The 40,539-nt window shown below is 61.3% G+C and carries 39 protein-coding genes (1 of these 39 only partly in view); 21 read left to right on the forward strand and 18 right to left on the reverse strand.

Annotated elements, in window-relative coordinates:
* From AC07OJ_RS14405 to AC07OJ_RS14440, 8 genes are all read right to left on the reverse strand, one after another.
* Window positions 1-1,801: the 5' portion of a PrkA family serine protein kinase gene (locus AC07OJ_RS14405; protein ID WP_003194732.1), read on the reverse strand. The gene continues 122 nt to the left of window position 1, outside the view; 1,801 of the gene's 1,923 nt are visible here — the first part of the coding sequence; the start codon lies at window positions 1,799-1,801; its stop codon lies off the left edge, out of view.
* Window positions 1,802-2,086: 285 nt separating this feature from the next.
* Window positions 2,087-2,416 (reverse strand): thiosulfate sulfurtransferase GlpE, encoded by a 330-nt coding sequence (gene glpE / locus AC07OJ_RS14410; RefSeq protein ID WP_065904641.1) that lies wholly within the window; start codon window positions 2,414-2,416, stop codon window positions 2,087-2,089.
* Window positions 2,417-2,445: 29 nt separating this feature from the next.
* Window positions 2,446-3,297, reverse strand: coding sequence for a symmetrical bis(5'-nucleosyl)-tetraphosphatase (locus AC07OJ_RS14415; RefSeq protein WP_495006407.1), 852 nt, complete (start codon window positions 3,295-3,297; stop codon window positions 2,446-2,448).
* The gene (gene apaG, locus AC07OJ_RS14420) at window positions 3,297-3,677 is read right to left on the reverse strand and encodes a Co2+/Mg2+ efflux facilitator ApaG/CorD (protein WP_065904636.1); all 381 of its coding nucleotides are present in this window, start codon (window positions 3,675-3,677) and stop codon (window positions 3,297-3,299) included. Before apaG ends, AC07OJ_RS14415 begins: the two co-directional genes overlap by 1 nt.
* 175 nt (window positions 3,678-3,852) lie before the next feature.
* The gene (gene rsmA, locus AC07OJ_RS14425) at window positions 3,853-4,665 is read right to left on the reverse strand and encodes a 16S rRNA (adenine(1518)-N(6)/adenine(1519)-N(6))-dimethyltransferase RsmA (protein WP_495094702.1); all 813 of its coding nucleotides are present in this window, start codon (window positions 4,663-4,665) and stop codon (window positions 3,853-3,855) included.
* Window positions 4,662-5,651: a 4-hydroxythreonine-4-phosphate dehydrogenase PdxA gene (gene pdxA / locus AC07OJ_RS14430; protein ID WP_495094703.1), complete on the reverse strand. Its 990-nt coding sequence runs from the start codon at window positions 5,649-5,651 to the stop codon at window positions 4,662-4,664. The genes rsmA and pdxA overlap by 4 nt, the downstream gene beginning before the upstream one ends.
* The gene (locus AC07OJ_RS14435; protein WP_495094704.1) at window positions 5,648-6,988 is read right to left on the reverse strand and encodes a peptidylprolyl isomerase; all 1,341 of its coding nucleotides are present in this window, start codon (window positions 6,986-6,988) and stop codon (window positions 5,648-5,650) included. The genes pdxA and AC07OJ_RS14435 overlap by 4 nt, the downstream gene beginning before the upstream one ends.
* Entirely contained in the window at window positions 6,963-9,773 is a 2,811-nt protein-coding gene (locus AC07OJ_RS14440) for an LPS-assembly protein LptD (protein ID WP_495094705.1), read from the reverse strand. The genes AC07OJ_RS14435 and AC07OJ_RS14440 overlap by 26 nt, the downstream gene beginning before the upstream one ends.
* A gap of 130 nt (window positions 9,774-9,903) precedes the next feature.
* Between AC07OJ_RS14440 and AC07OJ_RS14445 the strand changes: the two genes are divergently transcribed.
* The 3 genes from AC07OJ_RS14445 to AC07OJ_RS14455 are packed head-to-tail and all read left to right on the forward strand — an operon-like array spanning window position 9,904 to window position 12,369.
* Complete coding sequence (locus AC07OJ_RS14445) at window positions 9,904-10,929, forward strand: aminoglycoside phosphotransferase family protein (protein ID WP_065904623.1); 1,026 nt, start codon at window positions 9,904-9,906, stop codon at window positions 10,927-10,929.
* Complete coding sequence (gene murU / locus AC07OJ_RS14450; RefSeq protein ID WP_495094706.1) at window positions 10,926-11,600, forward strand: N-acetylmuramate alpha-1-phosphate uridylyltransferase MurU; 675 nt, start codon at window positions 10,926-10,928, stop codon at window positions 11,598-11,600. Before AC07OJ_RS14445 ends, murU begins: the two co-directional genes overlap by 4 nt.
* Window position 11,601: 1 nt before the next feature.
* Complete coding sequence (locus AC07OJ_RS14455) at window positions 11,602-12,369, forward strand: TerB family tellurite resistance protein (protein WP_106802477.1); 768 nt, start codon at window positions 11,602-11,604, stop codon at window positions 12,367-12,369.
* Between the two features lie 87 nt (window positions 12,370-12,456).
* On the opposite strand, the gene AC07OJ_RS14460 is transcribed toward AC07OJ_RS14455, so the two are convergent.
* On the reverse strand, window positions 12,457-13,431 hold the full coding sequence (locus AC07OJ_RS14460) for an alpha/beta hydrolase family protein (RefSeq protein ID WP_065904617.1): 975 nt from the start codon (window positions 13,429-13,431) through the stop codon (window positions 12,457-12,459).
* Window positions 13,432-13,508: 77 nt separating this feature from the next.
* Here AC07OJ_RS14460 and AC07OJ_RS14465 point away from each other — a divergent pair, with 77 nt between their 5' ends.
* From AC07OJ_RS14465 to AC07OJ_RS14530, 14 genes are all read left to right on the forward strand, one after another.
* Entirely contained in the window at window positions 13,509-15,503 is a 1,995-nt protein-coding gene (locus tag AC07OJ_RS14465) for a PAS domain-containing sensor histidine kinase (protein WP_495094707.1), read from the forward strand.
* 18 nt (window positions 15,504-15,521) lie between these two features.
* Window positions 15,522-16,151 carry a response regulator gene (locus tag AC07OJ_RS14470; RefSeq protein ID WP_065904613.1) on the forward strand — a complete coding sequence of 210 codons (630 nt, stop codon included), beginning with the start codon at window positions 15,522-15,524 and terminating at the stop codon, window positions 16,149-16,151.
* A gap of 306 nt (window positions 16,152-16,457) precedes the next feature.
* The gene (locus AC07OJ_RS14475) at window positions 16,458-17,570 is read left to right on the forward strand and encodes an ABC transporter ATP-binding protein (RefSeq protein ID WP_065904611.1); all 1,113 of its coding nucleotides are present in this window, start codon (window positions 16,458-16,460) and stop codon (window positions 17,568-17,570) included.
* Between the two features lie 43 nt (window positions 17,571-17,613).
* Complete coding sequence (locus AC07OJ_RS14480) at window positions 17,614-18,654, forward strand: ABC transporter substrate-binding protein (protein WP_106802479.1); 1,041 nt, start codon at window positions 17,614-17,616, stop codon at window positions 18,652-18,654.
* Between the two features lie 197 nt (window positions 18,655-18,851).
* Window positions 18,852-20,084: an ABC transporter permease gene (locus AC07OJ_RS14485; RefSeq protein WP_495094708.1), complete on the forward strand. Its 1,233-nt coding sequence runs from the start codon at window positions 18,852-18,854 to the stop codon at window positions 20,082-20,084.
* 12 nt (window positions 20,085-20,096) lie between these two features.
* Window positions 20,097-20,921, forward strand: coding sequence for an ABC transporter permease (locus tag AC07OJ_RS14490; protein WP_017739612.1), 825 nt, complete (start codon window positions 20,097-20,099; stop codon window positions 20,919-20,921).
* A gap of 123 nt (window positions 20,922-21,044) precedes the next feature.
* Window positions 21,045-22,193: an iron-containing alcohol dehydrogenase gene (locus AC07OJ_RS14495; RefSeq protein ID WP_120450178.1), complete on the forward strand. Its 1,149-nt coding sequence runs from the start codon at window positions 21,045-21,047 to the stop codon at window positions 22,191-22,193.
* Window positions 22,194-22,277: 84 nt separating this feature from the next.
* Window positions 22,278-22,952, forward strand: a complete 675-nt coding sequence (gene rpe, locus AC07OJ_RS14500) for a ribulose-phosphate 3-epimerase (RefSeq protein ID WP_065904606.1) — start codon at window positions 22,278-22,280, stop codon at window positions 22,950-22,952.
* The gene (locus tag AC07OJ_RS14505) at window positions 22,949-23,767 is read left to right on the forward strand and encodes a phosphoglycolate phosphatase (protein ID WP_065904604.1); all 819 of its coding nucleotides are present in this window, start codon (window positions 22,949-22,951) and stop codon (window positions 23,765-23,767) included. Before rpe ends, AC07OJ_RS14505 begins: the two co-directional genes overlap by 4 nt.
* A 68-nt stretch (window positions 23,768-23,835) precedes the next feature.
* Window positions 23,836-25,317, forward strand: coding sequence for an anthranilate synthase component I (gene trpE / locus AC07OJ_RS14510; RefSeq protein ID WP_213552734.1), 1,482 nt, complete (start codon window positions 23,836-23,838; stop codon window positions 25,315-25,317).
* A gap of 10 nt (window positions 25,318-25,327) precedes the next feature.
* Window positions 25,328-25,921 (forward strand): aminodeoxychorismate/anthranilate synthase component II, encoded by a 594-nt coding sequence (locus tag AC07OJ_RS14515; protein WP_495094709.1) that lies wholly within the window; start codon window positions 25,328-25,330, stop codon window positions 25,919-25,921.
* A gap of 9 nt (window positions 25,922-25,930) precedes the next feature.
* Entirely contained in the window at window positions 25,931-26,980 is a 1,050-nt protein-coding gene (gene trpD, locus AC07OJ_RS14520) for an anthranilate phosphoribosyltransferase (protein ID WP_065904599.1), read from the forward strand.
* Window positions 26,977-27,813: an indole-3-glycerol phosphate synthase TrpC gene (trpC, locus tag AC07OJ_RS14525; RefSeq protein WP_065904597.1), complete on the forward strand. Its 837-nt coding sequence runs from the start codon at window positions 26,977-26,979 to the stop codon at window positions 27,811-27,813. Before trpD ends, trpC begins: the two co-directional genes overlap by 4 nt.
* Before the next feature lie 156 nt (window positions 27,814-27,969).
* Window positions 27,970-28,665, forward strand: coding sequence for a lipoate--protein ligase family protein (locus AC07OJ_RS14530; protein ID WP_120450174.1), 696 nt, complete (start codon window positions 27,970-27,972; stop codon window positions 28,663-28,665).
* On the opposite strand, the gene crp is transcribed toward AC07OJ_RS14530, so the two are convergent.
* Window positions 28,662-29,306: a cAMP-activated global transcriptional regulator CRP gene (crp, locus tag AC07OJ_RS14535; protein ID WP_065904593.1), complete on the reverse strand. Its 645-nt coding sequence runs from the start codon at window positions 29,304-29,306 to the stop codon at window positions 28,662-28,664. The genes AC07OJ_RS14530 and crp overlap by 4 nt on opposite strands.
* 248 nt (window positions 29,307-29,554) lie before the next feature.
* Here crp and AC07OJ_RS14540 point away from each other — a divergent pair, with 248 nt between their 5' ends.
* A complete protein-coding gene (locus AC07OJ_RS14540) occupies window positions 29,555-29,977 on the forward strand; it encodes an OsmC family protein (protein ID WP_005792019.1) in 423 nt (140 codons plus the stop codon).
* 72 nt (window positions 29,978-30,049) lie between these two features.
* Here AC07OJ_RS14540 and coq7 read toward each other — a convergent pair whose 3' ends face one another.
* The 6 genes from coq7 to hemJ form a co-directional block, all read right to left on the reverse strand.
* Window positions 30,050-30,697, reverse strand: coding sequence for a 2-polyprenyl-3-methyl-6-methoxy-1,4-benzoquinone monooxygenase (gene coq7 / locus AC07OJ_RS14545; RefSeq protein ID WP_017138087.1), 648 nt, complete (start codon window positions 30,695-30,697; stop codon window positions 30,050-30,052).
* Between the two features lie 137 nt (window positions 30,698-30,834).
* Window positions 30,835-31,173 (reverse strand): histidine triad nucleotide-binding protein, encoded by a 339-nt coding sequence (locus AC07OJ_RS14550; protein ID WP_010206940.1) that lies wholly within the window; start codon window positions 31,171-31,173, stop codon window positions 30,835-30,837.
* Between the two features lie 46 nt (window positions 31,174-31,219).
* Window positions 31,220-32,008, reverse strand: coding sequence for an SDR family NAD(P)-dependent oxidoreductase (locus AC07OJ_RS14555; protein WP_065904592.1), 789 nt, complete (start codon window positions 32,006-32,008; stop codon window positions 31,220-31,222).
* A gap of 62 nt (window positions 32,009-32,070) precedes the next feature.
* Complete coding sequence (locus AC07OJ_RS14560; protein ID WP_201145991.1) at window positions 32,071-33,033, reverse strand: DUF805 domain-containing protein; 963 nt, start codon at window positions 33,031-33,033, stop codon at window positions 32,071-32,073.
* Between the two features lie 69 nt (window positions 33,034-33,102).
* Window positions 33,103-34,065: an NAD(P)H-dependent flavin oxidoreductase gene (locus tag AC07OJ_RS14565; protein ID WP_065904588.1), complete on the reverse strand. Its 963-nt coding sequence runs from the start codon at window positions 34,063-34,065 to the stop codon at window positions 33,103-33,105.
* Between the two features lie 24 nt (window positions 34,066-34,089).
* Window positions 34,090-34,518 carry a protoporphyrinogen oxidase HemJ gene (gene hemJ, locus AC07OJ_RS14570; protein WP_106802486.1) on the reverse strand — a complete coding sequence of 143 codons (429 nt, stop codon included), beginning with the start codon at window positions 34,516-34,518 and terminating at the stop codon, window positions 34,090-34,092.
* Between the two features lie 136 nt (window positions 34,519-34,654).
* Here hemJ and argC point away from each other — a divergent pair, with 136 nt between their 5' ends.
* Together argC and erpA are read left to right on the forward strand one after the other, a co-directional pair.
* The gene (gene argC / locus AC07OJ_RS14575; RefSeq protein ID WP_106802487.1) at window positions 34,655-35,689 is read left to right on the forward strand and encodes an N-acetyl-gamma-glutamyl-phosphate reductase; all 1,035 of its coding nucleotides are present in this window, start codon (window positions 34,655-34,657) and stop codon (window positions 35,687-35,689) included.
* 146 nt (window positions 35,690-35,835) lie between these two features.
* Window positions 35,836-36,186, forward strand: coding sequence for an iron-sulfur cluster insertion protein ErpA (gene erpA, locus AC07OJ_RS14580; protein ID WP_003176443.1), 351 nt, complete (start codon window positions 35,836-35,838; stop codon window positions 36,184-36,186).
* 80 nt (window positions 36,187-36,266) lie between these two features.
* Here erpA and AC07OJ_RS14585 read toward each other — a convergent pair whose 3' ends face one another.
* Together AC07OJ_RS14585 and AC07OJ_RS14590 are read right to left on the reverse strand one after the other, a co-directional pair.
* Window positions 36,267-37,358, reverse strand: a complete 1,092-nt coding sequence (locus AC07OJ_RS14585) for an anhydro-N-acetylmuramic acid kinase (protein ID WP_495094710.1) — start codon at window positions 37,356-37,358, stop codon at window positions 36,267-36,269.
* 3 nt (window positions 37,359-37,361) lie between these two features.
* Complete coding sequence (locus AC07OJ_RS14590) at window positions 37,362-38,780, reverse strand: peptidoglycan DD-metalloendopeptidase family protein (RefSeq protein ID WP_315415547.1); 1,419 nt, start codon at window positions 38,778-38,780, stop codon at window positions 37,362-37,364.
* Window positions 38,781-38,989: 209 nt separating this feature from the next.
* Between AC07OJ_RS14590 and tyrS the strand changes: the two genes are divergently transcribed.
* Entirely contained in the window at window positions 38,990-40,189 is a 1,200-nt protein-coding gene (gene tyrS / locus AC07OJ_RS14595; RefSeq protein WP_065904579.1) for a tyrosine--tRNA ligase, read from the forward strand.
* Window positions 40,190-40,539 lie beyond the last annotated feature (350 nt).

The raw sequence follows: 40,539 nt of genomic DNA on the forward strand, positions 1-40,539 counted from the left end.
CCTTGGCATTGAAGCTGATGACCGGCAGCAGATCCTCGGTGTTGGAGAACATTTTCTTCTCGATGACCACCCGCAGTTTCTCGTAGCTGAGCCAGGTGGGGTTCTTGCCGTTGTTGTTGGCGCGGGCGCGCAACACGAAGTTGACGATCTCGTTGCGGAAATCCTTCGGATTGCTGATGCCGGCGGGTTTTTCGATTTTTTCCAGTTCCTCGTTGAGGGCCACGCGATTGAGGATTTCGCCGGTTTCCGGGTCGCGGTATTCCTGGTCCTGGATCCAGAAGTCGGCGTACAGCACGTAGCGGTCGAAAATGTTCTGGCCGTATTCGCTGTAGGACTCCAGGTAAGCCGTCTGGATTTCCTTGCCAATGAACTCGATGTAGCGCGGTGCCAGGTATTCCTTGAGGAAGCGCAGGTAGCGCTCGCGGGTTTCGGCCTGAAATTGTTCCTGTTCGATCTGCTGCTCCAGCACATACAGCAAGTGCACCGGGTTGGCGGCAATCTCATGGGGGTCGAAGTTGAAGACCTTGGACAGGATCTTGAACGCGAAACGTGTCGACAGGCCGTTCATGCCCTCATCCACACCTGCCGTGTCGCGGTATTCCTGGATCGACTTGGCCTTGGGATCGGTGTCCTTGAGGTTTTCGCCGTCGTATACGCGCATCTTCGAATAGATATTCGAGTTCTCCGGCTCCTTGAGGCGCGACAGCACGGTGAACTGGGCGAGCATCTTCAGGGTGTCGGGTGCGCAATGCGCCTTGGCCAGGGAGCTGTTGAACAGCAGCTTGTCGTAGATCTTGATCTCATCGCTGACGCGCAGGCAGTACGGCACCTTGACGATATAGATCCGGTCGATGAAGGCCTCGTTGTTCTTGTTGTTGCGGAAGGTGTGCCATTCCGATTCGTTGGAGTGGGCCAGCAGGATCCCGGTGAACGGAATCGCGCCGAGGCCTTCGGTACTGTTGTAGTTGCCTTCCTGGGTGGCGGTGAGCAATGGGTGCAGCACCTTGATCGGCGCCTTGAACATCTCCACGAACTCCATCAGGCCCTGGTTGGCCCGGCACAGTGCGCCCGAGTAGCTATAGGCGTCGGCGTCGTTCTGTGGGAATTCTTCCAGTTTGCGGATATCGACCTTGCCGACCAGCGCCGAGATGTCCTGGTTGTTCTCGTCGCCAGGTTCGGTCTTGGCCACGCCGATCTGGTTGAGGATCGATGGGTAGAGTTTCACGACGCGGAACTGGCTGATGTCGCCGCCGAACTCGGCCAGGCGCTTGGTGGCCCAGGGCGACATGATGGTGTTGAGGTAGCGGCGTGGGATGCCGAAGTCTTCTTCGAGGATCGCGCCATCTTCCGTGGCGTTGAACAGGCCCAGGGGCGACTCGAAGACCGGTGAGCCCTTGATTGCGTAGAAGGGCACCTTCTCGATCAGTTGTTTGAGTTTTTCGGCCAGGGACGATTTACCGCCGCCGACGGGGCCGAGCAGATAGAGGATCTGTTTCTTCTCCTCCAGGCCTTGGGCGGCGTGGCGGAAGTAGGAGACGATCTGGTCTATGCATTCTTCCATGCCGTGGAAGTCTTCAAAGGCCGGATAGCGGCGGATCACCTTGTTGGAGAATATTCGCGACAGGCGCGAATTGTTGGCGGTTTCCACCAGCTCCGGCTCGCCAATCGCCAATAGCAGGCGCTCGGCGGCAGACGCGTAGGTGCTGCGATCCTGTTTGCACAGCTCGAGATACTCTTGAAGCGTGAGTTCTTCCTGCTGTGTGGATGCGAAGCGTTGTTGGAAGTGGCTGAAAATACTCATGACGTCGTCACCTCGCTCGATACGTGGAGCCGACGCCGGATCAATCAGTCGATGCTGGCAGTCATTGACGAACGCCAATGGCCGTTTTCCCCCCAGAACACCCTGAAACGCTACCGATGACCCGCACGCCGGTGTACCGGCTCTCCCCTGATTCGGATGGCCTGCGCTTAAGGATAGTTCGGAATCGGAGAGGTCAAGGCGCGATGCGCAATTAGTTTGGCTGCGCCGTTCGTCAGAAGCGGCGCGAGCCCAAGCGTCACGCGGGGTAGCGGGGTGTGAAAAAAATTATTGCGAATCCCCTGAAGCAATTTCTGCAGGATACGTCGTACGCCACAGCTCAAAGCCACCGTCCAGGCTGTAGACGTCGGAGAAGCCCTGGCTGACCAGATAGGCGGCCGCGCTCTGGCTGGAGTTGCCGTGGTAGCAGGCCACGATCAGCGGCGCGTCGAGGTCGGCGGCGCGGATGAAATCGGCGATGTTGACGTTGTCCAGGTGCTGGGCACCGGTGATGTGACCTGCCACATACGTCGGCTGGTCACGGATGTCGACCACCACGGCACCTTGCTCGCGCAGGGCCTGGGCTTGTTCGGGAGGGATACGTTTGAATTCGCTCATGGCGGGCTCCTTGGGCATGGCGGCTGCGTCTAGCGCTTGGCGGCAGCCGGCAGTGTAACGGGAAGGGTGGATTGACACTGGCAGCCGTGGCGCTCGCCGGTGTCGATGTTCATCAGGGTCATGGTGCCGCCCCACACACAGCCGGTGTCGAGCGCGAACACGCCGGGCTCGTCGCATTTACCCTCAAGGGCGGCCCAGTGACCGAAGACAATCTGCGTGTCGCGGGTCTTGCGCTCTTTATGGGCGAACCAGGGCTTGTAGCCGGGCAGCGCGGTGTCGGCGCCTTCCTTGCTCTTGAGGTCCAGCTTGCCCTCGGCGGTGCAGAAGCGCATGCGGGTGAAGTAGTTGGTGATGACCCGCAGGCGGGTCACGCCGGTAAGGTCGTTGTCCCACTTCACTGGCTCATTGCCGTACATGCCGTCGAGGTAGGTGGTGTAGAGGGTGTCGTCAGCCAGCGCGGTCTCGACTTCGGCGGCGCACTTGAGGGCTTTCTTCAACGTCCACTGCGGCGGGATGCCAGCATGCACCATGGCCATGTTGCGGCCTTCGTCGTAATGCATGAGTTTTTGCCGACGCAGCCAGTCGAGCAATTCGGCCCGATCCGGGGCTTCGAGGATTTCGCGCAGGGTGTCGCCCTTTTTCAGGCGTTCGATGTTATTGCCGGCCGCCAGCAAGTGCAGATCGTGGTTGCCGAGTACGCACACCAGCGAGTCGCGCAGGCTATAGAGGTAGCGCAGCGTCTCCAGCGATTGCGGGCCACGATTGACCAGGTCACCCACCAGCCACAGGCGATCGTGCGCCGGGTCGAAGGCGACGCGCTCGAGCAGGCACTTGAGGGGCTCCAGGCAGCCTTGCAGGTCACCGACCGCGTACGTCGCCATCAGTGCAGGGCTCCCGGCACGGCGAGGCGAAAGGGCGCAATAACGGCGTCGAACAGTTGGCCGTCGGTGGCTTTCATCTGATACGAACCTTGCATGGTGCCGACCTTGGAGGTCATCACCGTGCCGCTGCTGTAGGTGTGGCTGGCGCCAATGTCGATCAACGGTTGCTGGCCGACCACCCCGGCGCCGCGCACTTCCTCGACCTGGCCGTCACCGTCGGTGATCACCCAGTGGCGTGACAGCAGCTTGGCCGGCACCAGCCCGTTGTTTTTCACCGTGATGGTGTAGGCAAAGGCGAAGCGGTTCTGTTCAGGTTGCGATTGGTCCGCCAGGAAGCGGGTGACGACGCTGACGTCGATCTGGTAGCGAGGATCGGACATGCAAGAGGCCTTAAAAGCAAAAGCGGAGGACAGCAGATGCGGATCAGTCTAGGCCAATAGGTGGGCACTAGGCCAGACATGCCGTCTGGCCGGGTGGGCACGCCCTTGTCAGAGCCGGCTTGTTGGCGATAGCGAGGTTGAGGGCGCCATCGCCGGCAAGCCGGCTGCTACGGGGTTATTCGACGGCGGGGGCGGGCTGAATGGCAAGCTGGTCCGCCAGGCGCACGAACGCCGCCAGGTCCAGTTGCTCGGGGCGCAGGCTGCCGTCGACGCGGGCGGCTTCGATTTCGGCGTTGCTCAGCAGCGCCTTGAGCGTGTTGCGCAGGGTCTTGCGGCGCTGGTTGAACGCTTCGCGCACCACGCGCTCGAGCAGCTTGTGATCCTTGGCCGGGTGCGGCAGCACGGCGTGCGGCACCAGGCGCACGATGGCTGAGTCAACCTTGGGCGGTGGATTGAACGCACCTGGACCGACGTTGAACAGATGTTCCACGCGGCAGTGGTACTGGACCATGATCGACAGGCGGCCCCAATCACCACCACCAGGCCCTGCAGCCAGGCGTTCGACCACTTCTTTCTGCAGCATGAAGTGCATGTCGCGGATGATCCCGGCGTTGTTCAGCAGGTGGAAAATCAGCGGTGTGGAGATGTTGTACGGCAGGTTGCCGACTACGCGCAGGCTGTTGGGCGCGGCATTGAGGGTGTTGAAGTCGAACTTCAGTGCGTCGCCCTGGTGCAGATTGAAGTTGGGCTTGCCAGCGAACTGCTGATTGAGGATCGGGATCAGGTCCTTGTCCAGTTCCACCACGTCCAGTTGGCCGCCGCTGGCCAACAGGCCTTGGGTCAGCGCGCCCTGGCCCGGGCCGATTTCCAGCAGGCGGTCTTCGGGCTTGGCATGGATGGAGCGCAGGATGCGGTCGATCACGCCAGCGTCGTGCAGGAAGTTTTGCCCGAAGCGCTTGCGCGCCCGGTGTTGGTAATGCTCGGTCATATACGGGTCTCGGCCATCTGATAGGCGGTTTCCAGAGCCACGTGCAGGCTGCCGGTATCGATCTTGCCGCTGCCTGCCAGGTCCAGGGCAGTGCCATGGTCGACGGAGGTGCGGATGATCGGCAGGCCCAGTGTCACGTTGACTGCGGCGCCGAAGCCTTTGTATTTCAGCACGGGCAGCCCCTGGTCATGGTACATCGCCAGCACTGCATCGCAGTGCTCCAGATATTTGGGGGTAAACAGAGTGTCTGCAGGCAGCGGGCCGCGCAGGTCCATGCCTTCTTGGCGCATACGCTCCAGGGTTGGTTCGATGATGTCGATTTCTTCATGGCCCAAATGGCCGCCTTCACCGGCGTGGGGATTGAGCCCACAAACCAGGATGCGCGGTTGGGCAATGCCGAATTTATGTTGCAGGTCGGCGTGCAGGATGCGTGTTACGCGTTCGACACGTTCAACGGTGATGGCGTCGGCGATCTCGCGCAGCGGCAGGTGCGTGGTCACCAGGGCGACCCGCAGGCCGCGCGTGGCCAACATCATCACGACTTGTTCGGTGTGCGTCAGCTCGGCAAGGAATTCGGTGTGGCCGGAAAAGGCGATACCGGATTCGTTGATCACGCCCTTGTGCACCGGCGCGGTGATCATGCCGGCGAAGTCGCCGTCGATGCAGCCCTGGCCAGCACGTGTCAGGGTTTGCAGGACAAAGGCCGCATTGGCCTTGTCCAGCTGCCCGGCCACGACCTTGGCTGCAAGCGGGGTGTCCCACACGTACAGGCTGCCGGCAGGAGCAGGCAGGTCAGGCCAGTTGCCCGGCGCCACGTCCAGCAGATTGACCGCCACACCCAGCTGCGCGGCCCGCTCAAGGAGCAGGTCACGGCTGGTAATGGCAATCAGGGGGTGTGGCTGGGGTTGCGAGGCGAGCAGCAGGCACAGGTCTGGACCAATGCCGGCCGGCTCGCCGGGTGTCACCGCGAAACGCTGGGGTTTCACTGGGCTGCCTGGTCGGTGCCTGTTTGCTCGGCGCCTGGCAGCTTGTTCTCTACATAAGCTTCGTCACGAATCTGACGCAGCCAGGTTTGCAGCTCTTCGTCGTATTTGCGGTTACGCAGTACGTTCAGTGCTTGTTGCTCGCGGGCCTGACTGGTGTTGTCGGTGGCGCGACGGCCAAGGACTTCCAGTACGTGCCAGCCATATTGGGTCTTGAACGGCTTGGACAGCACGCCTTGTGGCGTCTCGGCCATCACCTGCTGGAACTCCGGCACCAGGGCCTTCGGGTCGATCCAGTTCAAGTCGCCGCCGTTGAGGGCAGAACCCGGGTCTTCCGAGAAGCTCTTGGCCAGGGTGGCGAAGTCTTCACCGCTTTCGATGCGGTCATAGATCTTCTGGGCCAGTTCCTTGGTTTGCGCTTCGCTGCGGATTTCGCTTGGTTTGACCAGGATATGACGAACATGCACTTCGTCCTTCAGCGAGGTCTCGCCGCCACGTTTTTCCAGGAGCTTGAGGATGATGAAGCCACCCGGCGTGCGTGCAGGCTGGGTGATGCCACCGACTTCCATCACGCTCAGCTCGCGGTCGAACGGAGGTGGCAATTGAGCAGCTTTACGCCAGCCCATGTCACCGCCTTCGAGGGCGTTGTCGCTGCCCGACTGGGCGATCGCCATTTGGGCGAAGTCGGCACCGGCCTTCAGGCGATCATAGATAGCCTGGGTCTTGGCCGCGGCGGCATTCAGCTGCTCGGATGTGGCGCTGTCAGGCGTGGCGATCAGGATGTTGGCCAGGTGCAGCTCTTCGGACAGCTGCATCTTGCCCAGGTCCGACGCCAGGAAGTTCTTCACTTCCTGCTCGGACACCTGAACGCGTTCGGCCACACGACGCTGGCGCACACGGCTGATGATCATTTCACGACGGATCTGGTCACGGGCGTCCTCATAGGACAAACCATCGTGGGCCAGGGCCGCGCGGAACTGGTCAATGCTCATGTTGTTGCGCTGGGCAATGGTGCCCACGGCCTGGTTCAGTTCTTCATCCGAAATACGGATGCCGGAACGGTCGCCGATCTGCAGTTGCAGGTTCTCGACGATCAGGCGCTCAAGTACCTGCTGATCCAGGACGCTGGTAGGCGGCACGCCACCGCCACGCTTGGCGATGGTTTGCTGGACTTCCTTGACGCGCTGGTCCAGTTGGCTCTGCATGATCACGTCGTTATCGACGATGGCCACTACTTTATCCAGTTCTTGAACCGCAGCGTGAGCCGATGCGGTACCCAGGAACAGCGCGCCCAGCACTAGCGGGCGCAGACAATCAGAAAGCTTGGTCTTCACGTTCACGATAACCTTCAATGCCTTTGTCGAGGAAGCTCTCTACCTTGGCGCCGGTCAGGCCGCCGAGTCCTTTGAGGACGATTTGCAGGAAGAGCCCGTGGTCACCCTTTTCGTTAAGCGGGGCGATCTGGCTGTATTCGTCGTTGGAAACCCAGTAACGGTTGATCAAGCGCAGTTTCCAGCAGCAGTTGTCGTACTCGAAACCACCGAAGGCTTCCAGGGTACGGTTGCGAGCGTAGTCATACTGCCAGCGGGTGATCAGGTTCCACTGTGGAATGATCGGCCACATCATCGAGAAGTCGTGTTGCTGGATTTTGTAGTAATCCTTCACGAAGTTCGGATCGCCTGGCTGGCCATAGTCACCACCGAACTGCCATTTGCCGGTCAGCTGGTTGTAGACGACCTGGTCGTTACGATAGCGATAGCCGACGTTGATGATCTTGTTCGGGTTGTCTTCCGGCTGGTAGTGGAGCATCGCGCTGCCGGAACGAGGACTGTGATTCTCGGTGTCCCAGTTGTAGTCGGCAGTGGCGCGCCAGTCGCGGTTGAAGCGGAACTCGTAGTCCAGGGCGATTGGCGAGACATCGGACTGTGCGTCGGCACGGTCGGAAGCCAGGATGCCCGGCAGTTGCACTTCACGATCCTTGAAGTACAGCGCCTGGCCCACGGATACGCGCTGACGCTCGAAGCCGTTGTCTTCGATCCAGCGGCTGGTCAAGCCCAGGGACAGCTTGTTCTCGTCGCCGATACGGTCGGAGCCGCTGAAGCGGTTGTCGCGGAACAGCGACGCGTAGCTGAACGAGTACTCGCTGGTGTCAAACACCGGGATATCGCTCTGGTCCTTGTTCGGTACGTACAGGTAGAACGCACGCGGCTCAAGGGTCTGGCGATAGTCTTTGCCGAACCAGTTGGTGTTGCGATCGAAGTACAGGCCGCTGTCGATGCTGGCCACCGGAAGCGCACGGTCCTGGGAGCTCTTGAAGGTGCCGCCCGCGTACGGGTTGGCAGCGGTGGCTGCAGCCTGATCAGCAACGATCTGGTTCTTGCCGATGTTGTCCAGGTCCAGGTCGTACTTGGTGTAGACGTACTTGAGCTTCGGCGTCACGAAGCCGTAGGTCCAGTTCATCGGGTATTCGACGGCGGGCGCTACGTTCAGGCGAGTACCGTTTGCACGGGTCAGGCCACGAACATAGGTGTCCAGGCGCGGTTCAATCTCGCCGTCTTCGTTGGTGAAGCTACCGTTTTCCAGGTCGCGGTCGAAGCGGACGGCTTCGGTCTCGTAGCTGAAGTTCAAGCCACCTGGATGGTACGGCAGGGTACCGTTGAAGGTGATCTGCGGCAGGCGGTCATACGGGGTGACCTGGGAAATCGTGGCCAACTGGTAGGCCTGCAGGTTCAGACGTGCCTGGAAGGTGTCGCCGCGATAAGTGACGGAACCCTGCTGGTTGACGTAGTCCTGGCTCTCGACACCTTCCTGGTAGGACTTGAGGTCCTGGAAGTAGTAAGGATCGCTGATCGTGGTGTAGTCGACCTGGGTCAGTACACGCGAATCCAGCCCGCCCTTGTGTTGCCAGTTGAGCATGTAGCGGGTTTTTTCGTAATCGGTCTGGCGTTTGCGTTCGTCGTTGTCGTCGTTCAGGTACGCGCCGCCGACCTGGCCTTCGCTGGACTTGGTGAGGTAGCGGAACTCGCCTTCCATCATCAGGCCGCGCTTGGTCATGTATTGCGGGTACAACGTGGCGTCATAGTTGGGCGCCAGGTTGAAGTAGTACGGCGTTACCAAGGTAAAGCCGGTTTCGCTGCCGCTGCTGAAGCTTGGTGGCAGGAAGCCGGATTGACGACGGTCGTCGATCGGGAAATAGATGTACGGGGTGTACAGGATCGGGATGTTCTTGACCCGCAACGTCGCGTTGGTAGCCGTACCGAAGCCGGTGGCCGGGTTCAACGTGATGTTGTTGCCCTTGAGCTGCCAGGCGTTGCTGTCTGGCTCGCACGTGGTGTACGTACCGTCCTTGAGACGGATGATCGCGTTTTCGGCACGCTTGGCGTACAGCGCGTTGCCGCGGATGCGCGACTTGTGCAGCACGTACTCGGCGTTGTCGATCTGCGCCGCGCCGGTGTCCAGCTGGACCTCGGCGTGGTCGCCGACGATCAGGGCACCGTTGTCGCGCATGCGCACGTTGCCGTTCAGCTCGCCGCGGTTTTCAGCCTGGTACAGGCTGGCTTCCTCGGACTCCAGCTGCATGCTGCCCTGGCGCATGACGACGTCACCGGCCAGGGTCGCGACCTGTTGTTCCTGCTCGTAGCGAGAGGCCTTGGCACCGATGAAGGTGGGTGCATCGCTCTTGTTCGTCTTGTCGTTCATGCCAGGACGAATCGGCTCGATGTACGCACCGCCGCAGTAAGGACCGGTTTCGGCCAACTGGGCTGCGGTCAGCTTGTCGCGCGGTACCCAGTCCAGGTGGCTGTAGTCGGCGCTGCGCGAACGCAGGCCACGGCCCTTGGCTTCGGTAACCAGTGCGGTCTTAGGCTCGGCATCGGCTTTGCCACCGGTATCGGCCTGAGCCGTACTGTTGGCCGAGCTGACGGCAGCGCCGTCATGCACCGGGCGCGGTGGTAGAGGGGCAGCGGCGGTTTTCGGCGCGCAATCCCAGGCACCCGAAGCAGAGACTGAGCAGTCATACTGTTCCGCGGCGACCACGAATGAGGTGGCGAAGGGTTGCATGGCCAGCAGACTGCCGGTTACCAGCAACGGAAATTTTCTACGAAACGCGGGGGATTTCAATGCCATCTTATTAGTCCGGGCTTCCTGCGTGCCATCTGCCCGCGGTGTGGGCCGCACGCCTCTCGATGGTCTGAAAAAGATGCGTGATAATAAAGCATGACCCGCTTGACGGCTAGCGCCGTCGGAGACCCTTGTAATGCCCGAGCAAGATCTACGTTTACAACAGCTGGAAGTCTGGCTGGATGAGCAGTTGCCGATCCTTTTCAACGCTCAAGGCTGGGGTGCCGTACCCCCGGCCACATTGACCGCGGCCAGCAGCGACGCGAGTTTCAGGCGGTATTTCCGGTGGGAAGGGGGTGGTCGCACGTTCGTCGTGATGGACGCTCCACCCCCCCAGGAAAACTGCAAACCTTTCGTCGATATCGCTCATTTGCTCGCGAAGTCCGGCATAAATGTTCCAAAAATTTATGCAGAAGATTTGTCGCGAGGCTTTCTTTTACTCAATGACCTGGGCAGAAAAACCTACCTGGACGTCATCGACGAGCAAAACGCCGACCGATTGTTCGCCGATGCCATCGATGCATTGCTGGCCTTTCAGCAGTTGCCGATGGATGCGCCGTTGCCCAGCTACGACGTCGCCTTGCTGCGCCGCGAGCTGGAATTGTTTCCGGAGTGGTACGTGCGCAGGCACCTGGGTATCGAGTTCGATACACAGCAGCAAGCGCTCTGGCAGCGCGTCAGTGATCGGCTGATCGACAGCGCCCTGGCGCAGCCCAAAGTGCTGGTGCACCGCGACTATATGCCACGCAACCTGATGATCAGCGAGCCGAACCCCGGCGTGCTGGATTTCCAGGACGCGGTCTACGGCCCGGTCACCTACGACATCACCTGCCTGTTCAAGGATGCATTCCTCAGTTGGCCCCAGGCCCGCGTGCGGGAATGGCAACGCGGCTATTGGCAGCGCGCGGGGCAGGCCGGCATTGCGGTGCAGGCGGATTTCGACGAGTTCCTGCGCGCCAGCGACCTGATGGGCGTCCAGCGTCACCTCAAGGTTATCGGCATCTTCGCGCGCATTTGCCATCGCGACGGCAAGCCGCGCTACCTGGCCGACGTGCCGCGCTTCTTTGCTTATATAGAAGCAGTGCTGGCCGAGCGTGCCGAGTTGAGCGAACTGGCTGAGTTGCTGACCAGCCTGCGCCAGCCCGCCGAGGCCAGCGTATGAAGGCGATGATCCTGGCGGCGGGCAAAGGCGAGCGCATGCGCCCGCTCACCTTGCACACGCCCAAGCCGCTGGTGCAGGCCGGTGGCAAGCGCCTGATCGAATATCACCTGGAGGCGCTGGCCAAGGCCGGCTTCACCGATATCGTGATCAACCATGCCTGGCTGGGCCAGCAGATCGAAAGCTACCTGGGCGACGGCGCGCAATTTGGCTTGCGCATCCGCTACTCCCCGGAAGGCGAGCCGCTGGAAACCGGCGGCGGGATTTTCCAGGCCTTGCCGCTGCTGGGGGATGAACCCTTCCTGGTGGTCAATGGTGATATCTGGACCGACTACGACTTCACCCGGCTGCGCCAACCGCTGCAGGGCCTGGCGCATCTGGTGATGGTCGACAACCCGGCGCATCACCCCTCGGGCGGTGATTTCTACCTTGATCAAGGCGTGCTTCATGATGCGGCGCCCGGTGCCGATAACCTGACCTTCAGTGGCATTTCAGTGCTCGACCCGAAATTGTTCGAGGGTTGCAGCGCCGGTGCCTTCAAGCTGGCGCCGCTGCTGCGCGCGGCGATGGCCAAAGGTTTGGTGACGGGGGAACACATGGCGGGACGCTGGATTGATGTCGGCACGCTGGAGCGCCTGGCGCAAGTCGAAACCCTGCTGACAGCGGGGCAGTAGCATGTTGTGGCCAGGGACGCTGATCGGCGCCGGGGCTGGCTTTGCCATTGCCAGCATTCCGGGGGCCTTGTTGGGTGCGCTGTTGGGGCAGGCGCTGGACCGCCGCCTGCAACTGCAAAGCTGGGCACAGTTGCGCGAGCGCCTGGGCGGGCGCCCGGCGTTGCGCAATGATGAATTATTGTTCGTGCTGCTGGGGCGCCTGGCCAAGAGCAATGGTCGCGTGGTGGACGGGCATATCCAGCAGGCGCGTCAGGAGATGCGTTCGCTGGACATGACCGACTCGGCCCAGCGCCGGGCGATCGCGGCGTTCAATCGCGGCAAATCCGGGTCTGACCGTGTGCGCACCTACCTGCGTGTGCTCAAGGCTCAGCCGCATGCGGCCGAAGGTGTGTTGCGTGCGTGCTGGCGGATGGTCTGGGCGGACGGCCGGGCGGATGACGCCGAGCGTGACCTGATCGACCTGTGGGGCAAGTGGCTGGGCTGGACGCCGCAGCAACTGCAGGCACTGGCCGCGGACTACACGCCGGAGCGCAAGCCATTGGTCAATCGCGGTGGCAGTTATCAGGACGCGCTGCGTTTGCTTGGCGTGACCTCCACCAGCGAGCCGTCGGTGATCAAGCGCGCCTACCGCCGCCTGCTCAGCCGCCACCACCCGGACAAGATTGCCGGCAGTGGCGCAACCCCCGCGCAAGTGCGTGAGGCCACCGAGCGCACCCGCGAATTGCACAGCGCCTATGCGTTGATTCGCGAGCGCCGGGATTTCCGTTAAGTCACGCGATGTGAGTGTGACAACCCTATTGTGAGAGCGAGCAAGCCTGCTCCCACAGGAGGTCTGCGGTTTTCCTGAAACCCGGGGTTAGTCGCTGCTTGCCTGCGGGCTCAGCCAGCCGCGAATCCGCCGATACAACTGCTCCTGCTCGGCCGCGCTGTTGCCGGGCAGGGTCTTCAATGTCACTTGCTTATACCCTTCATTCTTCAAGCGCTTGGCCGCCTGCGCACGGGCCAGGGCGTTTTTGCGTGCCTGGGCGGTGTCTTGATAGAAGACATCGGCGGTCGGCAGTTTCAGGCCGGGAGCCAACTGCTCGACGTCCGGTTGGCGGCCGGTGGGCGTCTGCGCCGCGACCATGACAAATTTCTGTACCTGGGACGGCTGCTTCTCGCTCAAGTAACGCGCGGCCCACCAGGCCCCGGTGCCATGACCGACCAGCGCCACACTGCGTGCGCCCTGGGTCTGGGCGAAGGCCACGGCGGCATCGATGCGCGCGAAGATGCGTGAGGCGTCGGTCTTGTCTTGCTCGTCGGCGCCGGGTACCACGGCCGGATCAGTGCCTTCGGCTTCGGCACTGGCGGCCTGTTCGATGGGTTTGTCGGCGGTGCTCGCGTCTTTGCTGCTGGTGTCGACAGTGGCCTTGGACGCTTCCATGACGCGCGGCGGCAGCGTGTCCATGCTGGTGTCCGGCAACGACAGGCTGAGACTGCCCCACCCGGCGTCCGGAAACTTGCGTCGCAACGGGCCGATTGCTTGCGGCCAGTCAGCATTTTCGCCGGCGCCCGGTACGATAATCACCACGCCTTCGGGTTCGGCGCTGTTGGCCGGTTTCCACAGGGCGAGGAATGAGTCGCTGCCGGCCTGCAACTGTTGCTGTTCCTGTTGCGGGATTTTTCGCTCAAGGGCACTGGCTTCTTCCTGGCTGCGCTCGGGCAAGGGCAGGCGTTCGACCGGTTTTTCCGCCGCAGGCGCGGGTGCATCGGCCGCCTGTACGGAAAAGGCACTGGTAAAGAGAAGCGACAGGCACAATGCTGGAAGTGCCGAACGGTGGAGAAAGGGCATCGTTAATTCCCGGCCAGAAGTGATTCCAGCAGCCTAATGGGTTGGTCAGTATTTGTCAGTGATGTGAGACGTGGATCATGGGTTTTCGCTGTCTGCTGGTTATCGGCTGTTTATGCTTTGCCTTGATGGCGAACGCCGCCCCTGCGCCCGCGGCCCCACAAGCGCAGCTGAATGCGGCCCAGCGCGAATGGCTGGCCCGGCACCCGGAGTTGCGGGTGGGCCTGGTGCTGCAGGCGCCGTACGCACAATACGACCGCCGCCTGCAGCGGTTGTCCGGGGCTAATGTCGAGCTGATGCAATGGCTGGCCAAGGCGCTGAATATCGAACTGACCTGGCGCAACTTCCCCAGCCAGGAGCAGTTGGAGGCGGCCCTGAGCGAAGGCGAAGTGGACATCGCCCCCGGCCTGCAACAGACCCCGGCCGGTTTGCGCCTGTGGCTGTTCACCGATCCCTATATGCGCGTGCCGCAACACATCGTGGGTGTCCGTGACGGTGGCGGGGCGGTCGAACTGGAAAAGCTCGACGAGCAATCGCGTGTCGCGGTGCGCATGCCCAGTGCCGTGGCCGATTACCTGCGCGGTACGTATCCCGGCCTCAATCTGCAAGGTGTGCCCATGGAGCGCCAGGCCCTGCAGTTGCTCGTCAGCCAACAGGCCCGGTATGCCGTGGTGGATGAAGCGCAGTTGAGCCGCTTGTCCGGCGAGGCCGAGTTCGCCGGGCTGGCGGTGGTGGGCGACATCGGCCTGCCGCAGTTGCTGCGAGTGGCCACGCGCCGGGATTGGCCGGAGCTGGCCGGCATCATGCAAAGCGCTTTGCGCGCCATCCCCGCCCGTGACCTGGACCAACTGCACAACCGCTGGCTGCAGCCCAAATACCCACGCATGACAGAATCCCCGGGCCTGTGGCAAAACCTCAGTCTGTTGCTGGGGCTGCTCCTGCTCGCCAGCCTGGCCATTGTGTTCTGGCAGCGCCGCCAGCAACGCGTGCTCGAGCAAGGCCTGCTGGCCGCCCGCGAAGAAAGCGCGGCCCGCGTCGCCGGTGCTGAAGCCTTGCGCTTGACGCAGTTCTCCATCGACCAAAGCACCGTTGGCATCCTGTGGGTCAACTGGGACAGCCACGTGCGCTACGCCAACCGCGCGGCCGAAAACATGCTCGGTTATAACGCCGGCGCCCTAATTGAGCGGCCGCTGGCCGACCTCGATCCTTCCCTGGACATGGATCGTTGGCTCAACCTGTGGAAGCGCGCGCGGGCCAGTGAAGACGGGCCACAGAACTTCGCCACCGATTGCCGGCGCGCCGATGGCAGTGTCCTGCCGGCGAACGTGTCTTTGAGCTTTCTGCGGTTTGCCGAAGCTGAATACCTGGTGGTCTACCTCAACGATGTCACTGAACTGCGCCGTACCCTGGCAGCCCTGTTGCAAAGTGAAGCGCAGTTGCGCGAGTTGTCGGCCCACCTGGAAACGGTGCGCGAAGAAGAAAAAGCACGCATCGCCCGCGAAGTCCACGACGAGCTGGGGCAAATGCTCACCGTGCTCAAGCTGGAAACCTCCATGTGCGAATTGGCCTATGCACAGTTGGACCCAGGCCTGCATGAGCGCCTGAACAGCATGAAGCGCCTGATCGCCCAGCTGTTCCAACTGGTGCGGGACGTGGCGACGGCGCTGCGCCCGCCGATCCTGGATGCCGGGATCGCCTCGGCCATCGAGTGGCAGGCGCGGCGCTTTGAAGCGCGCACGCAAATCCCCTGCCTGGTGCAAGTCCCGGAGAACCTGCCGACCCTGAGTGATGCCAAGGCCATCGGCCTGTTCCGGATCCTGCAGGAAGCGCTGACCAATGTGATGCGCCATGCCCAGGCGCATACTGTCGAGCTGACGCTGGTGGTGGAAGGTCCCCACCTGCGGCTGACCATCAGTGATGACGGCGTCGGTTTCGTCCAGGCCAACGGGCGTCCCGTGTCGTTTGGCCTGGTGGGCATGCGCGAGCGGGTGTTGATCATGGGCGGGCAACTGAGCCTGGACAGCGAGCTGGGGGAGGGCACGACCCTGAGTGTCACGGTGCCGTTGGATGCATAACCCTAAGAGGAAGGCCTTGTGATTCGCGTACTGGTAGCCGAAGACCACACCATCGTTCGAGAGGGCATCAAGCAATTGATCGGCCTGGCCAAAGACCTGCAGGTCGTGGGCGAGGCGAGCAATGGCGAGCAGTTGCTCGAGACCTTGCGCCATGTGCCCTGCGAGGTGGTGTTGCTGGATATCTCGATGCCTGGCGTCAACGGTTTGGAGGCGATTGCGCGGATACGCGCGTTGAGCAATCCGCCGGCGATCCTGGTGCTGTCCATGCACGATGAAGCGCAGATGGCCGCCCGCGCCCTGAAGGTCGGTGCTGCCGGTTATGCAACCAAGGACAGCGACCCGGCGCTGTTGCTCACGGCGATCCGCAAGGTGGCGGCCGGTGGGCGCTACATCGACCCGGACCTGGCGGACCGCATGGTCTTTGAAGTCGGCCTGACGGACGCCCGTCCGCTGCATTCGCTGCTGTCGGAGCGGGAGTTCTCGGTGTTCGAGCGCCTGGCCCAGGGCGCCAATGTCAATGACATCGCCCAGCAGCTGGCGCTGAGCAGCAAGACCATCAGCACCCACAAGGCGCGGCTGATGCAAAAGCTCAATATCACTTCGTTGGCGGAACTGGTGAAGTACGCCATGGAGCACAAGCTTTTGTAGGGCGCGGGGAGACGTCTATTCCTTGCCGGCGAAAGCGATTCTTCGTACGCATCGCCGCCGAGCCGGGCTTCTACAGGGAAGGGGCGTGTCTGTTTGCGACAGGTGTTTCGCAGGTAGATGCCCATTCTTGCCGCTTGCAGCTCGCATCTTGTCGCAGCACTGTCCTGTCCCCGCCATTCGTGTAGGGCGATCCCTACCCCCAACCTTCCATCCGGCTGATGCGATTCTCTCCTGGCCCCCGATTTCCGGGGTCTCGCGGCTGGACTACGCTTGTGCCACGGCAGTCCAAAACACAAAGGTGCGGGTATGAGCGAGGTGGATTCAAATGATGTGCTGGTCAGCTTTCGTGGCGTGCAGAAGAGCTACGACGGCGAGAACCTGATCGTCAAGGACCTCAACCTGGAGATTCGCAAGGGCGAGTTCCTCACCCTGCTCGGGCCGTCCGGGTCGGGCAAGACCACCAGCCTGATGATGCTCGCCGGCTTTGAAACGCCGACCGCTGGCGAAATCCAACTGGCCGGCCGCTCCATCAACAACGTGCCGCCGCACAAGCGTGATATCGGCATGGTGTTCCAGAACTACGCGTTGTTCCCGCACATGACCGTCGCCGAGAACCTCGCGTTCCCGCTGTCGGTGCGCGGCTTGAGCAAGACCGACATCAGCGAGCGGGTCAAGCGCGTGCTGAATATGGTCCAGCTCGACGCCTTCGCCCAGCGCTACCCGGCGCAACTCTCCGGCGGCCAGCAACAGCGCGTGGCATTGGCCCGGGCGCTGGTGTTCGAGCCGCAACTGGTGTTGATGGACGAACCCCTCGGCGCCCTCGACAAACAACTGCGTGAACACATGCAGATGGAGATCAAGCACCTGCACCAGCGGCTCGGCGTGACCGTGGTGTACGTCACCCACGACCAGGGCGAAGCCTTGACCATGTCTGACCGGGTAGCGGTGTTCCACCAGGGCGAGATCCAGCAGATTGCCGCGCCGCGCACCCTCTATGAAGAGCCGAAGAACACCTTCGTCGCCAACTTCATCGGCGAGAACAATCGCCTCAACGGGCGCCTGCACAGCCATACCGGCGACCGTTGCGTGGTGGAGCTGGCGCGCGGCGAGAAGGTCGAGGCGCTGGCGGTGAACGTCGGCCAGGTCGGCGGCCCGGTGACCCTGTCGGTTCGCCCTGAGCGCGTCAGCCTGAATGGTTCCAGCGAGAGCTGCAGCAACCGTTTCTCCGGGCGGGTGGCGGAGTTCATCTACCTGGGTGACCACGTGCGTGTGCGCCTGGAAGTCTGCGGCAAGACCGATTTTTTTGTGAAACAACCGATCGCCGAGCTGGACCCAGCGTTGGCGGTTGGCGACGTGGTACCGATTGGCTGGCAAGTCGAGCACGTTCGCGCACTCGACCCACTTCTAGAGGCGAATTGATCGCCCCATGGCTTCACCAACCCTGCACGTGGAGAGAACAACAATGTTGAGATCCCTTAAATATTCGGCCCTGGCGATTGGATTGATGGGCGCGACACAGGCCATGGCAGGCCCGGACCTGACGGTCGTGTCCTTCGGCGGCGCGAACAAGGCGGCCCAGGTCAAGGCTTTCTATGCACCGTGGGAAAGTGCCGGCAACGGCAAGATCGTCGCTGGCGAGTACAACGGCGAAATGGCCAAGGTCAAGGCCATGGTCGATACCAAGAGCGTGTCCTGGGACCTGGTGGAAGTCGAATCCCCGGAACTGTCGCGTGGGTGCGACGAAGATATGTTCGAGCCGCTGGACCCGAAACTGTTCGGCAACGCGGGCGACTACGTGAAGGGCGCGATCCAGCCGTGCGGCGTGGGCTTCTTCGTGTGGTCCACCGTATTGGCCTACAACGCCGACAAGCTGGCTTCTGCGCCGACCAGTTGGGCAGATTTCTGGGACACCAAGAAATTCCCGGGCAAGCGCGGCCTGCGCAAGGGCGCCAAGTACACCCTGGAATTCGCCTTGATGGCTGATGGGGTTGCACCGAAGGACGTCTACAAAGTGCTGGCCGGCAAGGATGGCCAGGACCGTGCGTTCAAGAAACTCGACGAACTCAAGCCGTCGATCCAGTGGTGGGAAGCCGGTGCACAGCCGCCGCAGTACCTCGCCTCGGGCGACGTGGTGATGAGCTCGGCCTACAACGGTCGCATAGCTGCCGTGCAGAAAGAGAGCAACCTGAAAGTGGTGTGGAACGGCGGCATCTACGACTTCGATGCCTGGGCTATTCCGAAGGGCCTGGCCAAGGATCGCGCGGAAGCGGCGAAGAAATTCATCGCCTTCTCGGTGCAGCCGCAGCAGCAGAAAACCTATTCGGAAAACATCGCTTACGGCCCGGCCAATACCCAAGCCGTACCGTTGCTGGCCAAGGATGTGCTGAAGGATATGCCGACCACGCCAGAGAACATCGCCAACCAGGTGCAGATCGATGTGAGCTTCTGGGCGGACAACGGCGAGCAGTTGGAGCAGCGCTTCAATTCCTGGGCTGCCAAATAACCTGCAACACCGCTGGACCCATGTGCGAACCGGTAAGTGTGGGAGCGGGCTTGCTCGCGAATACGGTGGATCAGTCTCCTCATGGGCTGACTGTCACACCGCATTCGCGAGCCAGCGCGCTCCCACACAAGCCCGCCCCCACATGAAATCTGCTGTGTTGGGCAGAGCGCATTCATTTTCAAGTTCCGGAGTTTGCCATGGTTATCGCCATTCCCAGCCCCACCCTCAAGCAGCGCCTGGCGCGTGCCGAGCGGCTCAATCGCTGGAAGGCGCAGGCCTTGATTGCGCCGCTGGTGCTGTTTTTGCTGCTGGTGTTCCTGGTGCCGATTGTTGCGCTGCTTTACAAAAGCGTCGGCAACCCGGAAGTGGTGGGCGGTTTGCCGCGCACCGTGGTCGCGGTGAAGACCTGGGATGGCCGGGGTTTGCCGGGCGAGCCGGTGTATCAGGCCCTCAGCGAGGACCTGGGCGAAGCGCGTAAAAACCAGACCCTGGGCGACCTGTCCAAGCGCTTGAACATGGAACTGGCCGGCTATCGCAGCCTGCTGACCAAAACCGCGCGGGCGCTGCCGTTCAGCGACGCACCCGCTTCCTATAAAGAAGCGCTGGAAAGCCTCGATGAACGCTGGGGCGACCCGGCGTACTGGCAGGCGATCCGGCGCAATACCAGCAGCCTCACACCGTATTACCTGCTGGCGGCCGTCGATCATCGCATCGACGACCTCGGCGAAGTCGCCCCGGCCACGCCGGACCAGGCGATCTACGTGGACATCTTCGCCCGCACCTTCTGGATGGGCCTGGTGATCACCTTCGTGTGCCTGCTGCTGGCCTATCCCCTGGCCTACCTGTTGGCCAACCTGCCGGCGCGCAAAAGCAACCTGCTGATGATCCTCGTGCTGCTGCCGTTCTGGACCTCGATCCTGGTGCGGGTGGCGGCGTGGATCGTGTTGCTGCAGTCCGGTGGCCTGATCAATAGCGCGTTGATGGGCATGGGCCTGGTCGACAAACCGGTGGAGCTGGTGTTCAACCGCACCGGGGTCTACATCTCGATGGTGCACATCCTGCTGCCGTTCATGATCCTGCCGATCTACAGCGTGATGAAGGGCATCTCGCCCACCTATATGCGTGCGGCAATTTCCCTGGGTTGTCACCCATTCGCGAGCTTCTGGCGCGTGTACTTCCCGCAGACCTACGCCGGGGTCGGCGCCGGCTGCCTGCTGGTGTTCATCCTGGCGATTGGTTACTACATCACGCCGGCGCTGCTCGGCAGCCCGAACGACCAGATGGTCAGCTACTTCGTGGCCTTCTACACCAACACCAGCATCAACTGGGGCATGGCGACGGCGCTGGGCGGCTTGCTGCTGCTGGCGACCGTGGTGCTGTACCTGATCTATAACCGGCTGGTGGGCGCCAGTCGCCTGCGCCTGAGCTGAGGAGACCTTGCGATGCTGAGCCCTTATATGTCGCCCGTCGAGCGGGTGTGGTTCTACAGCTTGCGGATTCTCTGCGGCCTGATCCTGCTGTTCCTGATCCTGCCCGTGCTGGTGATCATCCCGCTGTCGTTCAACAGCGGCAGTTTCCTGGTGTACCCGCTGCAGGGTTTTTCGCTGCACTGGTACCAGGACTTCTTCGCCTCGGCCGAATGGATGCGTGCCTTGAAGAACAGCATCATCGTCGCCCCGGCGGCCACGGTGCTGGCCATGGTGTTCGGCACGCTGGCGGCGATTGGCCTGACGCGCGGGAATTTCCCCGGCAAAGCCTTGGTCATGGCCTTGGTGATTTCGCCGATGGTGGTGCCGGTGGTGATCATTGGCGTGGCCAGTTACCTGTTCTTTGCGCCGCTGGGCCTGGGCAACAGTTTTTTCTCGCTGATTGTGGTGCACGCCGTGCTCGGCGTGCCGTTTGTCATCATCACCGTGTCGGCGACGTTGCAGGGGTTCAACCATAATCTGGTGCGGGCGGCTGCCAGCCTGGGCGCTTCGCCATTGACCGCGTTTCGCCGGGTGACCCTGCCGTTGATTGCACCGGGGGTGATCTCCGGCGCGCTGTTCGCCTTCGCCACGTCGTTCGATGAGGTGGTGGTGACGCTGTTCCTCGCCGGCCCCGAGCAAGCGACCCTGCCGCGCCAGATGTTCAGCGGCATCCGCGAGAACCTCAGCCCGACCATTGCTGCGGCAGCGACCTTGTTGATTGCCTTCTCGGTCTTGCTGTTACTGACATTGGAATGGCTGCGCGGCCGCAGCGAGAAACTGCGCACCGCCCAGGTCTAAACCCAAGCGGAGATCAAAATGTGGTTTTGTGTTCATTCAGACCATTCAGTTGCTGAATGGCTGACAACCTATTTCCCTCAGCTACTCTAGTGCCAGCCCATTTCCGAATAAGAGGCCGCGCACATGAGTACTTCCTCATTCAAGATCGCCCACAAACTGCTGACCGGCGCTGGCGCCATCGAACAACTGGCTGCCGAACTCACACGCCTGGATGTGGACAATCCGCTGATCGTCACCGATGCCGCACTGGTCAAGTCCGGCACCGTGGCGCTGGCGCTCGAACACCTTGGTGAGCGCACTTACGAAATCTTCGACCGCGTGCTGCCCGACCCGGAAATCGCCATCGTCGAGGACTGCATGCGCGTGTACCGCGAAGGCGGGCACGATGGCCTGATCGGCGTGGGCGGTGGCAGCGCCATCGACATCGCCAAGAGTGTCGCGGCCTATGCCGGTTACCATGGCGCACTGGCGGATTTGTTCGGCGTCGACCAGGTGCCGCGCAAGGGCCCGCCGCTGATCGCGATCCCCACCACTGCCGGCACCGGCTCCGAGGTGACCAATGTGGCGATCCTCTCCGATAAGGCCGCGCAGTTGAAGAAAGGCATCGTCAGCGATTACCTGCTGCCGGATGTCGCGTTGATCAGCCCGCAAATGACCTTGACCTGCCCGCGCAGTGTCACCGCGGCCAGTGGTGTGGATGCGCTGGTGCATGCCATCGAGTCCTATTTGTCGCTGAACGCCTCGCCGATCACCGATGCCCTGGCCATTGGCGCGATCAAGCTGATTGCCACGGCGCTGCCCAAGGCCTACGCCAACCCGGCCAACCTGCAGGCCCGCGATGACATGGCCACCGCGAGCCTGATGGCCGGCATGGCGTTCGGTAACGCCGGGGTCGGCGCGGTGCACGCATTGGCGTACCCGCTGGGCGGACGCTTCAATATCGCCCACGGCGTGAGCAACGCCCTGTTGCTGCCGTATGTGATGCACTGGAACAAGCTGGCCTGTGTCGAGCGCATGCAGGACATTGCCCAGGCCATGGGCGTGAATGTGAGCGGGCTCAGCGTCAACGATGCGGCCGACCAGGCAGTCGAGGCGATGACACGCTTGTGCGCTGCCGTGGAGATCCCGGCAGGCCTGCGCAGCTTTGGCGTGCCCGAGGAGGCTATCGCGTCCATGGCCACCGAAGCGGCCGGTATCGAGCGCCTGATGCGCAACAATCCGCGCAAGCTCAGCGCGGCGGATATCGAGAAAATCTATCGGGCTGCGTACTAGCCGTTGAGCCAGGTCACGGTGCGCAGGGCAAAGCATGAGGTATACAATGCGCGCCATCGTGATTTAGCTCAAAAAAGGTGCGTCATGCAGCCCTTCGTCATTGCTCCATCGATTCTCTCCGCCGACTTCGCCCGCCTGGGTGAGGAAGTGGACAAAGTGTTGGCCGCCGGTGCCGACTTCGTGCACTTCGATGTCATGGACAACCACTACGTGCCCAACCTGACCATCGGCCCGATGGTCTGCGCGGCGCTGCGCAAGTACGGCGTCACCGCGCCGATCGACGCGCACCTGATGGTCAGCCCGGTGGACCGCATCGTCGGTGACTTCATCGAGGCCGGCGCCACCTACATCACGTTCCACCCGGAAGCCACGCTGCACGTCGACCGCACCCTGCAACTGATCCGCGAAGGCGGCTGCAAGGCGGGCCTGGTGTTCAACCCGGCCACCCCGTTGAGCGTGCTTGAATACGTGATGGACAAGGTCGACATGGTCTTGCTGATGAGCGTCAACCCAGGCTTCGGCGGGCAGAAGTTCATCCCCGGCACCCTGAACAAACTGCGCGAAGCCCGCGCGCTGATCGATGCCTCGGGCCGCGATATCCGCCTGGAAATCGACGGCGGGGTCAACGTCAACAATATCCGTGAAATCGCAGCAGCAGGCGCCGACACCTTTGTGGCCGGCTCGGCGATCTTCAACGCCCCCGATTACCAGGAAGTCATCGACAAGATGCGTGCAGAACTGGCGCTGGCGCGTCCATGAGCGGCTTCGAGCAGCTGTTTCCCGGCAAGCTGCCACGGCTGGTGATGTTCGATCTGGACGGTACGTTGATCGATTCGGTGCCTGACCTGGCAGCGGCGGTGGACGAGATGCTGCTCAAGCTGGGGCGCAAGCCGGCGGGGATCGAATCGGTGCGCGAGTGGGTCGGCAACGGCGTGCAGATGCTGGTGCGCCGGGCCTTGGCCAATCACATCGATGCCGAAGGCGTCGACGATGTCGAGGCCGAGCACGCCCTGGAACTGTTCAATGCCGCCTATGAAGGCGGCCACGAACTGACCGTGGTCTACCCCGGCGTGCGCGACACGCTCAAATGGCTGAGCAAGCAGGGCGTGGAAATGGCCCTGATCACCAACAAGCCGGAGCGTTTCGTCGCGCCGCTGTTGGACCAGATGAAAATCGGCCGGTATTTCCGCTGGATCATCGGTGGCGATACCTTGCCGCAGAAGAAGCCCGACCCGGCAGCGCTGTTTTTCGTGATGAAAATGGCCAATATCCCGGCCTCCCAGTCGTTGTTTGTCGGCGATTCGCGCAGTGATGTGCTGGCGGCAAAGGCCGCTGGCGTGCAGTGCGTGGCGCTTAGTTACGGCTACAACCATGGCCGGCCGATCGCCGAAGAGTCGCCGGCGCTGGTGATTGATGACCTGCGACTGTTAATCCCCGGTTGCTTGGGAGCGGGCGCTGAGATAACGTTGCCCGACATCGATCCGTCCCCTTCTGGAAATTCCATCGTGGTGGTCACTCGCAAACTCTGGATGAAAGTCATCAAGGCCCTGGCCCGCTGGCGTTGGCGCGCCTGACTGATCCTGGCCGCGCTGCGGCACGTTTGCATACCTGACTGTTAGACCCTCATGCCACGAGGCACATCATGACCCGCGAAGAATTCCTGCGTTTGGCCGCTGCCGGCTATAACCGCATTCCCCTGGCCTGCGAAACCCTGGCCGACTTCGATACGCCGCTGTCGATCTACCTGAAACTGGCCGACGAGCCCAACTCCTACCTGCTCGAATCGGTACAGGGCGGCGAGAAGTGGGGCCGTTACTCGATCATCGGCCTGCCATGCCGCACCGTACTGCGGGTGCACGACCATCACGTGAGCATCACCCATGATGGCGTCGAGATCGAAAGCCATGACGTGGAAGACCCGCTGGCGTTCGTCGAAACCTTCAAGGCGCGCTACAACGTGCCGACCATCCCTGGCCTGCCGCGTTTCAACGGCGGCCTGGTGGGGTATTTCGGCTACGACTGCGTGCGCTACGTGGAAAAACGCCTGGGCAAATGCCCGAACCCGGATCCGCTGGGTGTGCCGGACATTCTGTTGATGGTCTCGGATGCGGTGGTAGTGTTCGACAACCTCGCCGGCAAGATGCACGCGATCGTGCTCGCCGACCCGTCCAAGGCCGACGCCTTCGAGCAGGGCCAGGCCAGCCTCGAAGCCCTGCTGGAAAAACTGCGCCAGCCGATCACCCCGCGTCGCGGCCTGGACCTCAGCCGTCCACCGGCAGCCGACCCGATCTTTCGTTCAAGCTTTACTCAGGATGACTACGAGCGCGCGGTCGATACCATCAAGGAATACATCCTCGCCGGTGACTGCATGCAAGTGGTGCCGTCGCAGCGCATGTCCATCGACTTCAAGGCTGCGCCGATCGACCTGTATCGCGCACTGCGCTGCTTCAACCCGACGCCGTACATGTACTTCTTCAACTTTGGCGACTTCCACGTGGTGGGCAGTTCGCCGGAAGTGCTGGTGCGGGTCGAAGACAACCTGATCACCGTGCGCCCGATCGCCGGCACACGCCCGCGTGGCGCGACCGAAGAAGCCGACCTGGCGCTGGAAGAAGACCTGCTCAGTGACGACAAGGAAATCGCCGAGCACCTGATGCTGATCGACCTGGGCCGCAACGACACCGGGCGTGTGTCGGAAATCGGTTCGGTGAAACTCACCGAGAAGATGGTGATCGAGCGTTACTCGAATGTGATGCACATTGTGTCCAACGTCACCGGTGAGCTGAAAGCCGGCTTGACCGCGATGGACGCGCTGCGCGCGATTCTGCCGGCGGGCACCTTGTCGGGTGCGCCGAAGATCCGCGCGATGGAGATCATCGACGAGCTGGAACCGGTCAAGCGCGGTGTCTACGGCGGCGCCGTGGGTTATTTCGCCTGGAACGGCAACATGGACACCGCCATTGCGATCCGTACGGCGGTGATCAAGGACGGGGAACTGCACGTGCAGGCCGGCGGCGGGATCGTCGCCGACTCGGTGCCGGCCCTCGAATGGGAAGAAACCCTGAACAAGCGCCGCGCGATGTTCCGCGCCGTTGCGCTGGCTGAACAGACCCCCAATTCCTGAGGTTTCCCCCATGTTGCTGATGATTGATAACTACGACTCCTTTACCTACAACGTTGTGCAGTACCTGGGTGAGCTGGGTGCCGAGGTCAAGGTAGTGCGCAACGACGAACTGAGCGTGGCCGAGATCGCTGCCCTGAACCCGGAGCGTATCGTGGTTTCGCCAGGCCCGTGCACGCCGACCGAGGCGGGTATTTCCCTGGAAGCAATCCAATATTTCGCCGGCAAGCTGCCGATCCTGGGCGTGTGCCTGGGCCACCAGTCCATCGGCCAGGCCTTTGGCGGTGACGTGGTGCGCGCGCGCCATGTGATGCACGGCAAGACCAGCCCGGTGTTCCATAATGATGTGGGCGTGTTTCACGGCCTCAACCTGCCGGTGACCGTGACCCGCTACCATTCGCTGGTGGTCAAGCGCGAGACCCTGCCGGAATGCCTGGAACTCACCGCCTGGACCCAACTGGAAGACGGTTCGGTCGACGAGATCATGGGCCTGCGCCACAAGACACTGAATATCGAAGGGGTGCAATTTCACCCCGAATCGATCCTGACCGAGCAGGGCTACGAGCTGTTCGCCAACTTTCTCAAGCAGAGCGGCGGCACGCGCTAAGGACTTTCCATGGATATCAAGACTGCCCTGAGCCGTATCGTCGGCCACCTGGACCTGAGCACCGCTGAAATGAGCGATGTGATGCGCGAGATCATGACCGGTCAATGCACCGACGCGCAGATCGGCGCGTTCATGATGGCCATGCGCATGAAGAGCGAGAGCATCGACGAGATCGTCGGCGCCGTGTCGGTCATGCGCGAGCTGGCGGACAAGGTTGAGCTCAAGACCCTCGATGGCGTGGTCGATGTGGTCGGCACCGGCGGCGACGGTGCGAATATTTTCAACGTGTCGACGGCGTCCTCCTTTGTGGTCGCGGCGGCGGGTTGCACCGTGGCCAAGCACGGCAACCGTGCGGTGTCCGGCAAGAGCGGCAGTGCCGACCTGCTGGAAGCGGCCGGCATCTACCTGAACCTGACCCCGGTACAAGTGGCGCGCTGCATCGACAACGTCGGCATCGGCTTCATGTTTGCCCAGTCCCACCATGGCGCGATGAAGCACGCCGCAGGCCCGCGCAAGGACCTCGGCCTGCGTACCCTGTTCAACATGCTCGGCCCGCTTACGAATCCGGCCGGTGTGAAGCACCAGGTGGTCGGCGTGTTCAGCCAGGCCCTGTGCCGGCCGCTGGCGGAAGTATTGCAACGCCTGGGCAGCAAGCATGTGCTGGTGGTGCATTCCAAGGACGGCCTGGACGAATTCAGCCTGGCAGCACCGACCTTCGTGGCGGAGTTGAAGGACGACCAGGTCACCGAATACTGGGTCGAGCCTGAAGACTTGGGCATGAAAAGCCAGAGCCTGCACGGCCTGGCGGTGGAAAGCCCGGCGGCATCGCTGGAACTGATTCGCGATGCCCTCGGGCGTCGCAAGACCGAGAACGGTCAAAAAGCGGCGGAAATGATTGTTCTGAATGCTGGCGCGGCACTTTACGCAGCCGACCACGCCTATAGTCTTAAGGAAGGTGTCGCCTTGGCCCACGATGCGCTGCACACTGGTCTGGCTCGCGAGAAGCTCGAAGAACTGGGAGCATTCACCGCAGTATTCAAGATGGAGAATGAAGGATGAGTGTGCCGACCGTTCTGGAAAAGATCCTGGCCCGCAAGGCCGAAGAAGTCGCCGAGCGCCGTGCTCGCGTCAGCCTCGCCGAGCTGGAAAGCCAGGCGAAAATCGCTGACGCACCGCGTGGTTTTGCCAATGCACTGATCAAGCAGGCCAAGGAAAAACAGCCTGCCGTCATTGCTGAAATCAAGAAGGCTTCGCCCAGCAAGGGTGTGATCCGCGAGATCTTCATTCCTGAAGACATTGCCAAGAGCTATGAGAAGGGCGGGGCGACGTGCCTCTCCGTGCTCACCGATATCGATTACTTCCAAGGCAGCGACCTGTTCCTGCAGCAGGCTCGCGCGGCGTGCAAGTTGCCGGTGATCCGCAAGGATTTCATGGTCGACCCGTACCAGATCGTCGAAGCCCGCGCCTTGGGCGCCGACTGCGTGCTGCTGATCGTCTCCGCGCTGGATGATGTGAAGATGGCGGAGCTGGCGGCCGTGGCCAAGAGTGTCGGCCTGGATGTGCTGGTCGAAGTACACGACGGTGATGAGCTGGAACGTGCGCTGAAAACCCTCGACACCCCGCTGGTGGGCGTCAACAACCGTAATCTGCACACCTTCGAAGTCAGCCTGGAAAACACCCTCGACCTGCTGCCGCGGATTCCGCGCGACCGTCTGGTGATTACCGAGAGTGGCATCGTCAACCGTGCCGATGTGGAACTGATGGAAATCAGTGGGGTGTACTCGTTCCTGGTGGGCGAGACCTTCATGCGTGCCGAGAACCCGGGGGCGGAGTTGCAGCGTCTGTTCTTCCCGGAGCGTGGCGTGGCGGTGAGTGGTTCGACCCTCGACTGACTTTCAACGTCGGTAAGTGTGGGGGCTGGCTTTTGTGGGAGCTGGCTTGCCTGCGATAGCGTCACCTTGGTGATATAGATACACCGAGGTGCCTGCATCGCAGGCAAGCCAGCTCCCACATTTGATTCTGTGCTGATCCAGAGAGGTAGGTGTTCGATGACCAAGCCAATGTCGATGACTGTCCAAGCAGGTCTTGCCGCCGAGCAAGACCTCCTGGCGGCCGTTTGCGCGGGTGAGCAGGAATTCGGCCTATTGTTCTGGCAACCCAGCGACCAAGCGCTGGTAATGCCCCGCCGCTTGAGTCGGCTGCCAGCGTTCGAAACCGCCAGCCAGGTCTCGGCGGACGCCGGTTGGCCGGTATTGCTGCGCGAAACCGGCGGCGAGCCGGTGCCGCAGTCGAGTGCCACGGTAAATATTGCCCTGGTCTACGCACCCCCACGCAGCGAAGGCGACCAAGGCCGCATCGAAACCGGTTACCAGCGTTTATGCCAGCCGATCTGCGATCTGTTGATCGAGTTGGGCGGTGACGCCTCGGTCGGTGAAATCGACGGGGCGTTTTGTGATGGTCGCTATAACGTCAACCTCAACGGTCGCAAGATGGTCGGCACTGCGCAGCGCTGGCGACAAGTCGGCGGTCGTCCGGTGGGGTTGGTGCACGGTGCGCTGTTGCTGGAAAACGATCGCGATGAGTTGATCGCGGCGGTCAATCGCTTCAACCAGGCGTGTGGCCTTGAGCAGCGGGTACGTGCCGACAGCCATATCGCCCTGCACGAAGCCTTCGCCGCGCCGGACGCCATCAGCCGGCTCGACACGTTGTACCGTCAGATGTTGGCCAGCTTCCTGCCGGCTTAACGGGTACCGAACACCACCATCGTCTTGCCTTTGACGTGCACCAGGTTGCGCTCTTCGAGGTCCTTGAGCACCCGTCCGACCATCTCCCGTGAACAGCCGACAATGCGCCCGATTTCCTGGCGCGTGACTTTGATCTGCATGCCGTCGGGATGGGTCATGGCGTCGGGCTGCTTGCACAACTCCAACAGGCAGCGCGCCACGCGGCCGGTGACATCAAAGAACGCCAGGTCGCCGACCTTGCGCGTGGTGTCGCGCAGACGCTGGGCGATTTGCCCGCTGAGGGCGTAGAGAATGTCGGGATCGTGCTGGGCCAGTTCGCGAAATTTGGCGTAACTGATCTCGGCCACTTCGCATTCGACCTTGGCGCGCACCCAGGCACTGCGCTCCTGCTCCTTGCCGGCCTGTTCAAACAGCCCCAGCTCCCCAAAGAAATCCCCGGTGTTCAGGTAGGCGATGATCATTTCACGGCCGTCTTCATCCTCGATCAGGATGGTGACCGAGCCTTTGATAATGAAGAACAGCGTTTCGGAACGCTCGCCGGCGCAGATGATGTTGTGCTTGGCCGGATAGCGCCGGCGCTGGCAGTGCATCAGCAGCTTGTCGAGATTCTTGATCTTGGGTATGGGAGTAAGAGCAACCATGGTTGTATCCCGAAAAGACTGCACGGTGTAGATGGATTTGTTTTTATACCAGCGGTATCGGCATTGATACACGCTGTACAAAGGATGGCAATGCGCCATTGAGTTGGCGCCAGCTTACCAGACACATTCTGTCTCTATTAGCCAAATTAGCCGGGAAACCCTGCTATTGATCGCTTTCATGGGAAACACTGCCGTGATCAACCCCTGTGCTAAGCTGGCGATCCTTTTTTAGCAGTGGAGTCTGGGCGATGAAGGCACGCATCCAATGGGCGGGCGAAGCCATGTTCCTCGGTGAGTCGGGCAGTGGCCATGTGGTGGTCATGGACGGCCCGCCGGAAGCCGGTGGCCGTAACCTGGGCGTACGCCCGATGGAAATGCTCCTGCTGGGTGTAGGCGGTTGCAGCAATTTTGACGTGGTCAGTATCCTGAAGAAGTCCCGCCAGGCCGTGGAAAGCTGCGAAGCGTTCCTGGAAGCCGAGCGCGCCACTGAAGATCCCAAGGTGTTCACCAAGATCCACATGCACTTTGTGGTCAAGGGGCGGGCGCTGAAGGAAGCCCAGGTCAAGCGGGCCATCGAGCTGTCGGCAGAGAAGTACTGCTCGGCGTCGATCATGCTGGGCGCGGCCGGTGTGGCCATCACCCATGATTACGAAATCATTGAGCTGGGTTGATCGCACAATCTGCTGGCAAAAAGAAAGGGCGCTTTGAAAGCGCCCTTTTTTTGCGACTCAGGCTTGCTGCAGTCAGATCCGATACGTGCTTTTGGTCATGACCTTGGCCAGCACGCTCATGCCAAACCGCACCGGAGCCGGGAAGCGAAAGCCGCCGGCATCCAGCGCGCTTTCGGCGTGGTGCTCTTCGTCGATGCGCATTTGTTCGAGAATCGCCCGCGACTTTTCGTCTTCGGCCGGCAGTTGCTCAAGGTGCTCATCCAGGTGCTTGCACACCTGATGTTCGGTTGCTGCGACAAAACCCAGGCTGACCTTGTCGCTGATCAGCCCTGCGGCGGCGCCGATGCCAAACGACAAGCCATAAAACAGCGGGTTCAGCACGCTGGGGTGGCTCCCCAGCTGGCGGATGCGTTGCTCGCACCAGGCCAGGTGGTCGATTTCTTCCTCGGCCGCATGCTCCATGGCTGCACGCACCTGCGGCAGCTTGGCGGTCAAGGCCTGGCCTTGATACAGCGCCTGGGCACAGACTTCACCGGTATGGTTGATACGCATCAGGCCAGCGACATGGCGGGTATCGGTCTCGCTCATCTGTGCATCGGGCTGCACGATGGCGGGCGACGGGCGATACGGTTGGCCGCTGAAAGGCAGCAGCGTGCGCATGGCCATGTCGGCTTGCAGCAACAGGCGATCAATCGGCGAGTAGTGACGTTGGGTAGTCATGCTGACCTCCGGGAAGAATCTCGGCGGCCAGTTTACCGCAAGAGAGGGGGAAGCGTTTGCGCTGAGTCAATTTGCCCTTGTGGTGAGGGAGCTTGCTGCCGTTCGACTACGAAGCAGTCGCAAGCTCCAACGGGGAATCAGCCCGGCGGCCAGTTCATCTGGCGCTGACCCAGCACATGCATATGGATGTGATAAACGGTCTGTCCGCCTTTCGGGTTGCAGTTCATCACCACCCGGAAGCCTTCTTCGCAGCCTTGTTCCACCGCCAGGCGCTGGGCAGTGAACAGAATATGGCCAGCCAGGGCCTTGTCTTCCTCAGTCAGGTCGTTAAGGGTGGGAATGTGTTTCTTCGGGATCACCAGGAAATGCACGGGGGCTGCCGGGTGGATGTCCTTGAAGGCAAGGACTTGATCATCTTCGTAGATGATATCCGCGGGTATTTCTCTGTTGATGATCTTGGTGAACAGAGTATCCACAGCTGTTTCTCCATTATGAAAGTGCAGGGTGAGTGTACTCAGGCAATCAGCGCGGGCAATAGGCCTTGTTGATGGCCCCGGCAATCTTGCGGGTGAGCCAGCGCGGACTGAAACGCGGGCTGAAGGCGATCCAGCGGTTGCGTCGGCCGGGAATGATGATGGCTTTGTTCTTTTCCAGCGCACGCACGGTGTAAAGCGCAACTTCTTCCGGGCTCATCAGCTTGTCGCTGCCCTCGAGCTTGGCCGTGTCCATTTGCGCGGTGCCGTAGAACGCGGTACGCGTCGGGCCCGGGCAGAGCACCGAGACCTTGATGCCACAGGTCTTGAGTTCTTCACGCAGTCCTTCGGAGAAGTGCAGTACATAGGCCTTGCTGGCGTAATAGCTGCTCATCCACGGGCCGGGCTGGAACGCTGCGACCGAGGCAACGTTGAGGATCTGCCCGCCGCCATGCAGCGCCATGGCATTGCCAAGGGCGTGACACATGCGGGTCAGGGCCAGGATGTTGACTTCGATCAGATCCTGCTCGGTCATCCAGTCCTGGGCCAGGAATGGGCCGCTGGTGCCGATACCGGCGCAGTTCACCAGCAAATCGATCTGCCGCTCGCCTTCTTCCAGCTCCAGCAGGAACCCGGACAAGCGCAGTGGCTCGCCCAGGTCGCAGGCGCGAAACAGCACTTCGACGCCAAAGCGTTGAGTCAATTCGATTGCAATGCTTTCCAACTGATCACGCTGGCGGGCCACCAGAATCAAGCTGCGGCCGCGACGGGCAAGGGCTTCGGCCAAGGCCAGGCCGATGCCGCTGGAGGCACCGGTGATCAGAGCGTAACGGGTCATGCCTTTCTCCATCGCAACGCCCCCGGCCTGTGACGGAGGCATCACAGGCGGCGGGCGTTTCTTTACTGTTCTGGAGAGTCTACAGGTTCGGCCGCTTCGTCAGCACTTTGCGCGTCGTCTTCCTCGACAGTGGCGGCTTGATCGGCGTCGTCATCGGAGGTGATGGAGCTGCTTTCGTAGCTGCTGTCCATGTTGGCTTCGAGCTGGTCCAGGTAGCCGTTCATGCCCAGCGTGACGACGATGGCCAGCACCACCGGGATAAACGCCAGCCACAACGTGGCGAGGACTTTTACCGCCGTGGAGTTGCGCGGAGGCGGTGCGCCGTATTGGTTGGCGCCCGCATTACCTGGCAATACCAGCAGCAGGATCGGGAAGACGCTGTTCACCAGAGGTACGAGGTTCAGAAAGTACAGCCAGCCGGACCATCCCAGGTCGTGCAGGCGCTGCACACCGATTTGCACGCTGACCCACACCAGCGCAACGAACAATGCCAGGCCGAGCACCACGCCAATGAGGGTGCCCAATACTGGCGAGGCCGTGGCTACCGCGAAACTGACGGTGCTGATAATGCCGCCAGCCACCAGCAGCGCGAGAGTCAATACCAGCGTCCAGGCCAGATACCGCAGACGGCCAATGCGCCCGTGGATGGTAAAGACCTTGAGGGTGGCGTATTCCGGCAGTTCATCGCCCACGGTGGCGCGTGGCGGGGCGTAAGGTGAGGCCGCCGGGCGCGAGTAATCGGTGTTGGAGGACTCCGTCTCGTGGGTTTCGGCGAGGCTGAAGGCCACTGGTTGTTCGGGTTCGATGCGCGCATCCACCCCGGCGTTTTTCAGCGCAGTAAGGTAGGTTTCGGCATCCGGACGGGATAGATCGCGTTTGAGTGCAACCGGGCGGCCAGTGAAGAGTTTCTCGATGGCTTCGACTTCACTCTTGAACAGCTCGGCCAGGTTCAGTTTGGCCGTGGTGCTTTCGACACCCGGGAGCAAGGCTCCATCAAACACAATCTTGAAACGGTTGTCGCTCATGCGGGCTTCCTTGTCACTTGTTCAGGGAGGTGGTGCAGGCTTGCCGGATCGGCAGGCCTTGCGATGGGTTCAGCGCGGCCAGCGCAATTGTGCGGCCTGCTCGCGCGCCTTGCGGTATTCGGCATCCAGGCGGGCAACGAGTTCATCGACGCTGGGCAAATCGTCAATCTCGCCGACACCCTGGCCGGCAGACCATACCGTCTTCCAGGCTTTCGCTTCGTCGCTCAACGGCTTGAGCTTGGAGCCGAAGTTGACTTCGCCCTTGCCTTGCAGCGCAGCCAGGTCGAAACCGGCGTTTTCCAGGCTCTGGCGCATGAAGCTGGCAGGCACGCCGGAGACAGCGGGAGTGTGCACGATGTCGGCGGCGCGCGATGTGAGCAGCATCTCTTTATAGGCATCCGGGGCGTGGCTTTCGGTGGTGCCGATAAAGCGCGTGCCGAAATACGCCAGGTCTGCGCCCAACAACTGGGCCGCGAGGATTTCGTGTCCATGGTTGAGGCAGCCGGCCAGCAGCAGGGTCTTGTCGAAGAACTGGCGAATCTCGGCGATCAGTGCGAATGGGCTCCAGGTGCCAGCATGACCACCGGCTCCGGCGGCTACGGCAATCAAGCCATCCACGCCGGCTTCAGCGGCCTTTTCGGCATGGCGCCGGGTCGTGACATCGTGGAACACCAAGCCGCCGTAGCTGTGGACGGCATCCACCAGCTCCTTCACTGCACCGAGGCTGGTGATGACGATGGGCACCTTGTGCTCGACGCAGATCGCCAGGTCAGCCTCAAGCCGTGGGTTGCTGTTATGCACGATCAGGTTGACGGCATACGGCGCGGGATTGTCCAACTGCGCCAGGCCCGCTTCGATTTCCTCCAGCCAAGCCTTGAAGCCGCTGCTCTCGCGCTGATTGAGCGCCGGAAAGCTGCCGACCACCCCGTTGCGACAGCACGCCAGGACCAGCTGGGGGTTGGAAATCAGAAACATCGGCGCAGCGACGACCGGCAGGCGCAGACGTTGTTCAAGCAAAGCGGGCAGCGACATTGGAGGTACCCCGAGTAATTGAAATTAGAACGGTTTGACCACGACCAAAATTACGATAGCCAGCAATATCAGAACGGGCACTTCATTGAACCAGCGATAAAAGACATGGCTGCGGGTGTTTTCGCCACGGGCGAAGCGTTTTACCTGCGCGCCGCACATGTGGTGGTAGCCGATCAGCAACACCACCAGGGTGAGCTTGGCGTGGATCCAGGCGCCGGATTTAAAGATCGCAGGGTTGAGCGCAATCAGCCAGATGCCGAATACCAGGCTGGCGACCATCGCCGGGCCCATGATGCCGCGGTAGAGCTTGCGCTCCATGATGCTGAAGCGTTCCTTGCTGACGGTGTCTTCGCTTTGGGCGTGGTAGACAAACAGGCGTGGCAGGTAGAACAACCCGGCAAACCAGCAGACGATGCTGACGATGTGGAAGGCTTTGATCCATAGATAGAGCATTTCTAGTTATTCCCAGGTTCACGGTAACTGAAGATAGTAGTGGCTCATGCGCCCGTACGTCACGTTGACGGTTGTCGCAGGACGATACGGCCCCTATTATCGACGGCTTTCCAGTGGGTTCGTTGAGGGCAGGTTTATGGTCAAGGTCGGTATCGTCGGCGGCACGGGTTACACCGGTGTCGAATTGCTGCGTCTGTTGGCTCAGCATCCGCAAGCTGAGGTGGTGGTCATCACTTCCCGATCCGAGGCCGGGCTGGCCGTGGCCGATATGTACCCGAACCTGCGCGGCCACTATGACGGCCTGGCGTTCAGCGTTCCGGACATCAAGACACTGGGCGCCTGCGATGTGGTGTTCTTTGCCACTCCTCACGGCGTTGCTCACGCGTTGGCTGGCGAATTGCTGGCTGCGGGCACCAAGGTGATCGACTTGTCGGCGGACTTTCGCCTGCAGGATGCCGATGAGTGGGCCAAGTGGTACGGCCAGCCCCACGGTGCGCCGCAATTGCTGGAGGAAGCGGTCTACGGCCTGCCGGAAGTCAATCGTGAGCAGATCAAGCAAGCGCGCCTGATCGCGGTACCGGGGTGCTATCCCACCGCCACGCAGTTGGGTTTCCTGCCATTGCTGGAAGCGGGCCTGGCGGATGCTTCGCGCCTGATCGCGGACTGCAAGTCGGGTGTGAGTGGCGCCGGTCGTGGTGCGGCTGTGGGTTCGCTGTACTCCGAGACGTCGGAAAGCATGAAGGCGTACGCGGTAAAAGGGCATCGCCATCTGCCGGAAATCCGCCAAGGGCTGCGCCGTGCCGCAGGTAAGGAGGTGGGCCTGACTTTCGTGCCGCATCTGACGCCGATGATCCGTGGCATTCACTCCACACTGTACGCAACCGTGGTCGATCGGTCGGTGGATCTGCAGGCATTGTTTGAAAAGCGCTACGCCAATGAACCGTTCGTCGACGTAATGCCAGCCGGCAGCCACCCGGAAACCCGCAGCGTGCGCGGCGCCAACGTGTGCCGGATTGCCGTGCATCGTCCTCAGGATGGCGATCTGGTCGTGGTGCTGTCGGTGATCGACAACCTGGTCAAGGGTGCGTCGGGCCAGGCGGTGCAGAACATGAACATCCTGTTTGGCCTGGATGAGAAGCTGGGCTTGTCCCACGCGGGCATGCTGCCTTAAAAACAGCTTCAAGGTGTAAGTGGCAAGCTCGAAGCTCATGGCGTGAAGCTTGCCACTGCTCCCATAATAGTTGACCGCTTTTCTAGGAGAAGCGGATAATGCCGGCCATTACGCATATGGCGGCGCTACGCCGGGAGATTATCAGCATGAGCGTTGAATCCTTCACCCCCACGGCTTTGCAATTCACCCACGGTGCTGCGCACAAGGTGAAGAGCCTGGTCGATGAAGAGGGTAATGATCGCTTGAAGCTGCGCGTATTCGTTACGGGCGGCGGTTGTTCAGGGTTTCAGTACGGTTTTACCTTCGATGAAGATGTGGCCGATGACGACACCATCGTCGAGCGCGAGGGCGTGAGCCTGGTCGTGGATCCGATGAGCTTCCAATACCTGGCAGGTGCCGAGGTGGATTACCAGGAAGGTCTGGAGGGGTCGCGTTTCGTGATCAAGAACCCTAACGCTACCACTACCTGTGGTTGCGGGTCTTCGTTCTCGATCTGATCGACGTCCTGGTCTGCAACGGATACAAAAACGCCGCTTGGCTTTGATCGGCCAAGCGGCGTTTTGCTGTCTGGGTATTGTTACGCGGGGTAAATGGCACCCAGTATCCGCAGTCCGCGTGCACCGGTGACGCTCGGGCGGTTGGCGGCAATGCCTGCCAGGCAGCAATGGGCCAGCCAGGCGAAGGCCATCGCTTCGACCCAGTCGGGGTCTACGCCGAAAGTGGCAGTACTGCTGACCTGGGTCGCAGGGAGCAGCGCGGCCAGCCGCTTCATCAGTGTGCCATTGTGGGCGCCGCCGCCACAGACCAGCAGGGTCTCTGTCTGGGCCTGTGCAGCCTGCAAGGACTCCACGATGGTCTGGGCCGTCAGTTCCAGCAGGGTAGCCTGGACATTTTGGGGCTCGAACACGGGCAAGCATGCGAGGTGTTGTTGCAGCCACTCGAGGTTGAACACTTCGCGCCCGGTGCTTTTCGGGCCTTGGGTCTGGAAGAAGGGATCGGCCAGCAGCGCGTTGAGCAGTTGGGGTTCTACCTTGCCGCTGGCAGACCACTGGCCGTCGCGATCAAAGTGTTCGCCGCGCTGCAGCTGAATCCAGGCGTCCAACAAGACGTTGCCCGGGCCGCAGTCGAAACCGGCGACAGGCTTGCCGGTCTCGATCAGGCTGAGATTGCTGAAGCCTCCCACATTCAATACGGCACGGTTGCCGGTGCGTTCACCAAACAATGCTTCATGAAACGCGGGCACCAATGGCGCGCCCTGGCCGCCGGCAGCTACATCGCGGCTGCGAAAGTCACTGACAACGGTGATGCCTGTCAGCTCTGTGAGTAGAGCAGGGTTGCCAATCTGCACCGTAAAACCCCGAGCGGGTTCGTGGCGGATGGTCTGGCCATGGCTGCCAATCGCGCGGATTTCCTGGGGCTTGAGGTTTTGCTGCTCGAGCAAGGCGTGAATGCCTTGCGCGGCGAGTTCTACCCAGTGCTGCTGGGCGATGGCCGAGCGCGCTATCTCATCCGGGCCGCTGGCGCAAAGACCCAGCAGCTCGGTGCGCAGGGCGCTGGGCATGGGGATGTAGTGCGTGGCGATCAGTTTGATCGCCGGGTCTTGTTCGATCAGGGCTATGTCCAGGCCATCGAGGCTGGTCCCGGACATCACACCTATATAGCGTGGCATGGCTTAGCGCTTCGCCGAGGCGAGCAGGGTGGAGCGCTCCTGGTCCATGCGCGCCATCAGCGGCTGGCTTTGTTGCAGGAAGCGGGCGCGCTCGGCCTTGGCGATCGGGTCGGCCATTGGCAGTTTCTGGCCCAGTGGGTCGACGTGCACGCCATTCACCTGGAACTCGTAGTGCAAGTGCGGGCCGGTCGACAGGCCGGTGGTGCCGATGTAGCCGATCACCTGGCCTTGCTTGACATTACTGCCGGTCGACACGCCCTTGGCGAAGCCCTGCATGTGGCCATACAGCGTGCGGTAGGTATTGCCGTGCTGGATGATCACGGTATTGCCGTAACCGCCGCGACGTCCGGCCAGCAGCACCTTGCCGTCACCGGCTGCCTTGATGGGCGTGCCGCGCGGGGCTGCATAGTCCACGCCCTTGTGAGCGCGAATTTTGTTCAGAATTGGATGCTTGCGACCCATGGAGAAACGCGAGCTAATACGAGCGAAGTCTACCGGGGTGCGGATGAAGGCCTTGCGCATGCTATTGCCATCGGCGGTGTAGTAGCTGCTGTTGCCTTGCTTGTTGGTGTAGCGCACGGCGGTGTAGGTCTTGCCGCGGTTGGTGAAGCGCGCGGAGAGAATATTGCCGGTACCGACCACTTTGCCGTTGGCGACTTTCTGCTCGTAGATCACGTCGAATTCGTCGCCCTGGCGGATGTCCTGGGCGAAGTCGATGTCGTAGCCAAACACGCTGGCCATGTCCATGGTCATGCTATGGGACAAGCCGGCGCGTGCGGCGGATTGTGACAGCGAACTGTTGATCACGCCGTGGACGTAGGCGGAGCGCATCACCGGCTTGGTGGTAATGCGGTTGAAGGCGAAGCCTTTGGCGCCCTTGGTCAGGGTGATGCTTTCAAGGTCGCTGACATTGCTGTGCAGGTTGTTCAGCTGGCCATCGGGAGTGAATTCGAATTCAAGCTTTTGGCCATGTTTTAGCTGGGTGAATTGCTTGGCTTGTTTGTCGCTGGCCAGTACCTCGTTAACGGTAGTGGCAGGGAGGCCGACTTTCCCGAACAGGGTCGACAGGGTGTCGCCCTTGGCCACGATCACTTCGCGGTGCAGAGGGTTCTTGGCCGCGTCAGCAGCAGGTACAGGCTGGTCCTGGGTTGCCTGCTGGGTGTCTTCGGGGCTGCTTTCTATCTGTGCGAACGGCGATTCGGTTGGCGCATTTGTGGCTTGTTGTGCGTCGGAAGCGTCTTGATCTTGTGTGAGTTGTTCAACCGGGCTTTCCAGGTCAAGGCTCAGGGATGTTCGTTTGGCTTCTACGTCACTGGAAGGGAATACCAGGAGTGCCAGGCTGAGAAGGGCGGCGATACCACTTGCTGCGAGCAGGTGGGTCTTCGGGTAAAGCGGCGGCGCTTTAGACGGTTCTGTGGTCATAAGTAATTTTGACTTTGAAGATGAAATGGAAAAGATGAATGACATGATGAAGATGAAATAACTGTATAAAATATAACCAAATCATCTGTGGCGCAAGCTCGCGAACGCTGGGCTTGCTGAACGGTGTCCGTGCGCAGGGCAAAACTTGTAATTAGTCCCTGATCTTGTATGGTTGGTTCCCTTTTGAATCTGAGCCTTGCGGGTCTGTTATGAAGTCGGTTGAAGAGCAGCTAGCGCTGATAAAACGTGGTGCGGAAGAACTGTTGGTCGAGGCCGAGCTGATCGAAAAGCTCAAGCGTGGCCAGCCCCTGCGTATCAAGGCTGGCTTTGATCCGACGGCGCCGGATCTGCACCTGGGGCATACCGTGCTTATTAATAAGCTGCGCCAGTTCCAGGAGCTGGGGCACCAGGTCATCTTCCTTATAGGTGACTTCACCGGGATGATCGGTGATCCGAGTGGCAAGAGTGCAACGCGTCCGCCGCTGACGCGCGAGCAGGTTCTCGACAATGCCGAGACCTACAAGACTCAGGTGTTCAAGATTCTCGATCCGGCGAAAACCGAGGTGGCGTTCAACTCCACCTGGATGGATCAGATGGGGCCGGCGGATTTCATTCGCCTGACCTCCCAGTACACCGTGGCGCGCATGCTTGAGCGCGATGACTTCGACAAGCGTTACTCGACAAATCAGCCGATCGCCATTCATGAGTTCCTATATCCGCTGGTTCAGGGCTATGACTCGGTAGCGTTGCGTGCTGACGTTGAGTTGGGCGGCACCGACCAGAAGTTCAACCTGTTGATGGGGCGTGAACTGCAGCGTGCTTATGGGCAGGAGGCCCAGTGCATTCTGACCATGCCGTTGCTGGAAGGGCTGGATGGCGTCAAGAAGATGTCCAAGTCCCTGGGCAACTATGTCGGCATCCAGGAGGCGCCGGGCGTGATGTACGGCAAGCTGGTTTCCATTCCCGACGCGCTGATGTGGCGCTACTTCGAGCTGTTGAGCTTCCGCTCCATGGATGAGATCAATGCCCTGCGCGCTGATGTCGAGGCGGGCGCCAATCCGCGTGACGTCAAGATCAAGCTGGCTGAAGAGATCGTTGCGCGCTTCCATGGTGAAGAGGCGGCGGCCAGTGCGCATCGCGCGGCGGGCAATCGCATGAAGGATGGCGAGCTGCCGGATGATCTGCCGGAGATTGAGCTGTCTGCCGCTGAGGCGATGCCGATTGCTGCCGTGCTTAATAAGGCAGGCCTGGTCAAAAACTCGGCGGTTGCGCGTGACCTCCTGGGTTCCGGTGGTGTGCGTATAGATGGTGAGGTTGTCGATCGCACCTTTATATACGCGCTGGGCGCTACCCACGTCTGCCAGGCCGGGAAGAAGGCATTTGCGCGTATTACGCTCAAATCCGAATAAACCTAAAATTAAGTGTTGACGGCGAATTATATCTGTCTATAATTCGCCCCACTTCCGGCGCAGTCGAGACGGAAAACTCCTTGGTAAACAAAGAGTTACGCGAGATTCGACAGCGGCTTGCTTCAGTTCATCGAAGCCCGGAGGGAGTTGGTAGAGCAGGGTTGTTTGGCTCTATTAACGTTTCGATCCTCTCGGTCGAAAGCGGAGAAAAAGAGGTGTTGACAGCAGCGTATAACGCTGTAGAATTCGCCTCCCGCTAACGAGATATCGGAGGCGCAAGTGGTTGAAGTTGTTGAAGAAATCTTCGAAAACTTCTGAAAATAATCACTTGACAGCAAATGAGGCTGCTG

Source organism: Pseudomonas sp. GW821-FHT09C08 (assembly GCF_059418125.1).

Excerpts from the sequence above, each read along its gene's own strand:
- AC07OJ_RS14515 (WP_495094709.1), top strand. The coding sequence starts at position 25,328 with ATGTTGCTGATGATTGATAACTACGACTCCTTTACCTACAACGTTGTG.
- rsmA (WP_495094702.1), bottom strand. The coding sequence starts at position 4,665 with ATGACCGAGCATTACCAACACCGGGCGCGCAAGCGCTTCGGGCAAAAC.
- AC07OJ_RS14530 (WP_120450174.1), top strand. The coding sequence starts at position 27,970 with ATGACCAAGCCAATGTCGATGACTGTCCAAGCAGGTCTTGCCGCCGAG.
- AC07OJ_RS14455 (WP_106802477.1), top strand. The coding sequence starts at position 11,602 with ATGTTGTGGCCAGGGACGCTGATCGGCGCCGGGGCTGGCTTTGCCATT.
- AC07OJ_RS14540 (WP_005792019.1), top strand. The coding sequence starts at position 29,555 with ATGAAGGCACGCATCCAATGGGCGGGCGAAGCCATGTTCCTCGGTGAG.
- AC07OJ_RS14460 (WP_065904617.1), bottom strand. The coding sequence starts at position 13,431 with ATGCCCTTTCTCCACCGTTCGGCACTTCCAGCATTGTGCCTGTCGCTT.
- AC07OJ_RS14465 (WP_495094707.1), top strand. The coding sequence starts at position 13,509 with ATGGGTTTTCGCTGTCTGCTGGTTATCGGCTGTTTATGCTTTGCCTTG.
- coq7 (WP_017138087.1), bottom strand. The coding sequence starts at position 30,697 with ATGACTACCCAACGTCACTACTCGCCGATTGATCGCCTGTTGCTGCAA.
- AC07OJ_RS14415 (WP_495006407.1), bottom strand. The coding sequence starts at position 3,297 with ATGGCGACGTACGCGGTCGGTGACCTGCAAGGCTGCCTGGAGCCCCTC.
- apaG (WP_065904636.1), bottom strand. The coding sequence starts at position 3,677 with ATGTCCGATCCTCGCTACCAGATCGACGTCAGCGTCGTCACCCGCTTC.
- AC07OJ_RS14445 (WP_065904623.1), top strand. The coding sequence starts at position 9,904 with ATGCCCGAGCAAGATCTACGTTTACAACAGCTGGAAGTCTGGCTGGAT.
- AC07OJ_RS14565 (WP_065904588.1), bottom strand. The coding sequence starts at position 34,065 with ATGTCGCTGCCCGCTTTGCTTGAACAACGTCTGCGCCTGCCGGTCGTC.
- trpC (WP_065904597.1), top strand. The coding sequence starts at position 26,977 with ATGAGTGTGCCGACCGTTCTGGAAAAGATCCTGGCCCGCAAGGCCGAA.
- AC07OJ_RS14560 (WP_201145991.1), bottom strand. The coding sequence starts at position 33,033 with ATGAGCGACAACCGTTTCAAGATTGTGTTTGATGGAGCCTTGCTCCCG.
- AC07OJ_RS14495 (WP_120450178.1), top strand. The coding sequence starts at position 21,045 with ATGAGTACTTCCTCATTCAAGATCGCCCACAAACTGCTGACCGGCGCT.
- erpA (WP_003176443.1), top strand. The coding sequence starts at position 35,836 with ATGAGCGTTGAATCCTTCACCCCCACGGCTTTGCAATTCACCCACGGT.
- crp (WP_065904593.1), bottom strand. The coding sequence starts at position 29,306 with ATGGTTGCTCTTACTCCCATACCCAAGATCAAGAATCTCGACAAGCTG.
- AC07OJ_RS14555 (WP_065904592.1), bottom strand. The coding sequence starts at position 32,008 with ATGACCCGTTACGCTCTGATCACCGGTGCCTCCAGCGGCATCGGCCTG.
- AC07OJ_RS14585 (WP_495094710.1), bottom strand. The coding sequence starts at position 37,358 with ATGCCACGCTATATAGGTGTGATGTCCGGGACCAGCCTCGATGGCCTG.
- AC07OJ_RS14480 (WP_106802479.1), top strand. The coding sequence starts at position 17,614 with ATGTTGAGATCCCTTAAATATTCGGCCCTGGCGATTGGATTGATGGGC.
- hemJ (WP_106802486.1), bottom strand. The coding sequence starts at position 34,518 with ATGCTCTATCTATGGATCAAAGCCTTCCACATCGTCAGCATCGTCTGC.
- tyrS (WP_065904579.1), top strand. The coding sequence starts at position 38,990 with ATGAAGTCGGTTGAAGAGCAGCTAGCGCTGATAAAACGTGGTGCGGAA.
- AC07OJ_RS14490 (WP_017739612.1), top strand. The coding sequence starts at position 20,097 with ATGCTGAGCCCTTATATGTCGCCCGTCGAGCGGGTGTGGTTCTACAGC.
- AC07OJ_RS14440 (WP_495094705.1), bottom strand. The coding sequence starts at position 9,773 with ATGGCATTGAAATCCCCCGCGTTTCGTAGAAAATTTCCGTTGCTGGTA.
- AC07OJ_RS14590 (WP_315415547.1), bottom strand. The coding sequence starts at position 38,780 with ATGACCACAGAACCGTCTAAAGCGCCGCCGCTTTACCCGAAGACCCAC.
- argC (WP_106802487.1), top strand. The coding sequence starts at position 34,655 with ATGGTCAAGGTCGGTATCGTCGGCGGCACGGGTTACACCGGTGTCGAA.
- rpe (WP_065904606.1), top strand. The coding sequence starts at position 22,278 with ATGCAGCCCTTCGTCATTGCTCCATCGATTCTCTCCGCCGACTTCGCC.
- trpE (WP_213552734.1), top strand. The coding sequence starts at position 23,836 with ATGACCCGCGAAGAATTCCTGCGTTTGGCCGCTGCCGGCTATAACCGC.
- AC07OJ_RS14485 (WP_495094708.1), top strand. The coding sequence starts at position 18,852 with ATGGTTATCGCCATTCCCAGCCCCACCCTCAAGCAGCGCCTGGCGCGT.
- AC07OJ_RS14475 (WP_065904611.1), top strand. The coding sequence starts at position 16,458 with ATGAGCGAGGTGGATTCAAATGATGTGCTGGTCAGCTTTCGTGGCGTG.
- murU (WP_495094706.1), top strand. The coding sequence starts at position 10,926 with ATGAAGGCGATGATCCTGGCGGCGGGCAAAGGCGAGCGCATGCGCCCG.
- AC07OJ_RS14505 (WP_065904604.1), top strand. The coding sequence starts at position 22,949 with ATGAGCGGCTTCGAGCAGCTGTTTCCCGGCAAGCTGCCACGGCTGGTG.
- trpD (WP_065904599.1), top strand. The coding sequence starts at position 25,931 with ATGGATATCAAGACTGCCCTGAGCCGTATCGTCGGCCACCTGGACCTG.
- glpE (WP_065904641.1), bottom strand. The coding sequence starts at position 2,416 with ATGAGCGAATTCAAACGTATCCCTCCCGAACAAGCCCAGGCCCTGCGC.